This is a genomic window from Aliisedimentitalea sp. MJ-SS2, assembly GCF_032586155.1.
In the GTDB taxonomy this organism is placed as follows: domain Bacteria; phylum Pseudomonadota; class Alphaproteobacteria; order Rhodobacterales; family Rhodobacteraceae; genus JAWHTC01.
On the sequence record NZ_JAWHTC010000001.1, the window covers coordinates 1 to 57,063 of the forward strand.

The following is a 57,063-nucleotide window of genomic DNA, read 5'->3' on the forward strand; positions in this document are numbered from 1 at the left end:
TTCGGTCGCTTGTTCGCCATTCTCGGTCCTCCGTTTCCTAAACATAGCGGTGGACCAGTTCAGATGGGGAGGCTCACTGACATACATGCTTCCGTGGATTTTAATTCTAGGAATCTACTTGTGGCTGCAGCGGCGCATGATGGGAAATATCGCCGGCGGTCCGGGCGGAGCCACGGGCGGGCTTTTAGCGGGACGTTTTTCCAAACCTAGTCCGACACATGAACAAATCACCTTCGATGATGTTGCCGGGCAGGATCAGGCAAAAAAGGAAGTGGCCGAGTTGGTGGAATTCCTGCGAGAACCCGAACGGTTCGAACGGGTTGGCGCCGAGGTGCCACATGGTGTCCTGTTGGTTGGGCCGCCCGGCACGGGCAAGACATTGCTGGCCAAGGCGCTGGCAGGCGAGGCAAATGTGCCGTTCTTCTCCACATCGGGCTCGGAATTCATCGAGATATTCGTTGGTGTCGGCGCGGGCCGTGTGCGCAAGATGTTCGAGGCTGCGCGCAAGGCCGCTCCGTCGATTATCTTTATCGACGAGCTTGACAGCATCGGGCGAACTCGCGGCACGGGTCTTGGCGGTGGGCACGACGAACGCGAACAGACATTGAACCAGATATTGGCCGAACTTGACGGTTTTGCCGGGCGCGAGGCGGTTGTCGTCCTGGCTGCGACCAACCGGCCCGATGTGCTGGACCCTGCGTTGCTGCGACCGGGACGTTTTGATCGCCATGTCACATTGCATCTGCCTGACAAAACGGCACGACGCGCGATCCTCGAAATACACTCCAGGAACATGCCGTTGGAGAACACCGGCGATCTGCACACTATGGCGACGGGCACGCCGGGGTTTTCTGGCGCCGATCTGAAGAACCTGTTGAACGAGGCCGCAATCAATGCCGCGCGAAGGGAAGGTGATTTGATTACCCACGGCGATTTGGCAGAAGCCCGCGACAAGGTGATGATGGGCACCGTACGCTCGCTGGCGATCCGCCCCGAAGAAAAACACCGTTTGGCCGTGCACGAGGCAGGCCACACCGCCGCGGCGTATTTCAAACCGCAGGCCGACCCGCTTTACAAAGTTACGATCATTCCACGCGGTCACGCCCTGGGTGGCACCCATATGTTGCCCGAGGCCGAACGGCACACGCTTGACGAAGACTATCTGCGCGGCCAGCTTGTCACGCTTCTGGCCGGTCGTGCGGCCGAAAAACTGCTGGTCGGCACGGTCAGTTCGGGCGCCGACGATGACATTCGCCGGGCAACCGAACTGGCACGATCGATGGTGGCGCGTTGGGGCATGACTGAGGATTTAGGCCCAATCGATCTGCGCCAGTCCGAGGATCATCCATTTCTTGGCCAGTCCATCGCTCAGCCACGCGATCACGCGGATGCTACCGCCTCGCAGGTCGATGCCGCCGTAATTGCTTTGCTGAAAGAGGCCGAACGGAAGGCGTCAGAGGTTTTGGCCGAACATCAGGCGCAAGTTGAATTGCTGGTGGCGTCGCTGGAAGCCAGGGAAACGTTGGATTTTGATGAAATTCGCCATTGTCTGGATCCCGAAGGCAAGGTGACGCCGCTGAAACGCCCCCATCTTGGATTGGACAAGATACCGCCCGTGGGATGAATCTGCGTGGGCCGGGAAAGATGGTTCGGATCGGTTGCACCCTCCGTCAGCGTCCGAAGTGCGTCTCGATCCGGTCGAAGGCGAGATTGATCGCATCATCCTCGACGCAATAGGCCATGCGGACGTGATGTTCACCCGAAGGGCCAAAGGCGCTGCCGGGGGTGACGGTAACCCTGGCCCGGTTCAGCAGGTCGAGTGAAAACTGGACCGAATTGTCGTGATCGGCAACGATGTGCGGGAACACATAATAGGCACCTTCAGGCTGTTGATACTGAAACACGTGCCCAACCCGGTCGAGCCGTTCACAGATCAGCGTGCGACGCCCGGCAAGGATACGTTGAAATTCGTCCAGATGCACCGGATCGTTTACCAGTGCCACATGGGCCGCGATCTGGCTGATGCGCGGCGTACAGATCATGGTCAGATCGTGAATCTTCACCACCTCTGTCACCAATGTTTCGGGTGCGATCATGTAACCGGCGCGCCAACCGCTCATCGCGTAGGCCTTCGAAAACGTGAAGAGATAGGCGATAATTTCGGCGTATTCCGGGTCAGATGCCAGATTGTAAAACCGGTCTTGGTTTTCATAGGTGAAATGGCTGTAGGGATCATCAAGGATCATCAGAAGCCCGTGATCACGCGCAATGCTGGCGGCCGCTTGCAACGTACCCTTTGACAGGATTGCACCGGTCGGATTCGAGGGCGTGACCAGAACAATCGCCTTGGTTCGCGGACCGATCAGCTCGGGCAAAGCGTTGATGTCCAATTGCCAGCCGCTGGCCTCATCCATCTGCCAGAACACCGGCACGCCACCATTGAACCGGATCTGGCTGATATGGGACACGAAACCCGGGTCCGTAACGATCACTTCGTCGCCGGGATCGACGATCGTCTGAAACAGCGCTTGCAGACCTTCCATGTTGCCCGCCGAGATCATGACGCGGGTTTCGGGATCGACCCGTTGACCGGTGCGTCGTTGGTGCTCACGGGCTGCGGCGCTGCGCAACTCTGGCAACCCGGCAGGCAGCGCGTACATGCCAGATTTCGGGTCATCCTCCAGTGCCCGCGCCACCGCCGACCTGATCGGCGCCGGGGTTCGGAACGATGGCAGGCCCCAGGCCAGTGACGCCGCGCCCGGCACCTTCGCACTGCGGATCGACATGTCCTTGATCGCCGACATGGCAAGACCCTGTGATCGTTCGGCAATCAAGCGGGCTACCTGAGGGTTTTCTTCATTCATTCTGCACCTCGCTACCTGCGCATGCGCGCAGGGGTTTAAGGGTGGCAAGGCTCTGCGGAATATCGGGCTTTTCCCCTTGGCCTCGTTTCAATTACGGTTCCGATCCATCGGATACAGGCGGGATATGGGTGGTATGCGCAATCGATGGCTCGCCTTGGGCTGCGCCCAAAACCAACACTGGGCACCGCGCCACGGCAAGCAAATGGCGCAGCTGATCATGCGTGTGAAGCGGTCCAGCAGCCAGGTCCAGCACCACGGCCGAAGCATTCGTTCTGTTGATATGGGCCAGCAAGTCGGCTTCGGATGCAAACGGTTCACGTTGCTGCACCGCCGTTTCCACGGCGCCAAGCGAAACGACAATCAAATCGACGTGCAGCGCCTCAGCTAAGTCTTTGGCAAGTTCGACGGCGCTCTGCTGCGCGACCGTCGGTGGTGCGATCAACACGACCTTGCCGTCTTGGCGGTGGGTTCCACGGTGACCCAACAGAAGGATATCCCAACCCACTGCCGCCGCACACCCCCCCCCGATCAGATCTCCGTGCCGACGTTCGAACGACCATTTGCAAGCCTTGCTCTGCGCCAATCCTGACAGGGTGTCGCGAAACGCCCTGGCATCGCTTTCGATCAGGGTTCGGACCTGTTGCGGCGATGGCGCCACGACAAGCGTACCGCTCGACGTGACGACCCGCTGCCCGGGCAGATCAACAACTTCGGTGACAATGGTTTCTTCCACCAGTAACCCGCCCAAATCACCGGCCAGAATTCCAGCGATCCGTTCGGCCAGCTGCAATGCAGCCTGGGCATCGGCAAAACAACCGGCTCCGATAAGCATCCGTTGAGGCGATCTTGACTGCAATGTCATTTGTCCGTTCCGTCCGAGTCTTTACCGGTCGGGCGTGCAAAAGCCTTGCGGGTTTCGGCAAACCCACGCAGCTTGGCCTCGACCAGCGCATTGACTGTCCCATCGGGAAACGCTCCGCTCGCATCCCGCACTCCGGCCTCGGTTCCGGTCAGAACCGCAATGCCTTGATCAATCGTCTCGATCGGGATCACCCGGAATTTCCCGGCCTCTGCGGCGTCAACCACATCGGATCGCAGCATCAAATGTTCGATATTCGATTTAGGGATCAGCACGCCCTGATCACCGGTTAGCCCACGGGCCGCGCAGGTTTCGAAAAACCCTTCGATCTTTTCATTGACGCCGCCAATTGCCTGAACCTGGCCGGTCTGATTGACCGATCCCGTCACCGCAATCCCCTGATGAATAGGCAGCCCCGAAAGCGCCGATAGCAAGGCATACAATTCGGCCGATGAGGCGCTGTCGCCATCGATGCCGCCGTAGCTTTGCTCGAAAACCAGGCTGGCATGCAGCGAAAACGGCACATCAAGCGCGTAGGTCGAGGTCAGATATCCCGACAGGATCATTACACCTTTGGAATGCAGCGGTCCGCCCAGTTCAACCTCGCGTTCTATATCGACCAGCTTTCCCGCTCCCATCCGCACCCTGGCGGTGATCCGCGACGGCCGTCCAAAACGGTAGTCGCCCAGCCCTATGACCGCCAAACCATTGATCTGACCCACCTGCGCTCCATCCGTATCGATCAGAACCGTCTTGCGGGTAATGGCCTCTTGAATTCGATCCTTGATCCGTGAAGCGCGCTTTTCCCTTTCGGTCACCGCGCGCTCAATATCGCTGTCGTCGATATGGTCGCTGTCACGTCCCGCAGCGTAATGGTCAGCCTCGCGGATGAAATCAGACAAAGCACCCAGCCTGAGAGACAGTTTTTTGCTATCATCTGCCAATCGCGTTGCCTCGTCCAGCAACCGGGCAACGCTTGCCGCTGTCATCGGGCGCAGACCCTCTCGAAGTGCAAACGAGCCCAGAAGGCGCGCGAAGACAATCAGGTTGTCCTCGGTCCGGTCAACCACATCCTCAAAATCTGCTTGAAGCTTGAACAACTCGCTGAAATCCGGGTCAAGCAGAACCAACAAGGTATAAAGCATCCTGTCACCGATCAGAACCACGCGCAGGTTCAGAGGGATCGGGTCGGGTTCCAGTGATGTCGTCGAAACAAGGCTCAACCGTTCGGCCATCGAGGTGATGGTGATCGCCTGGTTCTTAAGACACCGTTTCAGCGCGTCCCAAGCATAAGGCTCGCTTAAGATTCTGCGGGCATCCAGAACAAGATAGCCGCCATTGGCCCGGTGAAGCGCGCCGGGCCGGATCATAGTAAAGTTCGTCATCAGCGAACCCATATGCGACGCGTGCTCAATCCGTCCCGTTACCCGATCAAGCGTTGGCAAATCCTCGGTCAAAACTGGTGCACCTTCCCGGGGTTCACCGTCTTGCGGCACCATGACGTTGACGACATAACGGTCGAACATCGGATCGCGGTGAAACTTGTGTATCGCCTCCGGGAAGGGGCCGTCGCTCTTCTCGGCCGCCGCCTGCAGGAACAATTCAGCGTTGGAAATGATATCCTCGCGGACGTTTTCCAGGTACCCCGCGACTACCTGGATGGCCTGTAACTCCGTCTCAACCTCGGCGACACGCGCTGATACCGCCCGTTCGGCCATCTGGGCATTCAGCTCTTCAACCCGTTTCCGGTGGTCTTTTTCACGCTTCGGCGCCTGACGCAGGACCGAAGCAAGGTCTTCCTGCAAGCGCCTGATCTTTTCGTCGATCTCCGCTTGCTCGTCCTCGTCGAGTTTTTGGTAGTCCTCGGTTTTGACCAGTTCTCCACCACGAATCGCAGTCAGCATGAAACCCATCGGCGTGCGCAACAGAGCGACATCCTCGGCTTTCGCACGATCTGCGAAATCAGCCATCGACGCTTCCTGCGCTTCGCCCAGCTCCTGATCAAATGCCCGACGCTGGGTCTGATACTCCTCGGATTCAAATAATGCCGGGATATCACTTCCCAAATCATCCACAATTTTCTGCATTGTCCGCTTTAGTTTAAGCGCCGTGCCGGGCGGAAGGCACAGCGCCTTGGGTTTGTGAGCAGCCTCAAAGTTGTTCACATAGACCCAATCAGCCGGCAGCGTGCGTTTGCTAGCCTCGTTGCCCAGCAGTTTCAGAGCAGCCGTGTGGCGGCCAGTTCCGTTAGGCCCGACGACAAACACGTTGAAATCTCGGTGTGGCATTTGCGACGACAGGCTAATTGCGTCCAGCGCACGTGCCTGACCGATCAGCTCATGGCGTTCGGCGAGATCTGTTGTCGATGCAAAAGGAAGCGATGCCGGGTCGCAGCGCCGCCGCAGTTTGTCAGTGGACAATGCATCCATGATTTCTCTCCCGATAATCTCCCTATCGGTGATCTCAAAGGTCAATGGTGTATCTGTGTATTCTGTTCGGAAGTTTGCTCTATGGAAATGATTTCAATCAACATCGGTTTTTGTTTCGGTAACGAACGACAGAACGCGATTGACGAAGAAGCCAGCGTAGACAGTTGCTTTGCGGGTGAACCGGTCGTCATCCATACCGCTTATGCCGCAGCTATCGTGGACAATCGGCGACGCGGCACCGAAGATTCACCGTCCGCGTCCAGCCTAGAGCCGGTGCGCCTCCTTTGCGCTAAAGAACCGCCATCTGAGGCATTCCGAATGTGCTGTTGCGTTGAAAGCCCGTCCTTTGGGTTTTTCTCAATCACTTCGAGATTGCAGCGAATGCCCGCTCGCCGCGCGACATCAACGGATGCTGGGATTTAAAGAAACGACCGGGTTGGGCTCTTTTTCCTCTTTCGCCGCAAAGGCCTGCCACATACATGGATGATGATGGGCAGGCCGAGGGCATTTGAATAGGTCCACGGACTGACACCCTCGGATTTCCGATGTCTGTGTGACGAATTTGTGAAGGTGGAGTGCTGTCGCCTGGACGTTTCCAAGACGAAAATCCTCCACCCGAATCCCGGACAGAAGCGCTCAAGGCGGTTCTTCACGTCACTCCACAGACAGAATCTGGTCCATCGGTTTGTTTAGAATCTTCGCAAGACGGTCCATGGCATCATAGGCCGGATATGGCCTTACCTCGGTGAGTGAGATTTCACGGTTTTCACGCCCATCATCAGGAACAATGTAATAACTGCTATGGCTCCCGTCGCGCAACTGCACAAGCCGCCCTTCCGGTTTGCCTTCATGTATCATCGATTTAATTGGTGGCCCCATGGTCCAGCTCTATAAATTTTTTTAAGTAACGTCGGTCATTCTGCACTTCGAAGCCGCCCTTTCCACATTTTTGTGAGGGACTTCTACAGATGTGGATTCCTCGCGACATAAAAAGCCGGCGAAGGAAGCAAGGTGGAGATTGTCCTCCGTTGGTTTGCACCAAGGCAGCCCTGCGAAGTTCGAACCGCTTATTCAAATGTCGTATTCTGGTTGTCCGGCAGGGACGTACCGTCTCAGGTGGGTGTGCACATTGGATGGTTGACGGGCAGCACCCCGCCCAGGGACCGTGTCACCGATAATGCGGCCTGGGCAAGTGTCGAGCGGATCCGGGCCTTTTTGTCGGGAGTGGCGCGGACCATCGGAACGGCCACGGAAATCGCACCGATCGGCTGGCCGCTGCTGTCGAAGATTGCGGCGCTCTGAGATGTCACTTCGTTGTCGAATGTCTGGTTGGCTTCGGCGATCCCTGCCGCGCGGGTGCGTTCGAGAATCAGCTGGAGTTCAGTCGGGTTCGTCACGGTCTGCCTGGTGTAGGTTTTGGGTGCGATGGAAAGAACCTGTGCGACGAAGTCCGGGGCGGAGTAGGCCATGACTGCGAAGCCCGACGATGTGGCATGCAACGGAAGCAATTCGGCCTCATCGTAGTGCACTTGGGTGCCGTGGCGTTGCGGATCGAAGTGAAAGACCGGCGAAAGCTGGTTGCCGTGGAGCAGCGAGGCATGGGCCATTTCACCGACATCGTTGGCCAGCTGCGTGACCACGGGCCGGATCAACCGGCGCGCCGGATGGGTGGTTTCCCGTACATTTGACAGCCGCAGGATCGCCGGGCCCAGCCGGTAGGCGCGGGACTGAGGATTCTTCTCCACAAAGCCATTTTGCTCCAGTTCCACGAGGTGGCGATGGACCGTCGCCTTTTCACGGCCGGATCGCCGGACAAACTCGCCAAGCCCGATCTCGGGCGAGGATCGAGAGAAAAAATCCAGTAATTCAAGAGCTTTTGTGATAGTTCCCATTGTCAGTCTGTTGTTTTCTTCAAGGCGATTACCGGTCTTGCGAATGCATTGTTGACAGATGTGCTTAACAAGTGCACGATTATTTAACACTAGTGGTCCAAATAATGGACCGTCAAGACCAAAAGGGAGGAGTTTCTTCGTGAAACAGATTATGCTTGCCGCCGCGACGGCGGCGATGGTGGCCATGCCGTTCGCGGCGCAGGCCGAATACCCGGAAAAGCCGGTGGAGTTTGTCGTGCCCTGGCCGCCTGGCGACCTTGAGGACGTTCTGACGCGGATGATCGCTGATGACTTCCAGGCCGAATACGGTGTGCCCGCCGCCGTGGTGAACAAACCTGGCGGTGGCGGTGGTCCGTTCCCGGGGGCGATTTCAGTCGCCACTGCGCCTGCGGATGGTTACACCATCGGGTCTTTCATCATTGCCATTCCGGTTGTCGGCCCCAATATCGGCATCCCCGAGCTCAACCCCGACCCGTTCGAGCCGCTGGGCAACTTCCTGACCTATCCGTTTGTCATCGCCGCGGGCGAGAATGCGCCCTATGACGATGTTGACGGCCTGGCCGCTCATGCCAAGGAAAACGACGTGGTTCTGGGTCACTTCGGCGCGCCGCTGGTGCCGACCAAGGTGACGATGGCGCTGGCCAAGGAAAAGGGCTTTGCCTTTGCCTCGGATGCCGCGTTTGACGCACTGGATTGCAACACGCTTGCTTCGGGTGATGTGGACGTGATCAATACGACACTGCAACTGATCCTGCCCTGCCTGGACAAGGTCAAGGTGCTGGCTTCGATCGGGTCGGAACGGATTGCCCTGACGCCGGACACGCCGACGGTTGCAGAACTTGCACCGAGCCTGAACGTGGCCCTGTGGAACGGCCTTTTCGTCCATAAGGACACACCGCAGGATGTGCGTGAGAAGATCATTGCCGTGGCCGCGAAAACCGTCATGTCGGATGCGGCCAAGAAGCTGGCTGCCGAGACCGGCGCGCTTGTCTACTGGCAGTCCGCGGACGAGGTGAAGGCACAAATCGCCAGCGATATCGAGACGCTGGGCCATATCGGGCAAATGCTGGAACAGTAATCCGGACCAAACACGAAGGTGGGGCGTGGGCAACTGCGTCCCACCTGTATCATCCAATCGGGCAGTTCCATGGCGCGTGTCAAAACCCTTCAAGCCTTGTTCAAACGCTATCGCCGGCCGGGGGACGTGGTCTTTGCCTGGGCGGCGTTGGTGGTCGCCGTTCTGCTGTTGTCGCAGCTGGGGGCGGAAACCAATCTGAAGGCCGGTGGCAAGCTGGTTGCGCGGCCGTGGTTCTGGCCTGCCGTGTCGCTTGGCGGGATGGCGGTTTTCGCCGCTTTGCACCTGCTGACCTCGTTGATTTCCGAGCGGATCGAAGGGCGCTGGGTCGAGATCTGGTACTGGATTCGGTCGCTTGAATATGCCGGGTGGTTCATTGCTTACGCAGCGATTGTGCCGATTGCCGGGTACCTGCCGTCAACGATTGTCTTTACCTTGGCCCTGATTTTCCGGGTCGGCTATCGCGGGTCGCGGTTCTTCTGGGCCGGGGCGGTTGGTGCGGTTGCCACCGTGCTAGTGTTCAAGTCGTTCCTGCAGGTGAAGCTGCCTGCCGGGCAGGTGTACGAATACCTGCCGGACGGCATTCGCCAGATCATGCTGACGTATTTCTGACGGGGAGGGGAGAGCATGGAAGACTTTCTGTCCGGTATTGAACTTCTCGCCCGTCTGGATGTGCTGATCGCGCTTTTCATCGGGTCTGTCGGTGGCGTGATCATCGGTGCCATTCCCGGGGTCGGGCCTGCGGTTGCCATCGCGATCCTGTTGCCAGCGACCTTTTCGCTGGAACCGATTGTCGGGCTGACGATGCTGCTGGGTATCTACGGGTCCTCGATGTATGGCGGGGCACTGCCGGCGGTTCTGATCAACACACCGGGAACGGCGGTGAATGCGCTCACCTCCTATGACGGCTATCCGATGACGCAGCGGGGCGAGGCCAACCGCGCCCTGTCGCTGGCCTATAGCGCCTCGTTCTGGGGCGGGATTTTCGGCATCCTCTGCCTGATCCTGTTGTCGCCGGTCCTGGCCATCGTGGCGCCGATGTTCGGCAGCCGAGAGATTTTCCTGGCGGCGCTGCTCGGGATCATTCTGGTGATATTTGCCCACCGTGGTCAGGTGCTGGCCGCAGGCATGCTGGCGATGTTCGGCATCTTCCTGCAGACCGTGGGTCTGGATGCGGTCACTTATACCCAACGCTACACGTTCGATCTGAGTTGGCTGAGCTCGGGTGTGAACCTGATTGTCGTGGTGCTGGGGCTGTTTGCCCTGTCGCAGGCCTTTGTCCTGCTGGTCAGCCCGGACGAGGCACCAGAGGCAACCCATGTGAAGGGGCGGCCGACGTCCGGAATCAAGGAGGTGATGGGCAACAAGCGGGTGGCGACCGCGGCAGGCGGGTTCGGCGTGCTGATGGGGATGATCCCCGGCACGGGTGAGTTCACCGCCCAGTTCATGAGCTATACCTACGCGCAGAAGACTTCGAAAAACCCTGACGAGTTCGGCAAGGGCAGCCCCGAAGGGCTGATTGCGTCCGAGGCGGCCAACAATGCGGTGCCGGCGGCGGCGATGATCCCGCTGTTGGCGCTGGGCATTCCCGGCGAGGCGCTGACCGCGATGATGCTGAGCGTGTTTTACATTCACAACGTGATCCCGGGTCCGGCGCTGTTCCAGAACAATATCGACCTGGTCTATGCGCTTTATATCGCGCTGATCCTTCTGAACGTGATCGTCTTTGCCTTCCTGCTGGTGTCGACCAACGTGCTGACCAAGGTGATCCAGATCCCGACGCGGTTCCTGGGGGTGCTGATCCTGGTCCTGTCTTTTGTCGGGGTCTATTCGCTGCGAAATTCATTGACCGACTGCATGATGGCGGCCGGCTTCGGGGTGTTCGGGTTGATCCTGAAACGGTTGAACCTGCCGATTGTGCCCATCGTTCTGGGCATGGTTCTGGGCGGGATCATGGAGGTGAAACTGCGCAGCGCCATGGCACGGGTCAAGACGCCGATGGACATGATCGACAGGCCGATCGCCTTTATCCTGTTCCTGCTGATCCTGCTGGTGATCGGACTGCATATCCGGACCGAGATCCGAGAGATTCGCGCGAAACTGCCGGAAGAAGACCACGACGTTCACGACACCCAGCTGCGCTAGGCAGTCGCCCCGCAGCGGGCGGTGTGTCTCAGGATTGCCCGTCGGGGAGCTCGTCGAGGATGTCCTTGAACAGGCGAATCGACTCGAGTGCCTCGGTTTCGGGCACGGTGCGCTGCACGAAGCCCAGGTGGATGACCACGTAATCACCTACCGTAACGCCATCTTCCGGCATCAGCATCAGGTCGGCCCAGCGTTCCTGATCCAGCGCGTTGCAGCGGGCGCGGTGTCCGTCGATTTCGAGCACTTTCATCGGCACGGCCAGGCACATTTTTCACACCACTCCATGTTGTAGCTTCCGGGTCTTTATGTATTGATCGCGCCATGACGACAAGCGATGCGACGATTTTGGTTCTTGGACTGGGCAACACACTTTTGACCGACGAGGCAGTCGGGGTGCGAGTGCTGGAACATCTTGGTACCTTTCCCGAGGATCAGACCCGCAATCTGCGAATGCTGGATGGCGGGACAATGGGGCTGACCCTGTTGGTCGAGATGGAAGATGCGGACGCGATGGTCATCATCGATTCGGCCTATCTTGAGGCCGCGCCGGGCACGGTGGAGGTATTCGAAGGGGCCGAGATGGACCACTTTTTACGCACCCGCAGCCGCAATGCCCATGACATTGGCCTTGATGACCTGATGGATGCGCTGCGCCTGCGCGAGGCGGTGCCCGAAAAACGCGCCCTCATTGGGGTGCAGCCTCAGGACCTGAGCGTGGGTGAGGCCCTGACCGAGGCGGTGGCCGCGGCGGTGCCGGAGGCGGCCGAGGCGGTCACGACTCTGGCGGAACGCTGGAAACCTATCTGAAAGATACCTGTTTTTTGATGAAAAAGCGGGCACGTTGCGAGACGATTCTTGCGATTACTATGCGTCAATCGCCGAAAATCGGTCCGCGTGTTGACCCAAATCAACAAATATTTGATCATCTGTCTATATAAATATTCCGAGTTTTGAATGGTACTGTGACTATTGGCTTGATTGTCAGGCGTCTGGTTCAGATCACGCCAGATTCGGAAAGGTAGGGCGCGATGACAAGCCCTCTTCAAGAGGTGATGTCGTATGTCGGAACGGGAAACGCGGACCCGATATTGCGCGAGATTCGGTTTGCCTTGGCCAAGCTGGTCGAGACCGGGGAACCCACGGTCATCGACTTGGGGGCGATCCCGTTTGCCGCCGGTGACGAGCGCATTCTCGACAAGGTCCTTGGACGAGGTGAGCTTCAGGCAACGCTGACCAGCATGGGCGAAAGCCGGATCGCCGAGACCGGGGTCGCCGGGGTCTGGCGGGTCGATCATTTTGACGCGGATGGCGAGGTTCAGTCGCGATTCATCGAAGTCACATACATGCCCGAGATTTTGCGGACTCAGAAAGAGGACGCCGCTTACGCCTTGGCACGGCTGGACGAAATGCTGAACGAACGGGCCGAGGCACGCGCGCAAGCGCAATCGGGCGTGAATTAACGGAGGGACAATGACTATGGTAAACAAGCCAATGCTTGGCGATCTCATGCGGGATCACGGGGTCTCGCGACGGGGGTTCCTGAAATATTGCGCAACGCTGGCTTCGGCCATGGCCTTGCCGCCGATGATGGCGCCTCGGATCGCGCATGCGCTTGAAAACGCGCCGCGGCCATCGGTGATCTGGCTGTCATTCCAGGAATGCACCGGCTGTACCGAGGCGATCACGCGGAGCCATTCACCCAGTATCGAAGACCTGATCTTCAATGCGATTTCGCTGGATTATCACCACACGCTGCAAGCGGCATCGGGGGATGCGGCGGAACATGCGCGTGAAGAAGCGATGAAAGAGCATTGGGGCAAATATGTCCTGATCGTTGACGGGTCTATCCCGTTGGAAAACCCTGAGTATTCCTGCATTGCCGGGATTTCCAACCTCGACATGCTGAAGGAAACCGCAGAAGGCGCGGCCGCGATTGTCAGCGTCGGCACCTGTGCCGCTTTTGGTGGTATCCCGCATGCCGATCCGAACCCCACGGGCGCCGTGGCGGTGAGCGACATCATAAAGGACAAGCCGATCATCAACGTGCCGGGTTGCCCGCCAATCCCGATTGTCATGACCGGGGTTCTGGCGCATTTCCTGACCTTCGGCCTGCCGGAACTGGACGAGCTCAATCGTCCCAAGGCGTTTTATGGCGAAACCATTCACGACCGCTGCTATCGTCGGCCCTTCTATGACAAGGGTCTCTTTGCCGAGACGTTCGACGATCAGGGCGCACGCGAGGGGTGGTGCCTGTACAAGCTGGGCTGCAAGGGGCCGACCACCAAATCGGTTTGCGCCACGGTCAAATGGAACGACCACACGTCGTTCCCGATCGAGGCCGGGCATCCCTGCCTTGGCTGTACCGAGCCCGATTTCTGGGACAATGGCGGGTTTTACAAGCCGCTGTCGGCCCCGGCGGGCGACTATCGCAAGCTGGCACAGGCCGCTGTCGGTGCGGGCGCCGCGCTTGGCGTGGGCAGTGCCGTGCTGAACCGGATGGGCAAGTCCAAGGCGGCAGCCAATCACGAAACCGTCGATGCGCATGACCTGGAGAAAAAATCATGAACAATCCGTATTTCGACCTATTGATGTGGGCGCGGGGTCCGGGGTTTGACATCGCGCTGACCGTTTTCGTTGCCGGTCTCCTGATCCGGGTGCTGGAGATCCTGGTACTGGGCCGCAAGCGAGATTTTTCGAAGGCCAAGGGCAGCCCCGTCGGGCAGGGGATCAAGACGATCTTTACCCGCTCGGTGCCGCGCAAGGGTTTGGTGAAATTCGCACCGATCACCTATATCGGCGGCTATGTTTTCCATATCGGGTTCCTGGTCGCGTTCTTCTTCTTCGCGCCACATATCGCGTTGATCTATGACCTGATCGGGATCAGCTATCCGGCGATGGGACGGGTGATTATCGAAAGCGCCACCGCGTTGGCGATCATCGCGATCATCGCCTTGTTCTGGTCACGTATGACCGACCCGGTGCGCCGGGCGCTGACCACGTGGCAGGATTATTTGCTGCTGGTGCTGAGCGCGCTGCCGCTGATCACCGGCTATGTTGCGGTGAACAAGCTGTTCGGTGACGGCACCCTGATGCTGGCGCTGCATATCCTGAGCGCCGAGGCGCTTATGGTGGCCTTCCCGTTCACCAAGCTGACCCACGCCTTCACCTTCGTCATCTCGCGCTACTACAACGGCGCGATCCAGGGACGCAAAGGAGCTGAATCATGACAGCCACTTTCGAGAGGGGCCTGAATGCCCTGCGCGAACAGATCGACGCCCCGGTGGCGAGCTTTTTCTCAAGCTGCGTAAGCTGTGGCCTTTGTGCCGAAGCCTGTATCTTTTATCGCGAAACCGAGGATCCGAAATACACGCCGATCAACAAGGTCGAGCCGATGCGGAAACTGTGGAAGCGGGAATACACGCTGTTTGGCCGATTGGGCAAATACCTGGGACTCGCACCGCAGATCACCGATGAAGAGCTGACCGAATGGGAAACCCTGGTCTATGACAGCTGCACCATGTGCGGGCGTTGCACCATGGTCTGCCCGGTGGGCAATGACATCACCATGATGATCCGCAAGATGCGCGAAGGCATGTCGGCGTCGGGCCATGGTCCGGTGGAACTGATGGGGGCCGCAGTGCGGCACACCGACGGCACGTCGCCCATGGGCGACCTGACCAAGGCGTTGCTCAAGCGGGTCGAACAGGCCAGTGCGGTGACCGGGATTGAGATCGAGGTCGACAAGCCCGGCGTGGACTACATGCTGATGTTGTCGTCGCACGAGATTGCCAGCGGCGAGGAAATGATCGCCTCGGTTGCCAAGATCATGGACAAGGCCGGCAAGACATGGACGATCTCGACCGAAGGGTTCGAGGCCACCAACGTGGGCATCCAGTTGGGCAACAAGGACGTTGCTGCCAACCTGGTCAGCCGTATCGTCAACGCGGCCGAAAAGCTGGGCGTGAAAACGGTGATCAGCCCCGAATGCGGTCACGCCTACCAGGCGATCCGTTGGGAAGGGCCGAACCTGATCGGGCGGGAATACCCGTTCGAGGTGCGCCACATTATCGAGGTCCTTGAGCAGTTCCGCGCCGAAGGCAAACTCAAGACCAACGGCAAGGATGACAGCCGGATCACCTTCCACGATCCGTGCCAGGTCGTGCGCCGTGGTGGCGTCTGCAAGGAACCGCGCAACCTCTTGAACATGGTGGCGAGCGATTTTGTCGAGACCGACGATGCCGGCACGATGAACTGGTGCTGCTCGGGTGGTGGTGGTGTTGGGGCGAACCAACGCGCCAATGACATCCAGGCAAAAGCCTTTAACATGAAGAAGCGACAGTTCGAGAAGGTGAACCCGGAAAAGGTGGTCACGATGTGTGCGTTCTGCCATTCCACGCTGGAGGACCAGCTGGAAGCCAATGACATGGATGAAATCGAAGTGCTGGGCCTGACCGAGATGATGGCCGAATACCTCGAAGAATAAGGGACAAGGGAACATGAACAAGAGACTGGTCGTAGACCCGATCACCCGTATCGAAGGTCACCTGCGCGTCGAAGCGCAGATGGAAGGAAACACCATCGCCGAGGCGTATTCGTCCGGCACCATGGTGCGCGGCATCGAGATCATCCTGCAGGGACGTGACCCGCGCGATGCCTGGGCCTTTGCCCAGCGGATTTGCGGGGTGTGCACGCTGGTGCATGGGGTGGCGAGCGTTCGGGCGGTGGAAAACGCGCTGAACTACAAGATTCCACCGAACGCACAGTTAATCCGCAACCTGATGATTGCGGCGCAATATGTGCATGACCACGTGATGCACTTTTATCATCTGCATGCGCTTGATTGGGTGGATGTGGTGTCGGCACTCGATGCCGATCCCAAGGCGACGTCGGAATTGGCGCAATCGCTGTCCAACTATCCCAAAACGTCGCCGGGTTACTTTGCCGATGTGAAAAAGAAGCTGAAAACCTTTGTCGAACAGGGGCAGCTTGGGATTTTCGCCAACGGTTATTGGGGTCATTCGGCCTACAAACTGCCGCCCGAGGCGAACCTGATGGCGGTGGCGCACTATCTGGACGCGCTGGAATGGCAGCGCGACGTGGTCAAGCTGCACACCATCTTTGGCGGCAAGAACCCGCACCCGAACTTCCTTGTGGGTGGGGTGGCAAGCCCGATTGATCCCAACAGCGACAGCGCCATCAACATGGAGAAGCTGGCGCAGATCTCGGACGTGATCACCAAGATGGAGGATTTCGTCAACCAGGCCTACCTGCCCGATACGCTGGCGATTGCGAGCTTTTACAAGGATTGGGGCGCGATGGGTGAGGGTGTTGGTAACTTCCTGACCTACGGCGATTACCCGACGGGCGATACCGATGACGTCAGCAGCTTCCTCATTCCGCGCGGGGTGATCCTTGATCGCGATCTTTCCACCATCCACGATGTTGATCTGGATGCGGAAAATGAGATCCAGGAATTTGTCGATCACGCCTGGTACGATTATGAAGGCGGGGCAGGCACCGGGTTGCACCCCTATCAGGGCGAAACCAAGTTCAACTTCACCGGCCCGAAACCGCCGTATGATCAGTTGGACGTCGACAAGGGCTATAGCTGGTTGAAATCGCCGCGCTGGAAAGGCAAGGCGATGGAAGTTGGTCCGCTGAGCCGGATGCTGATGCTTTATGCCAGCGGCAACGCCCACGCCAAGGAGTTGGTGGATTCGACGCTGAGCACGCTTGATGTGCCGGTGACGGCACTGTTCTCGACCCTGGGTCGGACGGCGGCGCGGACGCTTGAGACCAAGATCTATCTCGACTTCATGCGCGGCTGGTACAATGATCTGATCGCCAATATCGCGGCAGGCGACCTCAAGACCCATAACGAGACCCTGTGGGATCCGCGCAGCTGGCCGAAGAAGGCGCAAGGTGCGGGTTACATGGAGGCTCCGCGTGGCGCGCTGGGCCACTGGATCGTGATCGAGGATCAGAAGATCGCCAACTATCAGGCGGTTGTGCCGACCACGTGGAATGCCGGGCCGCGTGATGCGAGTGGGGCCGCGGGGCCTTACGAGGCCGCGTTGAAAGGTCACGAACTGGCCGATCCCAAGCAGCCATTGGAAATTCTGCGGACCATTCACAGCTTCGATCCCTGCATCGCCTGTGCGGTGCACATGGTGGGCGAAGATGGAGAAGAGACCATGCAGATCAAGGTCAGCTAGGTCGGCGAGGAGAGGTCTTAGGTCATGTCTGCTCTTGGCCCGCAAATGGGCGGTGATATCCGGGTTCAACTGGATATCGCCGACAGTAAGGTTGCGGCTGCGCATGTGGTTTCGACCCGCACGCCGCAGGCAGCACGCCTGTTTGTCGGGCGCAGCGCAGCGGATGTGTTGCAAGGCATTGGCGGGGTCTATTCGCTGTGCGGCCGGGCGCAGAGTGTGGCGGCAGTGCGCGCCGTTGAGGCGGCGTTGGGCGTGACAGTTGCCCCCGAAGTCGAGGCCGGGCGCGACAGCTTGCGGCTGGCCGAGATGATCACCCAAACGGCGATGCGATTGGCGCTTTATTGGCCAAGGGCGCTGGGATTGGTGCCGGAGCCAGAGCTGGTTCGGCTCTCGTTGGCGGTGGAACAGGCAGTTGAACGCGATGTTCTGGGTGGGGCGGCGTGGAAAGTGCCCGGTTCTGGTGTTGCCGCGTCGAGCGCGGCAATGCACCAACAGATCGACCGGCTGACCGAAGCAGCGGATACCTATGTTCGCTCCTGTGCACTGCGCGATGAGGTCTTGCGCCGCGGGCTGGCCGGATTTGGGCTCCTGCCAGAGGGAATGGCGCCGGAGGAAGGACCATTCAAGCGGAATTGGGACGATCAGGGTGTTGCAGAGGTGCGCGCTTCGCATGGGCCCGGGCTGTTGGCACGGCTGGAGGCCAGTTTGACAGACCTGTTCCTGTTGCAAGGCCGGTTGCCGGGCCTGATTTCGGCTGTGGATCCGGTTGCAGCGCAGCGTGTCGAAATCGGAACAGGCCGCGGCGAGGCGGTGGTCGAGACCGCACGTGGGCCGTTGCGCCACGTGGTGACGGTGAAAGACGGCATTGTCGCCGACTACGTGATCGATGCCCCGACCGAGGTGAATTTCCGCCCTGGCGGGCCGGTCGAGGTTGGGTTGATCGGGGCCGGGGCCGACGGGATTGAGTTTTCCGCGCGGCTGCATGTGCTGGCGATCGACCCCTGCGTCGAATTTGAGATTGAGGTTCGTCATGCATGAGATGGCTTTGGCAGAAAGCGTCGTGCAGATCGTCGCCGAACAGGCGGCCAAGGCCGGTGCCGAGGCGATCAAAACGGTGTGGATCGAGATCGGCGAGCTGAGTCACGTCGAACCGGAGGCGATGCGTTTCTGTTTCGAGGCAGTCGCCAAGGATACGCGCGCCGAAGGGGCGACGCTTGAGATAATTCGTGCGCCGGGCAAGGCCTGGTGTCATAAATGTGCAGATCATGTGCATGTTAAGTCGTTGGTCGAGGCCTGCCCGAAATGCGGCGGCTATCAGCTTCAGGTTACCGGGGGTGACGACATGCGGGTCAAGGAAATGGAGGTCACCTGAGATGTGTACCACATGCGGCTGCGGCCATGGCGAAGTGAAGGTGGAGGGCGAAGGCCATTCCCACACCCATGGGCATCATCATCACCATGATCACGGGCACGATCATGACCATCACCATCACCATGTCGATGCGCAGGGTGATCTGCATTTCGGCCATGGCGAAAGCGGCACCCACGTGCCGGGGATGAGCCAGTCGAAGATTGTGCAGATCGAACAGGATATCCTGTCGAAGAACGATCATCTGGCCTGGCACAATCGCGATGACCTTTCGCGTGCGGGGGTACTGGCGTTGAACCTGGTGTCCTCGCCGGGGTCGGGGAAGACGACCCTTCTGGCGCGCACGGCGCAGGATCTGGGCGAACGCTTCCCGGTGGCGGTGATCGAGGGCGATCAGCAGACCGCGATGGATGCCGACCGCATTCGCGAAACTGGCGCGCGCGCAATTCAAGTCAATACCGGCAAGGGCTGCCATCTGGACGCCGACATGGTGCGACGGGCGATTGGGCAACTGGAGCCTGAAGAAGGCAGCGTGCTGTTCATTGAGAATGTCGGCAATCTGGTTTGCCCGGCGGGGTTCGATCTGGGCGAGGCGGCCAAGGTGGTGATCCTGTCAGTGACGGAAGGTGAAGACAAACCGCTGAAATACCCTGACATGTTCCGGGCGGCGAAATACATGATCCTGAACAAGGCCGACCTGTTGCCTTATGTGCCCTTCGATGTAGACACCTGCGTCGAATATGCCCGCCGGATCAACCCGGGAATCAAGGTCTTGCAGCTGAGTGCGCTCACCGGCGAGGGTCTGGAGGCCTGGTACAGTGTGATCGAGGCCGAGCGGGTCCTGGCACAGGTGCGGCTGACGGCAGGGGAATGAGAGCGCCAATGGCGCCCGAGAAAGGATGTAACCAATGTGCCTAGCAGTACCGGCGCGAATCGTGAAAATGTACGAAGGCGGCATGGCCGACGTCGAATTGGAAGGCGTGATCAAGGATGTGTCGGTTGAACTGGTCGACGACGTCACGGTTGGCGATTACGTGATCGTGCATGTGGGTTACGCGTTGGCCAAGCTGGACCCGGAAGAGGCGGAACGGACCTTGGCGCTGTTCGCACAAGCGGGGGCAACGGCATGAAGTATATCGAGGAATTTCGTGACCCCGAACTGGCCCAGAACCTGGCCAAGGGAATTGCCGAAGCGGTGGATCCGGGGCGGGACTATGCCTTTATGGAGTTCTGTGGCGGGCACACCCATGCGATTGCGCGCTATGGCGTCGAGGACCTGCTGCCTGACAATATTCGCATGATCCACGGACCGGGCTGTCCGGTTTGCGTGCTGCCGGTGGCGCGGGTGGACAAGGCAATCGCGCTGGCCACGGATCATGATGTGATCCTGTGCACCTATGCCGATCTGATGCGGGTGCCGGGGTCGAAGTTTGATTCCCTGATCAAGGCACGGTCGCGCGGGGCGGATATCCGGATGGTGTATTCCGTGACGGACGCGCTGAAGATTGCCGAGGGCAACCCCGATAGGCAGGTGGTGTTCTTTGCCATCGGATTTGAGACCACGACGCCGCCCACAGCAGTGGCGCTGCGGATTGCCAAGGCCAAGGGGCTGAAGAATTTCAGCGTGCATTGCAACCATGTGCTGACCCCGGCGGCGATGCGCGCCATTCTGGGCGCGCCGGGTGATCCGACGCGGATCACGATTGACGGGTTTGTCGGACCTAGTCACGTGAGCGCGGTGATCGGTATGCAGCCCTATCACGAGTTCACGGAAGACTATGCCAAACCGGTGGTGATCGCCGGGTTTGAACCGCTCGATGTGATGCAGGCGATCTTGCAGTTGGTGCAGCAGGTCAACGACGGGCGTGCCGACGTCGAAAACGAATATGCCCGGGCGGTGACCGAAGAAGGCAATGCAAAAGCGATTGCGCTGATGGATGAGGTTTTCGATTTGCGCGACAGCTTCGAGTGGCGAGGGCTGGGCTCGGTGCCGCACAGCGCGCTGAAGATTGCGCCGGACTATGCCGGATTTGATGCAGAGCTGCGGTTTGATGTTCAGACTCCGGCCCCGCGCGAGAACAAGGCCTGTGCCTGTGGTGATGTGCTGCGCGGGGAAAAGACGCCGGAGCAGTGCAAGCTCTATGGTGATCCCTGCACGCCGGAAAACCCGCTGGGCGCCTGCATGGTGTCGAGCGAAGGCGCCTGTGCGGCGCAATGGACCTATGGGCGGTTTCGCCAGCAGGACTTGGTAGCAGAATGAGCAAGACAAAGGGGCTGCACGGGGTGCGACCGATTGATGTTGAGCGCGGGCAAGTAGACCTGAGCCACGGGGCTGGCGGGCGCGCGATGACGCAGTTGATCGAAGAGCTGTTCTTTGACGCGCTGGGCAACGAGGTGTTGAACCGTGAACATGACGCGGCGTTGGTCGAGCTGCCGCCGGGGCGCGTGGTGATGAGCACCGACAGTTTCGTGATTTCTCCGATCTTCTTTCCTGGCGGCGATATTGGGTCGCTGTCGGTGCATGGCACGGTCAATGACCTGGCGATGGGCGGGGGTGTGCCGAAATACCTGACGGTTGGGTTCATCCTGGAGGAAGGGTTCCCGCTGAAGGACTTGAAGCGCATCGTTGGAAGCATGGCCAAGGCGGCGCAGGACGCGGGCGTTACCATCGTGTCGGGGGACACCAAGGTGGTGGAGCGCGGCAAGGGGGATGGAATCTTCATCAACACGGCTGGCGTTGGCGTGGTGAGTGACGGGGTCGTGATCGGGGGGCACCTGGCGCGCCCGGGGGACAAGGTGCTGGTCAGCGGCACATTGGGCGATCATGGCGTTGCAGTGATGTCGAAACGCGAGAACCTGTCCTTTACCACCGAAATCCTGTCGGATGCGCAATCGTTGAACGGGTTGACTACCGCCATGTTGGAGTCAGTGCCGGGCATTCGGGTGCTGCGAGATCCGACACGCGGCGGACTGTCGGCGGCGCTGAACGAAATCGCCCAGCAATCGGGCGTCGGCGTGGCGCTGGATGAGGCGCAGTTGCCGATTCGGCCTGAGGTGAAAAGCGCCTGTGAGCTGTTGGGGCTGGACCCGCTGAACGTGGCGAACGAAGGCAAGCTGGTGGCGATCTGCGCCGCCGAGGATGCCGAGAAGTTGCTGGCAGTCATGCGGGAGCACCCCAAGGGCAAGGACGCGGCCATCGTCGGGGACGTGATCGACGATCCACGCCATTTTGTCCATTTGCGCACCGGATTTGGCGGAAAGAGGTTGGTCGATTGGCTGGCTGGAGAACAGCTCCCGCGGATTTGCTGACCCGGATTTCGCGGACTTTTTTTCCTGCATGATTTTTCCGGCAGATTTGGGGCCGCGTAACCAAAAAAATAACGCCAACAACACCGAATTACGCCGCGTTGCAGCGCGGGGTTTGACGCAGGTCATAGAACTGATTTTTCCGCACAATTAGGGTTCCAATCAAAGGTCGAGTTTATCGACAGAAAGCGTCCGTGCACGGGCGCACGGCGCCTCTCCTGCCGATGACCTTGAAAGCAATACTTAAACGAGGTGTGCCATGAAAACGAACCTGCTGAATCTCTTCGCTGCGTTGTCTCTTGCGGCGATTCCGGCGGCCCCGGCCTTTGCCGAGGATGAGGCCGGCAACTGGAAATTGGGGCGGATTTACTATCGCGCGTCCTGCACGGCCTGCCATGAAAAGGAATTGGGCAAATCGATTTCGCCGGCTGAAAAAACCATCGCGGAATGGAAGCTTTGGGCCGTTTCGGAAAAAGGCGGCGCGCATCTTGATGAATATGTCAGCCAAGATTATCGCAATCTGATTGCCGGTGAAAACAAGGTCGCGGCCAAGTTCGCGCCGATCCCGAACCAAGACATGCGCGACCATGTGCGTGCCTTTGTCATTCATGGTGCGAAAGACAGCGCCACACCTGCAACCTGCAACTGATCAACGCCCCGTCCCTGTGGCGGGGCCACAAAGAACGGAGGGTTGGCCATGAGCATGACCGGATCCGCAAATGAATCCGCCACGGACAAAAAAACCCTGCCTGAATGGCTTAAGGGGTTCCGTGACGACTACCGCAGCATTTTTGTTGAACAATGGTCGCCCTATCTGGGTTTCATGCTACTTGTTTTCCTGGCAATGACGCTGATGGCCAGCGGGTTGTTCTGGGGCGTCTTTGGTGGCGTGAAACTTTGGGGTGATCACCTGAACAAGTTGATCGGGTTGGGCCCGGCGCTTGGGATCAGTGAGAACATCAAGGGGCCGTTGGAACACCAGATGTCGGTGATGAACATCGCTTTGTTGCTGGGGGCCTTCACTGCCGCATTGATGTCGATGCAATTTGCCATCCGCAAGGCGCCGCTGAGTGAATATGCCTATGGCGCGGTCGGCGGATCGCTGATGGGGATCGGGGCCGTGCTGGCCGGCGGGTGCACCACTGGTGGATTCTTTATCCCGTTGACCTTTAGCTCGCCTGCGGGTTGGGCGATGTGGGTTGGCCTTTTGGCCGGGGCCTTCATCGGGCTCAAAATCCTGCTTTGGGGGATGGAAAACATCACCTGGGGCATGACGGCACCGAAGAACAAGACACCTGCCTTGAAATCCTATTTCCCATGGTTGGGCGCGGTGATCGCGATTGCCGTGATCTGGTGGGGGATTGCATGGCTGCGGCAGGGCGACGCCTATGTTGGAACGCTGGCGCTGATGATCCTGACGGGTTTCGGAATCGGGTTCGTCATGCACCGCTCGCGGCTGTGTTTTGCCCGTGCCATTCGTGAACCGTTCATGACCGCCGAGGGCGAAATGACCAAGGCGATGATCGTCGCGCTGGTCGTCGGTATGCTGTTCGGCTCGGTCCTGCTGCAGAAGGGTACGATTGATCCTTACGTTGCCATTTCGACCCGGTTCTGGCTGGGATCGCTGATCGGTGGGCTGGTCTTTGGTGTCGGCATGGTGCTGGCCGGTGGATGTGCCTCGGGATCGCTGTGGCGGATCGGCGAGGGTCACCTGAAGCTTGTGGTCGCGCTGTTCTTCTTTGCCTGGGTCGGCTCGATTGCCAGCGGCGTGTTTGGCAAGCTTGGCCTGACCTCGGGTGAACTGGACCTCGATTTCATGGACGGCATGGTCGAATACAGCACGCTTGGTTTCCAGGCCTACCTGCCTGACCTGCTGGGCGGTTGGGGTTGGACCTACGTCGTGATGCTGGCCGTGATGCTGATCTGGTGGGCGCTGGTTCGCTACAACGAGTCGACCGAACGCTTCACCGTCATTTGATGCCGGAACGCACCCCGTGCGGGTGCGCTCCATCCCCGAAATTCGACATTCCATGGAGGAAGATATGAGACTTGAAAGAACCTTTACCGGATTGGCCGTTGCGGTTTCTCTTGCGGCTTTCCCTGCCACGGCGGTTTTCGCAGGCGAGGATGCCGCGTGGAAATTCCATGAGCAGCATATCGTTGGATACGACTTTGTTGCAGATTACGCGGTAGTACCGATCCGCGATGACGTGACCATTGTCGACTCGCGACCCTTGCGCAAATACAGTGCCGGCCACATTCCGACATCGCTGACGATGCCGGACCTGAGCTTTGAAAAGATGGCCGCCGGTCTTCTGCCCGAAGACAAGGCTGAGCTGGTGATCTTCTATTGCGGTGGCCTCAAGTGCAAGCTGAGCCACAACTCGGCCTACAAGGCCGAAGAGATGGGATACACCAACGTCAAGGTCTATGCCGCCGGATTCCCGAATTGGAAGAAGAGCGGTGGCGTTGCGTCGATCGACACGGCGATGCTGCAGCAGATGATGGCGGCACCCGATCCGTTGATGGTGGTTGATGCACGGCCCAAGGGGCGCAAGTACGATGCCGGTCACGTGCCCGGCGCGGTCAGCCTGCCCGACAGCCAGTTTGACAAGCTGGCCGGAACCCTTCCGGCCGACAAGGCAACACCGGTTGTTTTCTACTGTGGCGGATTCAAGTGCAAACTCAGCGACAATTCGGCCAAGAAGGCCAAGGGTATGGGATACACCAATGTCATGACCTACCAGGCCGGTTTCCCCGCGTGGAAGAAAGAGGTTGGCATGGTGGCGATGAACGTGGCGCCTGATACGGCGGCTGCCGCTCCTGCCGCGCCGGCATTGCCAGCCGCTGGTGAGGGTGTACTCAGCGGCGAAGCCTTCCTGGCGATGCTGGCCGATCCTCCTGCCGATATGCTGATCGTTGATGTGCGCGACGAGGACGAGTTCGCCAACGGGCATATCCCCGGGTCGGTGAACGTTCCGGTTGGCAAGCTTGAAGACGCGGTGTTCGAACTGCCCGATGACAAGCAGATCATCTTTGTCTGCACCACGGGCGGGCGCAGTGGCGAAGCCTATGACCTGTCGATGCTGCTCAACCCTGGCCTGAACGCCAAGTTCGTGGACGCGGTTATCGACTACAACAAGGACGGCACGATCAAGGTTGCGCCGACCAACTGATCCCTCTGTCACCCCGACTACGGGGTCACAAGAACCGGCCCCCCGCCTGCGTGTCATGCAGGCGGGGGGCCAATTCGTTGGGACTCGGAAAAAATGCTCCGGTGACGTTCCGTTATTTTGCTGATGACGTGACGGTGAAAAAAGATCGCCTGTTGACCGCTGAGGGAGCGCGGCTCACACTCGGCACCGTGCCGGGTGTGACGGGTCGAGAGATCGGGACGAAAACTACACGGTATAGGGAGAGGATTTCGGAACGGACGAATAGTTCTCAATGAGCCCGAGGAAAGCGCGGACAAAGGCGCAGGGGTCAAGCGAGGGACGTTTCGAACCTATGCACAGAACGCAGGCTTGGGAGGGCTGGTGGTTTGGATGCACTACAACTTTTGGTCAGTGGACTGGCCAATGGATGCGTCTATGGTCTTATCGCGATGGGATTCGTCCTGATCTACAAGGCCACCGAGGCGATCAATTTCGCCCAAGGCGACATGATGATGCTGGGCGCCTTCGTGGCGCTGGGGCTGACCAATCACGAATGGTGGGGCTGGCCGTTCTGGGTGGCGGTTCCGGTGACGATCGCGATCATGGCATTGATCGGCTATCTGCTGGATGCGCTGCTTTTGCGGCGGATGTTCGGGCAGAGCCAGATCGCGGTTGTGATCCTGACCATCGCGCTGGGATTTGTCGCGAGATTCGCAGCCGGCGCGATCTGGGGGCACGAGCCGCAGAGCCTTGAAAGCCCGATTGCCGGGCAGGATGTGCGGTTTGCCGGGCTGGTGCTCGGCATGGACGAACTGTTCGTGATCATCGTCACCCTGCTCTTGACCGTTGGGATGTTTTTCTTCTTCGCCCGCACCAAGCTTGGGGTCGCCATGCAGGCGGCGAGCCAGAACCAGATGGCGGCCTATTACATGGGCATTTCGGTCAAGCGCATTCACTCGATGATCTGGGCTCTGGCAGGCGCGGTGGCGGCGATTGCCGGTATCCTGTTTGCCTCGAAGGGGTCGATTGATCCGTCAACGGGGCTGATGGGGATCAAGGCCTTTGCGGCGGCGGTAATCGGCGGCTTGGGATCCTTGCCCGGGGCGCTTCTTGGCGGGGTGATCATTGGCCTCGTAGAGCCATTTTCGGCGCGCTATCTGGGTGGCGATCTGGCGCGGTTGATGCCCTATCTAATCCTGGTGTTGATCCTGGTGTTCCGGCCGCATGGCATCCTGAGCCAGGTTCAGGCGAAAAAGGTGTAGCGCCATGCGGATTGTATTCAAAAGAAGCTACGACGCCGATATTCGTCTCTTCAAACACGGTGCGCAGGCGTTCTGGTACATCCTGCTGTTGGTGGTCGCGATTGCGCTGCCTTACCTGGTGGGCGAGTTCTGGCTGGGCGAATTTACCTCGATGCTGATCTGGGCAGTGGCCGGTATGGGGCTGATGCTATTGGTTGGTCATACCGGGCAGGCGAGCCTTGGACATGCGGCATTCCTGGCCGTGGGGGCATATGCCAATGTGTTGCTGATGGAGAAGCTGGGACTGCCATTCCTGCTATCGCTGCCGCTGGCAGGGGTCGCGGCGGGATTGGCAGGGGCGCTGGTGGCGCTGCCGACGACCAAGCTGCACGGCATCTATATGGCGATTGCCACGATGGCGATTGCGATCCTGACCGAAGATATCATCGTGATCCTGGAGCCGTGGACCGGCGGGGTGAACGGCCTCTTTGCGCCGGACATCGAGATCTTCGGTGTGAACTTCAACCGCTATGGCAACATCACCGGGATGTATTGGCTGTACCTTGGGATCACATTGCTGGTCCTGCTGGGTTATCGCAACACGCTGCGCTCGCCCTTGGGGCGGTCCTTTGCGGCTGTCAGGGATAGCGAGATTTCGGCGCAGGCGATGGGGGTGAACCTGGCCCGTACGCGGACACTGGCCTTTGCCATGTCCTGTGCGATTACCGGGATTGCGGGCGCGATGATGGGGCATTTTTCCGGTATCTTCAACAACGAGACCTTCAATATCGTGATCTCGATTACACTCTTGCTGATGATCGTCATTGGCGGGATCGGGTTCATTCACGGCGCCTTTGTCGGGGCCTTCGTGATCGTGTTTTTGCCGCAGGGGATTAGCTTTACCCGTGATGCTCTATCGGGCGTATTCGGCAGTTCCTCCGTCACCATTCCCGGACTGGAAAGCGGGGTTTTCGGCGCAATCCTGATCGCGGTGATCCTGTTCGAGCCGATGGGGCTTTATGGTCGGTGGCTGAAAATCCGCACCTATTTTGAACTCTTCCCGTTCTATCGCCGTGACATGTTCAAGCGGCAGAAGAGCTATCTCAAGACGGAGCGGATGCGATGAGCCTTCTCGAGTTAGAAAATGTCACGTTGAAATTCGGCGGGGTTGTCGCGGTGGACGACGTATCCTTCTCGGTGGAAGAGGGCGAGGTGTTTGCCTTGGTCGGGCCTAATGGCGCGGGCAAATCAACGGTCTTCAACCTGATCAGCCGGATTTACGATCCCTTTGCCGGGGATATCCGGTTTGAGGAGCAAAGCATCCTGAGCAAGCAAAGCCACGAGATTGCGAGGCTGGGTATTGCCCGGACGTTCCAGAATATCGAGCTGTTCGAACAGGCGACGGTGTTGCAAAACCTTCTGGTCGGACGGCACACGCATCGCAAATCGAACCCGGTCAGCGAGGTGTTGTTCCTACCCAGCGTGCGGCGCGAGGAACGGCGGCATCGCAAGGCGGTGGAAGAGGTGATCGATTTCCTCGACCTGCAGCCCTATCGCGAGAAATACATCGCCGGGCTGCCTTACGGGGTGCGCAAAGTGGTCGAGATGGGCCGGGCGCTGGCGATTGAACCCAAACTGCTCTTGCTGGACGAGCCCGCGTCGGGGCTGTCAGTGGAAGAGACCCAGGACGTGGCCTTCTGGATCGAGGATATCAAGAAGCTGATGGGGATCACCGTGTTGATGGTGGAGCATGACATGCATCTGGTGAGCTCGGTCAGTGACCGGGTAATGGCGCTCGCCGATGGCAAGACGCTGGCGATTGGTACGCCAGAAGAAGTGCAGAACGATCCGAAGGTGATCGAGGCCTATATCGGGGCCGATGATGAGGAGGGCGCGGCATGAGCGAGCCCATTCTCAAGGTTGATAACCTGGAAAGCTACTATGGCCCGATCATGGCGATCCGGGGCGTGTCGTTGGAAGTTCACGAAGGGCAAATCGTCACCGTGCTGGGGGCCAATGGCGCTGGCAAGACGACGTTGCTCAAGACCATTTCAGGGATCATGGACCCCGAAAAAGGCACCATCAAGCTGGAAGGCCGCGACATTGCCGGAATGGAACCGGACAAGGTGGTGCGCCAGGGCGTGACCCATGTGCCCGAGGGGCGCGAGGTGTTTCCCCTGCTGACCGTCGAGGAAAACCTGCGGATGGGGGCCTTTACCCGGCATGACAATAGCGGAGTCGAGAGTGACCTGGAAATGGTCTACACCTATTTCCCGGTGCTGAAGGAACGCGCCAAACAGGCGGCTGGCACGCTGTCGGGCGGGCAACAGCAGATGCTGGCCATCGGCCGGGGGCTGATGGCGCGACCCAAGATCATGCTGCTGGACGAGCCATCACTGGGATTGTCGCCACTGTTGGTGCGCGAGATTTTCGGGATCATCAAGCGGCTCAACACCGAGCAAGGTGTGACCATGATGCTGGTGGAACAGAACGCCAAGGTGGCGTTGGACACGGCGCATTACGGCTATGTCATGGAGATAGGCCGGATCGTGATGAATGGCGAGGCGCCGAAACTGGCCGCCAGCAAGGATATCCAGGAGTTTTATCTGGGCGTGCGCGAAGAGGGTGAACGCGATCAGAAACGCTGGAAAAAACGCAAGACATGGCGCTAAGGGGGAGGGTGCGATGAATATCAGAGCGGATATGCCGGAGCAGATCACCCTGACGGGGCTGACCATCAACAAGGACCTTACGAAGGGGCCGTTCTATGTCGACGGCTTCGACACGCTGCCCAAGATGTTCAAGGCGCGCTGTGCCGAAATGGGCGACAAGGTGGCACACCGGGAAAAGGACTACGGTATCTGGCTGGAATACAGCTGGACCGATTTCTGGGAGCATGCGCGGCTGATCGGGTTGGGATTGCGGTCCTTGGGGATGCAGCGCGGCGACGTCGTGTCGATCCTCAGCGAGGACAACAAGGAGTGGATTTATTCCGACCTCGGGATTCAATGCATGGGGGGTATCTGTTCCGGCGTCTATACCACGGATTCGGCCTCGCAGCTGGAATACCTTGTGAAAGACAGCGGGTCGAAATTCCTGTTTGTCGAGAATGACGAGCAGCTCGACAAATACCTGTCGGTGGCGGGGAACATGCCGGGGCTGGTCAATGTGATCGTTTACGACCGCACGGGCCTGCACGAGTTTTCCGACGACCGGGTAATCTTTATCAAGGACCTCTATGAAATTGGCCGCAAGGAACTGGCGGCCAACCCGGACCTGTTTGAGACGGAAATCGACGCGGGCACACCGGAAGAAACGGCGTTGTTGGTCTATACCTCGGGCACGACCGGCATGCCCAAAGGGGTCGATATCACCCATGGCAACGTGATGTACACGATTTCGATCGGGCCTTCGACCCTGCCGGTCTATCCCGGCGACGAGCAGGTCTGTTTCCTGCCCCTGTGCCACATCCTTGAGCGGGTGATCTCGGTGTTCCAACCCATCGCCGGGCGTACGGTGGTGAACTTTGCCGAAAGCCCGGAAACGGTGTTTGAGAATATCCAGGAGGTCTCACCCAGCGTCTTCACCGGAGTGCCGCGGGTATGGGAGAAGATTTACAGCCGGGTTAGCATCCTGTTGGGAGATAGCACGCCGATTTCGCGCTGGGTGTTCAACCGGGCGGTGGCGGCGGGCCGGGCCAAGGCCGATTTGGAGGTCGAGGGCAAACCGGTGCCGGGAATGCTGGCGCTGCGCTACAAGTTCTGGGACTTTGTGGTGCTGCGCAATGTGCGCCGTATGCTGGGCATGGACAAATTGCGCAGGGGCACCACCGGGGCGGCGCCGATTTCGCCGGAGTTGCTGATGTGGTTCCGCTCGATCGGCGTGCGGGTCTTCGAAGGCTATGGGATGAGTGAAAGCACCGGGTTGATTTCGGTGAACACCTATGAAGACGACAAGATGGGTTCGGTCGGGCCCGCGGTGGATGGCAGCGAAATCCGTATCGCCGAGGACGGGGAAATCCAATATCGCGCCGGGAACGTTTTCAAGGGCTATTGGGGCAACCCCGAAAAGACCGACGAGACGATAACCGAGGATGGCTGGCTGCGGACCGGTGATGTTGGTTACGTGGATAACAAGGGGTTCCTGACCATCACCGGGCGCCTGAAGGATGTGATCATCACGGCAGGGGGAAAGAACATCACCCCGGCCGAGATAGAGAACCGATTGAAGTTTTCGCCCTATATCAGCGATGCGGTGATCATTGGCGACAAGCGCAAATACCTGACCTGCCTTGTGATGATTGATCAGGAGAATGTCGAGAAATTCGCCCAGGACAATCGGGTGCCATTTTCCGATTTCGCTTCGCTGTGCGCGACGGCGGAAGTGCGGGACCTGATCGGCGGAGTGATCGACGATGTGAACCAGGATTTCGCCCGGGTCGAACAGATCAAGAAGTTCCGCCTAATTGATCAACTGCTGACGGCGGAAGATGACGAGCTGACCGCGACGATGAAGCTCAAGCGGGGCTTTGTGGAGGAAAAACACAAGGCGCTAATTGACGACATGTACGCAAATTGACCAGACTGAAAGATAATAAAAGGGAGTATATGAAATGAAACAGACGTTTAAGCATACCACGCTTGGCCTCGTGGCCGCGCTGGGCCTAAGTGGCGCTGCGCTGGCCGAGACGCAAGGTGTGACGGATACCGAGGTCGTCGTGGGGTCGAACCAGGACATGTCGGGCATCTTTGCCGCCTTCGGGGCACCGGCGATCACCGCCGCCAACATGTATTTCGATGAGGTCAACGCCGCGGGCGGCGTACATGGCCGCCAGATCCGGCTGGTGGTCGAAGACCACGCCTACCAGATGCCCAAGGCGATGTCGGGGCTGAACAAGCTGGTGAACTCGGACAAGGTCTTTGCCATGCTTCTGAGCCTGGGGACGCCGATGAACATCGCGTCCTTCCCGCTTCTGGAAAAGAAGGGCATTCCGAACCTGTCGCCGCTGACCGCTGCGCGCCAGATGATCGACCCGCCGTCGCCCTATAAATTCGCCGGCACGGCGTCCTACTACAGCCAGATCGTGACCGGTGTGGAATATATGAAAGAGAACGAGGGCATCACCACCGCCTGCTCGATGTATATCCCGTCGGACTTTGGCCTGGAAATTCAGGAGGGCACGGTGGATGCTGCCAAGGCCCTGGGTATTCCGTTTGCCGCCGAGACCAAGCACAAGCCCGATGAGCTGGATTTTGTCGGCTCGCTGACCAAGCTGAAAAGCGAAGGCTGTGATCTGATCACCGTGGCGCTGGGTGTGCGGCAGGTGATCACCGCCGTGGCAACGGCCAAGAAAATGGGCTGGAACGACGTCAAATTCCTGGGTGGGTCTGCATCGTTTCACACCGCGATTGCCAAGGTGCCGGGCGGTGTGACCGAAGGTTTCTACGCCGGGTCGGGCTGGTCGGACCTGGCCGCGCGCATGGATGTGCCGGAAGTGGCCGCGTGGGTGAAGAAATATACCGAGGCCACTGGTGAGCCTTTCCCGGGCACCGGGGCCCTGCTGGGTCATGGTGCGGCTGTGTCCTTCGTCAAGGCGCTGGAAGGTGCAGGCAAGGACCTGACCACCGAAAGCTTCCTGGCGTCGATGGAAAGCCTGAACTACGAGGACGTGATTTCCAACAACACGGTCGATTACTCGGCCGAGGACCACCAGGGCGCCGACGAGATCATCATCTCGAAGATCGTCGACGGTAACTGGATGGAGCTGACCCGCAAGTAAGCGGTTCGGATTGACGGAATGGGGCGCCCCGGCAATCGTCGGGGCGCTCTTTTTTGTTGTGATGGGGTGGCAATTCGGCAGAGTGGTCCGGTGAGACAAGGGAACGAGATATGTCTGAACCGCTGGATCTTAAGGCGCTGCGCCACGCGTTTCATCGTGACCCGGAACTGGGGTTCCAAGAAGTGCGCACCAAGGCGAAGGTGTCAAGAATCCTGCGCGACTTGGGGTTAGAGGTGCATGAAGGTGCGGGCGTTGTCGGCGTGCTGCGCGCCGGGAGTGGCAACCGGGCGATCGGGTTGCGTGCAGATATGGATGCGCTGCCGATCCATGAGGTCAGTACGCATGCGTATGTTTCTGAAAATCCCGGAGTGATGCATGCCTGCGGCCACGACGGGCATACCACCATGCTGATCGGCGCGGCCGAGGCATTGGCGCGCGATCCTGATTTCGACGGCACAGTGGTGTTCATTTTCCAGCCCAATGAAGAGCACGGGCTGGGCGCGAAGGCGATGATCGACGAGGGGGTGCTGGAGCGCTTCCCGGTGGATGAGGTCTATGCCATTCACAACCTGCCCGGCGCACCGATGGGTCAGGTTTCGACGCGAACGGGGTTGATCTGCAACAGCGAGAGCCTGTTCGAGATTGCGATCAAGGGGCAGGGTGGACATGCCTCGATGCCGCAGGCGGGGCGTGATGCGATCACTATCGGGGCCGAAATGGTGCAGGCGTTGCAGAGCATCGTGGCGCGCAGGCTGGCCCCCGGGGCAGGTGCGGTGGTGTCGGTGACCGAGTTCCTGACCGACGGGCAACGCAATGTTCTGCCCGGCAATGCAACGTTGAAAGGCGATGTGCGGGCGCGGGCGCCAGAGGATCGGGAAGCGGTGGAAGGATTCATGCGCCAGATCGTCGGCGGTGTGGCGGCGGCGCATGGGGTTGCGGCGGAGATGAGCTTTAACACCGAGTTCATCGAGACAATCAACGCCGAAGCGCCGGTTGAGGCGGTGGTGCGCGCTGGACAGGCGGCTGGCCTGGAGACGATTGGCAATCGTGATCCAATGAGCTTTTCCGAGGATTTCGCCCATTTCAGCGCGGCGGTACCGGGGTGTTTTCTGCTGATCGGCAACGGGACCGAGGGGGGGTATGGGCAACCGCTGCATGCTGCAGATTATGATTTCAATGACGCTTTGTTGCCGGTTGGCGCGGCGTTCTGGCAGGCGCTGGTCAAGGACCGCTTGCCGAAACGGGAGTAAGGCATGTTCGAAGCACGGATGAAGGCGTTTCGCGAGCGGCTGGAAGGCGCCGGTGTCGATGTGGCGGTGATCACCGACGACGACAATGTCTATTACCTGACCGGTTACTATGACTATCTGCACATGGAGTTTGGCCGTCCGACGCTGTTGATCGTGCCGCGTGAGGGCGAGACCCTGCTGATCACACCGGTGATAGACGAGGTGGCCGCCAATGCCCACGCAAGGGTGAACAGGATTGCCGCCTGGAATGATGGGATGGGCGAGGAATGGCGTAGTGAACTGCCCGGGGTCTTGAAAGGAGCGTCGAGGGTCGCGATCGAGCCAGATCACATGCCGCCCTTGGTTCGGACCTATGTCGATACGCTTGTGCCGCTTGGCCAACAAGGTAGTGCCACTCCGATCCTGGCAGATATGCGGATGATCAAATCCGAACAGGAGCTGCAATTGGCGCGCCATGCCGGGCAGGTGGCCAACGCGATGATGGCGGCGGGGCGAGCGGCGATTGGCGATGGGGTGCCGGAATACGAGGTGGCGATTGCCACGTCGCAGGCAGGCACGCGCAAGGCCGCCCAGCTTCTGGCGGCGCATTATGATGATGCCGACATGTCGCCCAATACCCACTTTCTGCAGATCATGGCGTCAGGGGGTGAAATCACCAAGACCCATCACCGGGCGACGACCCGGATCATGCACCGTGGTGAACCGGTGTTCCTGTGCTTTTGTGGCATGACCAATTTTCACCGCTTCAAACTGGGGTTCGACCGGACCTTCTGGATTGGCGAGATCGCCAATTCCGAACAGGCGCGAATCTATGAGGTGGCTTTGGCGAGCCAGCAGGCAGCGCTGGCGGCTCTGGGGCCGGGGGTGACGGCGGAAAGCGTGCACGCAGCTTACGCCGAGGTGATCCAGGGAGCTGGATTTGATTACCCGTTCCGTTGTGGTCGGGCGACCGGGTTCAGTTTCCTCGAAGCGCCTCAGCTGGTGACCGGGGACAGGACGGTGCTGCAACCGGGTATGGTGCTGGCGGTTGATGGTTCGGTCGCGGTCGAGGGGTTCCGGGCGCAGGTGGGCGACAGTTTCATCGTAACCGAGGATGGGTATGAGCCCCTGACCGATCATCCCAAGGCGCTGGATCAATTGGTGTTGTGAGGTGCCAATTGGGCGATGCTGATGCGTCGGTATAGCCGTGATTTGACGGAACAGTGTTCAGTCTTTTCTGGCGTAACCATTCAACATGTTAAGCCCGGGCGAAAACAAGGCGTGTAGCGGTGCCGTGCGATCACCAGACCGCTCGCAGGGCTGGTGACTTCGCAAGGGTAACGCAACGCCGTGAGTTAACGCGGACTCATCGGGGACAAAGTGGACGAAACGTGCGCTGTACCACCATTTCACGATCTGGCGGCCGCACGACTTCCCCTCAGTGCCCGCTCGAGGCCAGACCCGGGCTTTTCACGCCATCAGGCCGCCCGGCTGCCACTCTTGCCGCCACGCCGGCGATTGCGCCGACGCTGGCCGCCGGCAGGCTTACCTTGTCCGAGCTTGCCCGCCCGGGGTTTGCCTTGCACGCCACCGGGCTTGCCACCACGCCCACGGCCACGACCCTGACCGCCGCCGCCGCCGCGTACCGGTTTAACCTCTTCATGTTTTTCCCACTCCCGGCCCGAGGCCACGGGGATTTTGATCCCCATCACCTTCTGGATGGCGCGGAATTCGTCCATCTCGTCGGGTGCACAGAAGGCCACCGCGGCGCCATCGGCCCCGGCCCGTGCGGTGCGGCCAATCCGGTGCACATAGTTGTCCGGCACGTTGGGCAGGTCATAGTTGTAGACATGGCGCACCAGCGGGATATCGAGGCCCCGTGCAGCCACATCCGTCGCGACCAACACCTTGATCTCACCGGATTTGAACGCCGCGAGCGCTTTGTCACGCTGCCCCTGGCTCTTGTTGCCGTGGATCGACGCGGCCGCAAAACCCGCCTGTTCCAACTGCCGTTTCAGTTTCTCCGACCCGTGCTTGGTGCGGCCAAAAACCAGCGCCGCCTCGTCCGGATGCTCGCCCAGCAGCTCGATCAGCAGATTCGCCTTTTCAGCCTTGGCAATGAAATGCACCACCTGGGTGACCTTGTCGGCAGCCTTGCCGGGGGGCGAGACTTCAACCCGCACCGGGTCCTTCAGATACGTTTTGGCAATCTCTGCCATCTGCTTGGCCATGGTGGCGGAAAAACACATCGTCTGGCGTTCATTCGGAATCAGGGCCGCGATTTTGCGCAGATCATGGATGAAGCCCATGTCCAGCATCTGGTCAGCTTCGTCCAGCACCAGGAACTCGGTCTCGCGCAGGTCGATCGCGCGCCGGTCCATCAGGTCCAACAGACGCCCCGGTGTCGCCACCAGGATATCCATGCCGCGCGCCAGCCGGTTGATCTGGCCGTTGATCCCGGCCCCGCCAACCACAAGGCCCACCTTCAGCGGCGTGCCTTCAACCAGTTCGCGCAGCGCATCGCTGATCTGTTTGGCCAATTCGCGCGTCGGCGCCAGAACCAGACCGGTCACGGTCTTGGGATTGGGTCGCCCGTCAAACTCCAGCATCGCCGAAACCAGCGGCAGGCCAAAGGCAAAGGTCTTGCCGGTACCGGTCTGGGCCAGGCCCATCACGTCGCGCCCCTCCATCGCATGCGGAACCGCCTGCGCCTGGATCGGGGTGGGCGTTTCCAGCCCCATGTTGGCCAGTCGCGTCAGCAGATGCTTGGGCAGGCCCATCTCGTTGAAATTTTTCAAACTCTTGTCCTTTCACGGCAGACCACTGGCCCGCCAGATATGCAAATACCCGGCCGCGCCCCGCATGGGCCGTCCGGTGTCGTGGTTTCGCCGATGGGCCTGACAGGAGGGCCGATTGCCCTCGCCTGCCGCCTTGGCGTAAGAACCCACGCGTGATTTTGGGAACATCACTCGACGCTTTTCTTCGGCTCCGGTTGGCCCGGATGTTGCTTCACCTGCTCACGCGGCAGAAAGCGTCGGTTGAGAGGCAAATGGCCCTTGTCCGACTTAAAGTCAAGTCAAACCATCTGGAAATCACGTCGCGCATTGGCTAAACCGGGGGTCCATCGAGGGGCAAATAATGACAAACATGGGCCAGATGAGCGATACGATCACCTCACGTTGCGAGGCAAAAGGCCTGCGCATGACCGGCCAGCGCCGCATCATCGCCGCCGTGTTGCAGGAAAGCGATGACCACCCCGATGTCGAGGAACTCTACACCCGGGCCAGTGCGCGCGACGAAGGCATTTCCATTGCCACGGTCTATCGCACGGTCAAACTCTTCGAAGAGGCCGGGATCATCGACAAGCTCGAATTCGGTGATGGCCGGGCGCGCTATGAAGATGCCGAACGCGAACATCACGACCACCTGATCGATCTCAATTCTGGCGAGGTGATCGAGTTTGTGGAGCCCGAGATCGAAGCGCTGCAGGAAAAGATCGCCGAGAAATTGGGCTACCGCCTCAAGGGTCACAAGCTCGAGCTTTACGGCGTGCCGATCAACAAACCGGGCAAGTAATTTCGCGGTTTTTCACTCTGGTCGTGCCCTCAGTTTGTCACGCAGCACCGCGATCAGCTTGTGATTGGGTTCCGCCGGTGCATCGCCGAACTCGCTCAGATACACCCCCATCGCCGATCCATGGTAGTTCCACAGTGAATAGCTGACCCCGTACTCGTGAAAGATGTCCAGAACGTCGGCCATCCAGACCTCGCCGCCCTTGCCGTCGATCTCGAACGTGTCCCGCATTGTGCCGAATTCCATCACTGAGACCGGAACATCGTTGTCGATCCCGAACTGGTACATCTTCAGAAATTCGGCCTCGATAAATTCCCTGTCACGGAAGTGAAATCCTACCCCGCCGCCGTCTTTCGGGTCGGTATAGAAATTCAGCTCCAACCCGATATAGCCAGCATCGCCAAGGGTCTCGTCTTGATAGACCACGCCCGCGCCCGCCATGTAGCCGGTAATCTTGTAGTGGTTGCCCGGTGTTGCCTTGAACCAATGGCGATCGCTGCTCCATCCCAGGTAATCATCTTCAGTGGTATTCCCGTCGATCCTGAGGCTGGCATTGTCGTTGGCGCCCGTTGTCTGTGACCTGGACAACACCTGTGACGCTCCGTCCCCATCCGAACTCCAGGGCCACCAATGCCAAACGCTCTCTTGTGTAAGGGGTGCATTGACGATTCTCGAAACGCGCCTGGTGCTGACATCGAATTCAAGCACTTCGATCCTGTCAAAACGGGCACTGCCCCGCGCACCCGACCGGGCCGTCGCGATCGGCAGCCCGGCAACGACATCGGGATTATCCAGGCGAACCCATTCGCTCTGGTATTTGCGCCAAGGCGTGTCTTTTTCCTGCAACCGCGGGCTTCGAATGCTGCTCGACCAAACAAGAACCTGCTGGCCGGTAGGAATTGGCGTGCCCAGGTCGGGGTAACCTCTCTGGTCTCCCAGCGAAGATGCGGTCCACGTGGCATTGTGATGGGTGAACTCCACCGGCACGTAAAAGTGGAAATCATACATCGTGTTTGAATCCCGCACCAGAAACTGCGAGGCCGGGCCAAGCGCTGAATAGGTCTTGTTCGTCCCGTAAAGCGCCCCGACAATCAGAAGATGGTTCCTGTCCACCTCCCGTATCGCACGTGCAATTTCCTGGGCCAGGCTGCGCCATTGCGTACCGGTGTCATCCTCGGTGACCGCTTCGTTCAGGATCTCATAGCCCGCGATAGCCGGCTCATTCCTGTAGCGTTTTGCAATCGCGCGCCACATGTCGACGGTCTGCTGACGAACACCCTCATCCGTCCAGATGCTGAAATCACGAGTTGCACCATTTCCGGCCAACCAATCGCCGCCAATCGGTACGTGTAGATCAAGCGTCAACAAGACGTCATGCGCGCGGGCCCAGGCAATGTTGCGGTCAAGCCAAGCCCAGAACGCCTGACGATCCTGTTGGTACCAATTGCCGTTGAAACCAAAGCGCACGCTGTTGAACCCCAGCGCGCGCACGCGGGCAAAGTCCCCTTCGGAATGATGGCTGGACGCCTCGAGGCTGAAGCCGTTATTGCCAAGTTCGGCCCAATAGTAGTTCGAGAAACTCACTGATCGCAGGCGAATACTTTGCTCATTGCGGACAAGCTGACGCCCTTCCGCTCGAACGAACTCTTCGCGGGTGACCGGGGAAACACTCAAATACGCCCATAGAAAAATCGGAAACAGGTAGACCAGTAAAAAGACGATCAGAGCTGGTTGGGTGGCGTGCCTGCGAATGGAACCGCCCCTTCGTCCTCTTTGCCTTCATCCAGACACTAGTCCGGAGGGTGCCCCCGGCGCAATCCGCTGCAAAAAGCCTACCCCGCCCCTAGACATTTCCGCACCACATCGCCAAGGACGGCCTGTCCCCTGCGTGAAAGGCGCGCCCATGGCCAACAATAACCTCCGAGGCATCGCCTTACTGATTACCGCCATGGCGTTCTTTGCTGCGACTGATGCGTGCGTGCAGCTCGCCACCCAGACACTGCCCAAGGGGCAGGTCTTGTCGCTCATGGGGGGTGGCGGGGCGTTGATTTTCGCCGCGTTGACGCGTTCCAAGGGCCATCGCCTTATCGCCGCCGACCTGGTCAGCTGGCCGATGCTCCTGCGCAACTCGGCAGAAATCGTCGCCACTTTCAGTTTCGTCACCGCGCTGTCTACGGTCGGCATCTCGCTGGCTTCGTCCGTTATTCAGGCCACGCCGCTGGCTGTCACATTCTTTGCCATCATCCTGTTGAAGGAACAGGTCGGCTGGCGTCGGTGGGGCGCGATCCTGATCGGTTTTGCCGGTGTGTTGATCATTCTGCGCCCCGGCCTTTCAGGGTTCGAACCCAACGCGCTCTGGGCTGTTGCCGCCATGCTGGGTCTTGCCCTGCGTGACGTGTCGACCCGCCTGATGCCGGGCACCACGCCGTCAACCCGCATCGCTTTTTACGGCATGGCCGTTCTGACCCTGGGCGGCTGGGTGCACATGCTGCTGATCGAACCGCCCCAACCCCTCACCGTGGCCTCATCGAGCTATGTACTTGGCACCGTGGTTCTTGGGTCACTGGGCTATTTCGCGATGATCCAAGCGATGCGGACAGGCGAGATTTCGGTCGTCGCCCCGTTCCGCTATATCCGGATCATCTTTGCCCTTATCGTCGGGGCCATCGTTTTCGGTGAACGCCCCGATTTGCTCACCTATCTCGGCTGTGGCATTACCATCGCCGCCGGGATCTATGCCTTCTGGCGCGAAGCCCGCCTCTCGAAAAAAGGAAACGCATCATGATGAAAGCAAACGTCAAATGGGTCGGTGACCGCACCTTTGTCGGCACCGCAGGCAGCGGCCACGCTATTGCCTTTGGTGCAGCCCACGGGGAGAGCGGCGTCAAACCCGGTCCCTCGCCGATGGAACTGCTGCTCCTTGGCACCGGCGGCTGTTCGGCCTATGACGTGGTGCACATCCTTGAACGCGGCCGCGAACCGGTCGAGGATGTCGAAGTCCAGATCGAAGCCGAACGCGCCGACACCGATCCCAAGGTCTACAAGACCATTCACATGCATTTCATCATCAAAGGTCGCGGCCTCAACCCGGCCAAGGCCGAACGCGCCGTGTCGCTCTCGATCGAGAAATACTGTTCGGCCTCGGCGATGATGGCAGCAACGGCAACCCTGACCCATGATTTCGAAATCATCGAGACTGCCTGACATCTGGCACCGTGTCACATGACAAATGCATCGCCAAAGGTGCTATAATTCGGGCGAAGTTATAGGCCCGATCACTGCGGCTTGCCCGTCTCCACCACATCGAATCCGACGGCGCGCAGGATCAGGGCTGCGCATAACCCTTGATGTGAAGGGACACCTGCCCATGCTCGGATCCCACGACCTGCTCCTCGCCACCTGCCTGGCGCTCACTCTGACCGTCTCGCCTGCCATGGCCGACAGCCATGACACAGCCGCCACGGACCCAACGCTCTACCAGCCCGAGCATTACCTTATCGCGCCCCCCGGTACGCCACCGCTCAGCAATTTTTACACTGTTCCCGGATTCCGGCCGGTCGATCCCAGCTGCTATTCCGGCACATTGACCTGGCACACCGAGGCGCTCATCCCGATCGGCGGTGGCGCCCGTTTCTACGCCGATGAGCGCGTCACCCTGCACGCCTTCGGCGCCGGCGATTTCGGCCACGGCCATAGCTGGAGCCTCTCGTCTGACCCGGTCTCTATCGCCGGGCTCACCACCGTGTCCTCGGGCAGTGGCAGCGGTGCGGCAAGAGCGCAACTGTGGCTCTCGACCGAGGATGGAACCTACCGCCTCGTCACCGATGTGCAGCCCCGTGTCGGTTTCTACCAGATAAGCACCACCGGGGCGATTTCGCGCACCGTGACCGAGGACTTTTACTTTGGCTTTGGCGATCACCATTACTCCTATGTCAACCTCAGCCAGCTCGAAGCCGCCTCGGGGCATCCCGAAGTGGCTGCCGCGCTTACCAGCATCCGCGCCGTCCTGTCGACCCGCCCGCCCAATGTCTTCATGGGATCTGTTGCCGGGCTTGGTGCCCCCCCGTACCGTATCGAGAACGTAGACAACATGGCCTTCGCCTGGGGCGTTCAGGGCCAGGGTCGCCGTATTGTCTCGGTACAGGTGACCTGCGCCGATTTCCTGCGAGAAGAGTAGGTTACGGAAAACTCGATCGATTGCGTCCGGGCGCCGGAAAACTTCGAGCCCGAGGTAGAACGCTTTTGGGCTCAAGCCGGCACTCGAGTACCCCGTCTCGCCCCTTCATCTGATCGAAAAAATCCCGGGGAGCTGGTCCTCGCAGCGGCAAGTTGGGTGGCAAAATGCCATGCATTTTGCACCTTGTCGGATTGCGAAGGTAATTCGAAAGTCTGTTCAAATCTTAAAGTGATGATGAATGCGGTCAAACGCTGAAGGGGCTTTGTGATTCAACTGCCCTGATTTTTCCGGGGTGACTCGCTTTCCGAAATAAGTTATACAACATAACTATTATTCGATTCATCTAATGGAGAACTCAATGACCGATGACATGCTTCTGGTGGACGTTGAGGACGGGATCGCGACCCTGACGATGAACCGCCCGGACAAGCGCAACGCCATGTGCGACGAGCTTTTGCATGCGATTGACGGGTTCTTTCGTGCGCCCCCGGAAGAGGTCAAGGCGGTGGTTTTGACCGGAACGGCGGGACACTACTGTTCCGGACTGGACCTCAGCGAACATAAAAGCCGGGATGCCGAGGGCACGATGCGCCACTCGCGTGGCTGGCACGAGGTGATGGACCGCATTCAGTATGGCGGGCTGCCGGTCGTCAGCGCCATGTTCGGCGCGGTGATCGGCGGCGGGCTCGAACTGGCCACGTCGACCCATGTGCGGATTGCCGAACCTTCAACCATTTTCCAGCTACCCGAAGGGCGGCGCGGGATATACGTCGGCGGCGGTGCCAGCGTACGGGTCGGCCGTATCCTGGGTGCCGACCGGATGGTCGAAATGATGCTGACAGGGCGCAAATACGGGGCCGAGGATGGCTATGTGCTGGGCCTGACCCACTACAGCGTCGGTGAGGGCGAGGCGCTGAACATGGCGCAGGACCTGGCGCGCAAGATCGCGCGCAACGCACCGCTGTCGAACTATGTGATGATCCACGCGCTAAGCCGGATCGAGGATATGGACAAGGCCGGAGGGCTCTTTACCGAGAGCCTTTGCGCGGCGCTGACTCAGACCAGCCCGGACGCCATCGAGGGGCTGGCGGCGTTCTTGGAAAAACGCGCGCCGAGTTTCGGGGCCTGAGATGGGTGAGGTTGTGAAGATGACCGAAGCTGTTTCGGTGAGCGATGCCACGCTGCGCAGCTTCATGGGCTATCACGTCAAACGAGCGATGAGCGTATTGCAGGCGGACTTGAACGCCACTCTGAAACCCTTTGGCCTACGGATGGTGACCTATTCGGCGCTGGTGATGATCGTGGACAACCCCGGGATGCGGCAGACGCAGCTGGCCGATGCGCTGGCAATCGAGCGACCCAATCTGGTGGTGATTCTGGACCAGTTGGAGGAGCGCGGGTTGATCAGCCGTGACAAGGTGCCGACGGATCGGCGCGCCTATGCCTTGAACCCGACGGAGCAAGGCCGGGCGTTGTGCGCCGAGGCGACGGACGCGAACCGGGCGGACGAAGACCGGTTGTTGGCTGGCCTGTCGAAAGAACAGCGCGCGGCGGTGATCGCCGCGATGAACCTGATCGAACAGGGAGGGGAGGCATGAAACGGACAGAGCGGTTTCAGCCGCATGACACAACGCTGACGCGCCGGGATGACGGTGCGTTGATTTACCGGTCGAACAAGGCGCTGGGAACGCCAGTCGACCGGACCGGTGATTGGTTGCATCAATGGGCCGACGAGGCGCCGGAGCGGGTGTTCCTGGCCGAACGGTCCGGGGCCGGTTGGCGAGAGATGTCTTACGGGGCGGCGCTGGAACAGGTGCGGTCGATTGCGGCGAGCCTGCTGGCACGGGGTATGAATGGCGATACGCCGATCCTGATCCTGTCGGGCAACGGAGTCGATCACGGGCTGCTGGCGCTGGCGGCGCAATACGCGGGGATACCGGCCGTGCCGGTGGCCGAGCAATACTCGCTGATCCACGGAGCGCACGGGCGGTTGCGCCATGCGATCGAGTTGACCCGGCCCAAGATGGCCTATGCGGTGGATGCCGATCAATATGGCGAGGCGCTGGCTTTGGAGGCGTTTGAAGGGATTGAGGTGGTGGCCTCGGAGCCCGGCTCAAATGACAAGGTCACGCCCTTTGATGATCTTCTCAAAGGTGACGCGGGCGTCGATCTGGACGTGACCCGCGATGCTGTCGGGCCGGATGACACGGTGAAAATCCTGCTGACCAGCGGTTCGACCTCTTCGCCCAAGGGGGTGATCACCACGCACCGGATGATGTGCGTGAACCAGCTGCAAATCCTCGACAGCCTGCCGCAGTTGAAGGACCGGGTGCCGCGGATTGTTGACTGGCTGCCGTGGAACCACGTCTTTGGTGGTTCGCACAATTTCAATATGATGCTGGCCAATGGCGGCGCGCTCTACATCGATGATGGCAAGCCAGTGAAGGGGCTGTTTGAGCGCACGCTGGAAAACCTGTCGATGGTCACTGGGACGCTGAGTTTCAACGTGCCGGTGGGGTATGGATTACTGGTTGAGGCTTTGCGCGCCGATGCCGGGTTGAAGCAACGGTTTTTCGAGGACCTTGATCTGGTGTTCTATGCCGGGGCGTCCCTGCCGCAGGACATCTGGGAGGCGCTGGAAGCCATGGCGCTGGACATCAAGGGTGAGGTGCCGTTGATGACCTCGTCCTGGGGCCTGACCGAGACCGCCCCGGCGGCGATGTTTCAGCAGGAGCCGACCGACAGCGCGGGCGTTATCGGCGTGCCCATGACCGGGCTGGAAATGAAGTTGATCCCGGATGAGGAGATGCGCTGTGAAGTGCGCCTCAAAGGCCCGTCGATCACGCCGGGGTATCTTGACAATCCCGAGAAAACGGCAGAAGCCTTTGACGGGGAAGGCTTTTTCATTACCGGCGATGCGATGAAGTTTGTCGATCCGAATGATCCCAACATGGGAATGAAGTTCGACGGACGGATTGCCGAGGATTTCAAGCTGAATACCGGCACATGGGTGCGGGCAGCACAGCTGCGGATCGATCTGTTGGCACTGCTTTCCCCGCTGGCTGCCGATCTGGTGGTGACTGGGGCCGACCGGCACCAGATCGGTTTGATGATATTCCCGAATCTGACTGATTTGCAGGTGCAAGGGTTCGGTATCGAGAGTGACAATGGCGCAATGACGGACAAGCTGCTTCTCGGGGAAATCCGTCGGCGACTGGCCGAGAGGGCGCGTGAGGTCAGCGGCAGCTCGGTGCATGTGGGCCGAGCCATGGTTTTGAGCGAGCCTGCCGATATGGGTGCGGGCGAGATGACCGCGAAGGGCAACCTGAACTACCGCAAGGTTCTGGATCGGCGCAAGGCGCTGTTGGAGCGGCTTTATGATGATGGTGATGCCGCCGTCACGACGGTGTAAGGAGAATATGAAATGGTTGACGTGAACAAGGTACGGGCAATCGACATTCACACCCACGCGGAGGAGCCCTGTGGCTGCCATTCCGATGATGGCTATGACGACCTGCAGTCGACGATGGCGAATTATTTTGGCGCACCGTGGAAACATCCGCCCACTGTGCCGCAGACCGCCCAGCATTACCGCGAGCAGAACATCGCGGCGGTGATCTTCCCCGTCGATGCCGAGCGCGAGACCGGTTATCGGCGCTACAAGAACGAAGAGGTGGCCGAGCTGGCTGCCGAGAATGACGATGTGCTGATCCCGTTTGCCTCGATCGATCCATGGAAAGGCAAGATGGGGGTGCGTGAGGCCCGCCGCCTGATCCGCGATTTCGGCATCAAGGGGTTCAAGTTTCACCCCACCATGCAGGGGTTCTGGCCGAATGACCGGATGGCCTATCCCTTGTATGAAGCGATTGCCGAGGAAGGCGGCATCGCGCTGTTTCATACCGGGCAGACCGGGGTCGGCAGTGGCATGCCCGGCGGCAACGGGATGCGGCTGAAATACTCGAACCCGATGGTGATCGACGATGTGGCGGTGGATTTCCCCGAGATGAAGATCATCCTGGCCCACCCATCCTTCCCCTGGCAGGAAGAGGCGCTGGCCGTGGCGCAGCACAAGCCGAATGTCTACATTGATCTGAGTGGCTGGTCGCCCAAGTACTTCCCTGAAATTCTTGTGAAATACTGCAATTCGATCCTGAAGAAGAAGGTTCTGTTCGGGTCCGACTGGCCGATGATCACACCGGAACGCTGGCTGTCTGATTTCGAGAAGATCAACATCAAGGATGAACTGCGCCCCGATATCGTCAAGGGCAACGCGGCGCGTTTGTTGGGGCTGGCGGAGTGATGTAATACCGGTGCGGCGCGGCGCGGCCCCGCTATGCCCGGCGGGTAAGGCCTGCAATCCCGGACAGGACAAACAGACTGGCAGCGAGGCTGACGATGCTGGGACCGGCCGGCGTGTCGAACCACAGGGCCAGCTGCAACCCGCCCAGGACCGAGGCGATGGCGATCCCCGTGGCCAGAACCGCCATGCGTTCGGGCGTGTCGGCAAAGCGCCGTGCGGTGGCTGCCGGTATGACCAGCATTGCGCCAATCAGCAGCACACCAACCACTTTGATCGCCACCGCCACCACCAGGGCCAGCGCAAGGGTCAGCACCATTTGCTCGCGCTTGGGATCAATTCCCGAGGCAAAGGCCAGGTCGTCATTGAGGGTCGAGGTCAGAAGCGGCTGCCAGCGCCACCACAACAGGCCCAGAACCAGCAGCGCACCAGCCCAGATGATCAGCAGATCGGACTTGCCGACGATCAGGATGTCGCCGAAGAGCCAAGCCATCAGGTCGAATTGCACCCCCTGAACAAAGGACACCGCCACAAGGCCAAAGGCCAATGCCGAATGGGCGATGACCCCCAGAAGGGTGTCGGTCGCGTGGGTCCGGCCCGATAGCGACGACACCGCTCCGGCCATGATCAGCGTCACGGCGAGAACGGCGGCGAAGGTCGAGATGTTCAGGGCCAGTGCCAGCGCCACACCAAGGATTGCCGCGTGCGCAGTGGCATCGCCGAAATAGGCCATACGGCGCCAGACCACGAAGCTGCCCAAGGGAGCAGCGGCCAGCGCCACGCCGATCCCGGCCAGAAGGGCGCGGATGAGATAGTCATCAAGCAGGGTCATTGGGTGGGCTCGTGGTCGTGTGAATGGTCATGGGAGCAGCTTTCGTCATGCACGTGGTCGTGTTCGTGGCGGTAAAGCGCCAGCGCGCCATGCGTGCCCGAGCCGAACAGCGCCCGGTATTCCGGGGCCGAGGCCACGTGCTCCGGCGCGCCGTGACAACAGACATGAGTATTGAGGCAGATCACCCGGTCCGAGGCGGCCATGACCACGTGCAATTCGTGGCTGACCATCAGGACCGCACAGCCAAGTTCCTGTCGAACGTCTTCGATGGTTCGGTAGAAGGCGGCCGAACCGGGCTGGTCGAGACCTTGGGTGGCCTCGTCCAGGATCAGGAGTTGTGGATCGTTCAGAAGCGCGCGGGCCAGAAGTACCCGCTGGAATTGGCCACCGGAGAGGCCGGACATCTGCCGCGCCCCCAGGTCACCTGCGCCAGCACGGGTGAGAGCGGTGGCGGCGGCTTCGTCGCTCACACGACGCGGCAGGCTGAGGAAACGGCGCACGGTGATCGGCATAGTCGGGTCGATGTGCAGTTTCTGGGGGACGTAGCCGATGCGCAGCTTGGGCGCGCGCGCGACCTTGCCCGAGCTGGGTTTGATCGCGCCGATGATGGCGCGCAGAAGGGTGGATTTTCCCGACCCGTTGGGGCCGACGATGGTGACAATCTCGCCCGGGTCCAGTGTCAGATCGACATGGGACAACACGGTGTTGCCGTCCAGTTTGACGCTCAGGTGATCAAGGGAAACGAGGCTCATTTTGCCGGGCTTTCCTGGCAATGGGGACAAAGCCCTTCAACTTCGATCACCGCGCGCTCGACGCTAAACCCTGCGTCGCGGGCGGCGCGGCCAAGGTCGCCCTGCAGCGGGTCGGCATAGGCCTCAGCTACGGCGCCGCAGTCACGGCAGATCAGGAAAGCGGGCGCGTGGCGCTGGCCCATATGAGCGCAGGCGATGAAGGCATTCAGGCGTTCGATCTTGTGGGCAAAGCCATGCGAGGTCAGGAAGTCGAGCGCGCGATAGGCGACCGGGGGCTGGGCGCCAAGACCTTCTTCGCGGAGCCGGTCGAGGATGTCATAAGCGCCAAGGGCACGGTGTTCCTCGAGCAGGATTTCCAACACGCGGCGGCGCTGGGCAGTGAATTGCAGTCCTTGCTGTGCGCAATACTCTGCTGCGACCGCCGTGCCGGAATGTACACAGGCCGCGTGGTCGTGATGTTCAAAGCCGATGGCGGTCATTTGCCTCTCCGATCAGTTTGAGGGTTGATATGTTATAGTATTACAATTATCAAGCGCCGGGTTTGAATTGTTGCGATGCGAGGAAAGATGCGCAATCTGCTATTGGCTGCGGTGGCGGGAATTTGGGGAACGGTTGCAACCGCCGAGGTGCCCAAGGTGGCGGTGGATATCTTGCCGGTGCATGCGATGGCCGCCAAGGTGATGCAGGGGCTTGGGGAACCCACACTGGTGGTGCGGCCCGGGGCCTCACCCCATGGTTACGCGATGCGGCCGTCCGAGGCGCGGGCAGTGCAGGAAGCGCAAGCGGTGTTCTTTGTATCCGGTAACCTGACACGGTGGTTCGAGCGGGCCCTGGCACCGTTGCAAGCGGCTGGCGGACGAAGTGTCGAGTTGTTGGAAAGTGAAGGCACCACTCGGCTGACCTTTCGCGAAGAAACCCGATTCGCCGGGTCGTCCAGGAACCAGGATGAGCATGGGCATGATGAGGACCACGATGATGGTCATGAAGAGGATCAGGTGGATCAACATGATGATCTTGCAGAAGACGGCGGTGACGACGAAACACATGTGCATTATGGCCCTGATCCCCATGGTTGGCTCGACCCGGAAAATGCCAAGATCTGGATGGCTCACATGGCGGAAACCCTGGCCGAGATGGACCCGGAAAACGCCGATATATATCGGAGCAACGCCCGCGAAGGGCAGGGTGAAATCGACGCTGCCATGGCCCGGGCCCAGGCGCTGTTGCAGCCTGTGCATGAGGCGAAATTCGTGGTCTTTCACGATGCCTATCAGTATTTCCAAAACCGGTTCGATCTGCATGCCGTGGGGGCGATTTCGAGCTCGGACGCAGAAAAACCGGGGCCACGCCGCGTAGCGGAGCTGCGCGAAATGGTGGCCGAGGAAGAGATCGTTTGTGTTTTCGCCGAACCGCAGTTCAATCACGGTCTGATCGACACGGTGTTCGACGGTGGCGGCGCCCGGGTGGCGCAGCTTGATCCGTTGGGGGTCACGCTTGAGGCCGGGCCGGAGATGTACCCGGCATTGATAGACAAGCTGGCGCAGAACATTGCCGTCTGCCTGGGTGGAGAGTGATACGGTATTTCCGCCAGAAATCGGGGTCTCGCCGCTATCGTTGCGACAGGTCGTCCTCAAGGTAGTAGCGCACGTTGTCCTCGAAACTGGCATCGGCGCTCAGTCCCAGCGACAGCGCCTTGTCGGTGTGGATGTCGAAGCGCCAGCCATTGACGATTGCCTCGATCTCGGGCTGGCTTTCCCAGCGGATCAGTTTGGCCGGGTCCGGACCGGCAACGGCAGTCATCGCGTCAATCATCTGGCCAATGGTCAGGGTCAGCCCCGGCATGGTCATGGCTCGGTTCTGGCCCAGTTTCTCCGCCGGGACTTCCGCGCCAAGAACCAGATTTTCCACGCATTTTCGCGGTGACAGGTAAAAGTGCGGGAAGTCCCGTCCGACCGGGCAGATCGCTTCTTGCCCGTTCAAAGGCTCGCGCAGGATCGAGGACATGAAGGACGATGCCGCCCCGTTGGGCGCGCCGGGACGGATCGAGATCGTCGGCAGGCGAAACGCCCGCCCATCGATGAAACCGCGCCGGGAATAGTCGTTAACCAGCAGCTCGACCATGGCCTTTTGCGAGCCGTAGGAGGTTTGCGGATTGAGGAAGGATGCGTCGGTGATCGGGTCGGGAACGTCTCCGCCAAAAACTGCCAGTGTTGAGGAAAAAACCACCACTGGCTGCGTTCCAAGGGTACGGCAGCGCTCCAGCACGTTGTAGCTGCCGAAATAGTTAGCCTGCATGCCGGCCTCGAAGGCGGCTTCGGCCTGGGCCGAAGGGATGGCGGCGAGGTGAAAGATCACATCGCAGTCCGGCGTGATCACGCGTGCCACGGCCTGTGGATCGGCGATATCGCAGGCCACCGTGTCCACTGCCATTGCCGCGACGTCGATCGGGTCGGGTTTGACCACGTCCGCCAAGGTCAGCCGTGTAATCGCTTTCCCGCGCAATTCGGCACGGGTCGCCAGCAATTGCCCGAGTTTGCGGCCGAGCATGCCCGCGCCGCCAAGGATCACGATGTTCATGATGCATCTCCCAAGTTAAGGAAATCCTGACAGCAGGGGCGGTGGTTTGTCTAGGGGGTGCTGCTGGTCATCAAAGACCAGGTCGCCAGCCCCACCACCGCCAGCATCGCCATGTCGGTGCCGAGGAACCGGCCGAAGACAAATGGAAGCGAGGGCCGGAAACTCTAGGCCGCGTCGAACACGGCAGTACTCAGAACCCCGGGGGCAGGGGGTGATAATCAAGAGCAGCACGGCATGGGCGAAGGTCAGCATTGTCGTTCAGTCAGGCTGCGGGGCTAATCTGGCTCGAAATCCTCATGTCTCGCGCGGTTTGCCTTTGCAGGATGGCGCTACACCTGCAATTGTCAATCGAGGGTGCCTGTGATTGATCAGGCGAAACAAGGGTTTGGGAGGACGACATGGCGCAAAGCATCATCATCACCGGGGCCGGGCGCGGGGTTGGCAAGGCGACGGCAGAGGCGTTTCTTGAAGCGGGCTGGAACGTGGGTTTGATGGGGCGCACGGGCGGCCTGTTGGAAGAGGTGGCCGCAGGCCAAGAGCGGGCGCTGGTGCTGCCCTGCGACGTCCGGGACGAGTCCGCAGTTGCCGAAACGTTTGGTAAGGCGGCATCGCAGTGGGGTCACCTGGACGCGATCTTCAACAATGCCGGTGTCTCGCTGTTGTCGGCCACCGTGGACGAGATCGAGGTGGAGGCCTGGCGCAATCTGATCGACATCAACCTGACGGGCTCGTTCATCTGCGCCAAGGTTGCGTTTTCCATCATGCGGGCGCAGGACCCTCAAGGTGGGCGGATAATCAACAACGGCTCTGTCTCGGCCTATGTGCCGCGCTGGGGTTCGGCGGCCTATACCGCGTCGAAACATGCGATCACCGGTCTGACCCGGTCGATCTCGCTTGATGGGCGACCGTTTTCGATTGCCTGTGGACAGATTGATATCGGCAACGCGTTGACCGACATGGCGGCAAAGATGACCACCGGCATGCCGCAGGCCGATGGCGAGGTGAAAGTCGAAACGGTGATGGATGTGGCCCATGTGGCCAGTTCGGTGGTGCACATGGCGTCGCTGCCGCTCGATGCAAATGTTCAGTTCATGACGGTGATGGCGACAAATATGCCTTATATCGGAAGGGGTTAGCATGGGTTTCTTGCGATATTTGAAACCCGCCGCCCCAAGCGGTTAACATGGGTTCCCCTGCGAAAAGCCGGGGGCTGGTATCCGTCGGCTTTCTGTCGGGTATCTGTCGGGCGTTCGCTGCCGTACGGAGTTAACCGGATATTGATTGATGCGGCGAGCGGTGGATGCACATGCTGTTAGGTCTGTGCGCGTGGAGCGCTTGCGCAATGAGTATTTTGGTCAAGAAAGAGATCATGAGGCCGTATTTCTTTCTTGGCAAAAATACTCAAATCCTACCTGGCCACGGATGCGGGGATTCAATCCGGACACGATGGTGAGGCGAACCCGCCGAGCGTGCGCTCGGCGCCACCAGATGCCATGCGGGGCCGAGCGAAGCGAGGCCCCCGGGCGACGGCGAAGCCGGCGCAATCCCGGCAGGTCACTGCCGGGTGATGGTGTAAAGCTGACCGGTGGGCAGGGGGCCGGCGATGGTGGTCTCGGACCCGTCGGGCCAGCGGATATGGGCGCTGTCGGCCTCGGGCAGGTCGGCGAGCCCGAAATGAACATGTGGCGCATCGAAGGACATGAAGCCACCGCCCAGTTGCAGCTCTTGCCGCTGGCTGCGGCCGGTGCTGTCGGTGAGGGTGATCACGGCGCCGATGCCGTCGCGGTTGCCGGTATGATCGACAAGGGCAAAGCCGATGGCGCGGGATTGCGCATTGTTGCGAAAGAACGCCAGCGGGCCGTTGACCGGGTGGGTCAGGATGTCGAGATCGCCGTCGCCGTCGGCATCGAACTGGGTGGCCGAGGCAGTCATCAGGTAGTCCTCGAGTCCCATGGGGCCGGAAGCCTCGGTGAATTTGCCGCTGCCGTCATTGTCGAAATAGAGGTTTGACGGTGTGACCTCGTTCGGAACCCAGGTGCCGTTGACGATGTACATGTCCAAGTCACCATCGAGGTCGAAATCACCCAGTTTCGTGTCCCAGCTCCAGCCGCCCACTTCCAGGCCGCGTTTCTCGGCGGTGTCGGCATAGCCCTCGCTTTGCCATTCCAGAAGAACGTTCGAGCGCAGGATTTGCTGGTGGGTCAGATCGGCCTCCTCAGCGGGCACGGGCCGGGGCGGAAGAAAATGTAGGTCGCAATAGGCGCGTGGGATCGGCTGGTCCTTGGGGATCAGCTTGCAGACGCCGGGGTCGCGTTTCTGGATTGCCAGGTCCTTGACCAGAAGGGCACGGCATTCGGATTTGTAGCGTCCGCTCATCTGGCCGCATTTGCTGGCATAGGTCGGGTCGAAATTGTTGCCGGTCTTGTACCAGCGTTTTATGCCCATGTTCTTTTCGCAGATTGCTTTGGCTTCGGCGTCCGCGATGGCATCGCAATAAAGTTCGATGTCCTGCATCTTGAGGGTTTCCGAGATGCCCGAGCTGCGGCCCGCGATCTGTGCAAGATAGATTTCCGGATGGCCGTTGCCCGAGAGATCGCCGGTTTTGAGGGCCATCGTCGTGGTTGTGGTGTGCGGAATCTGGCCCGAGGCATGGGTGATCATCTCCCAGTTTCCTGTGCCATCGCCGAGGTAGAAGTAGTCGGGAATGTCGAAATCATTGCCGACGATCAGGTCCGTGTGGCCGTCGTTGTTGATGTCGGAAAACAGGATCGACAGGGTCTCGCCGGGGATGCCGGGCATGTCGGTTGTCTTGCCGCTGGGCGTGCCGTCGACGGTCCAGAGGATGCGGTTGCGGCTTTCCTCGCCGGGGATGCGGCGGTACCAGCCGGCGGCCCAGTTGCCCATGGCGATATCGAGATATCCGTTCTGATCGGCATCGGCGAAACTCATCGCCATGGCGAGCGGGGTCGAGGGGTTATTGAGCAATTTGACCGGGGCCGAGGGGCCGAATTGGCCGTCATGGTTGCGCCAGAAAAAGCTGCCTTGCAGGTAGGTCGCCACGGTCAGGTCAAGCCAGCCGTCATTGTCCAGATCAGCCAGCGCGGCATTGAAGATATGGGCCTGTGCAAGCGGGCCGAGATCGACGGTTTGGCGGGTGAACTGGCCGGTGCCGTCGTTGAGATAGAGGTAGAGGCCAACTTCGGTCGAGGCGATGGCGATGTCGAGATCGCCGTCGCGGTCGATGTCACCCGAGGAAAGCGAGCGGCCTTCCCAGAACGGTGGCCACATGTCGCGCATGGAGAATTCGACCGGTTTGTCGATGCCGATTTTCGTGGCCTCCATGCGGGTGAAGGGGGTGTCACCGGCGGGGGAAGGGGCGGCGAAGGGTGCGGCGGTAACGGTGGTGTTTCCGGCGTCTTCGCTGCTGACTTGCCACGGGTCGGTCGTGGCGGCATGGGCGGCGGGGATCAGGCTCCAGCCGGGGGCCGGGGCGGTCATGGGCGCGCGGGCGTCTTCGAGCAGCATGCGCAGGGCGCGCTCGGTCTGCCAGTCGTGATATGTTTGGGCGATGAGCCCGCCGAGGATGCCGAGAAGAACAACGCTGCCGGTCAGCATCCATGCGGCACGGCGGCCCACGGATTGGTAGATGATCAGAAAGGAATAGACCGAGAAGCTGCCCAGCGTGAACAGCAGCACCATGACGTAACCGTGCGACAGACCAAGGCCCAGAAGCCCTCCGGTCACGACCACGTCAAAGGCGATGGGCACGGGCAGGAAGACCCCCACCAGCGCCAGCGGGATCAGGATCCAGGCGGCATAGGGCAGGCCGAGGATCAGATCGTGGGGCAGGAGCGTGGCGGCCAGCGCGCCGAGGAACCCGGCCAGAAGCATCAGCGGCACGGTGAGTTTGATCACGAACCAGAGGTTCTTGAAATAGGCAGTGATGACCGAGACCAGAGCGGCGATGATCCCGGGCTTGGGCGCCTGCCCCACCGCGGGGCCGTCGAGGCCGAAGAAGGCGGGCGGCGAGACATCAACCGGAATGATTTCACGCTCGGGCAGGGTGCGGCAGATAAAAGGGATCAGCAGGAGGATGATCACCAGGCTGAGGACGATTTTCAGCGCCGCCATATAGGGCGGCATGACGGAAAACAGCATGGTCAGCACCACGATGTTGAGCGTGGGCGAGGCGATCATCGCCGACAGCGTGGTTTCGGCCCGCATGCCGGCGGAATACATCCCCTTGGCAATCGGGGCGGCGCAGTTGACGCACACGCCTAAAGGCGTGCCGATAATGAGTCCGAGGAAGGAATTGGCAAAGCCGTTGCTAAAGCTGCGGCGCTGGACGTAAGCCGCGGCAGTCAGGAACCCGGCGGCAAAGAGAAGGCCGAATGTCATGCCCTTTTTGTTGGTGTTGATCCAGTTCAGCGTCGACCAGAAGATCCGCTCGAGCACGCCCATGTCGGGGCTGACCGGGAACTTGGCCTCAAAACTGAGCGAATCCTCAAGCTGGATCGCGCCCGCCATCATCGCCTTTTCATCAAGCGCCGGATAGCGCGAGGTGGTCCAGAACACGGCGGCCAGACACACCAGGATCAGCAGGGACAGGATCAGGCGCGGCGGATCGATTGTTCGGGCGGAGTGGTTCATGGGACCAAAAAGGTAAGAGTGGCGCAGGCCATGCGGGATTATTGCATGGAACGGATTGATTTCAAAGGAAATCCAGCGGGCGTTTCAGAGCCCGCCGCAAGGATCGGGCCGGGATCAGCCCTCGTCTTCCTTGATGTCCTTTTCCGGCACGATCACACCGCGTTCGACGGTAAAATGGCCCTGGCCGTGATACGGGATGGCCTCACTGTCGGACTGGTTCTCGCCGCGACCGGAATCGATCTGGTTGACGATCTTGCGTGTCTTGTCGGTCGCTGCCGTAAGCTCGTAACGGTAGACACCGTCCTGAACATCACCGGAAAGCTTGTAGACCGGGGTGCCGGACTGGGCGTGGATTGTCACGATCTTGCCTGAAGGTTCTGAGATGGTCAGGGTGGCATTGGTCAGCCCGATCCAGTTGACGAACCAGATGGCGTTGGAATTGTGCTGTTTGACCGGTTCGGCAGCCTGAACCGCAGTGGCGATCAGAGCGGCGATAGCGGCCGTAAGAAGCGATTTGAGTTTGGGCATAACAAGGTCCTGTTGACGATGAATTTCAAAAACTGCAGCAAGTGCGAGGGGTCGGCAAGCCGCTGCTGCGAAAAAAGTGACACTCTACCACTCCGGTTATCCCGCAATGTCGGGTTGAAAACCGGAAGCGCCAGATGAGTATAACGCATAGAGGGCCTGTGAAAAGGTTGCAGTTTTACCCGTTGCGCCGGTTCTTGCCACCTGTCGAAGGGCCCGGCCCTAGCGCTTCAGACGGTCGGCGGCGAGAACCTGGGCCTGGTTGATCTGGGCCGGAGTCATCAGCTTGGTTTGAGTAAGCCCCAGCGCCGAGGCGTTTTCCTGACCGGCGGCCTCGGCCAGGGTCAGCCACATCTGGCCGAGGACAAAATCCTGAAGAACGGCGCGGCCCTGGAAATGCATCAGGCCGAGCCCGGTCATGGCCGGGCCGTACCCCTTGGCTGCGGACGTCGAAAACAGAGAGGCTGCACCGCGCAGGGCGGCATGGTCGGATTCAGGATCATTGGCCAGCAGCCAGCCCAACTGGAATTGCGACACCGGATCGCCCGCATTGGCCGCCTGCACCAGGCGCTGGCGGGTTTCCGGCGTATCGGTCAAGGGCTGCAGCCGCGTGTCGTAAGGGATATGCGCGCTGTCCTTGTCCGACGCGGTCTCAGAACCCTGCCCGCCCATGCGGTAAAGCTCGGCGGCACGGGCCTCGTCGATGGGGACACCAAAGCCATTTTCATACATTACACCAAGGTTGCGGTGGGCCTGTTTCATGCCCTGTTCCGAGGACTTGGCAAAGAGTTCAGCCGCGCGGGCATAGTCCTGTTCGACGCCGTTGCCGCGCGCATAGAGCAGGCCGAGGTTGTTCTGGGCGCGGGCGTTGCCCTGCTCGGCGGCCTGGCTGTAGAGGCTGTGGGCGCGGGTGAAATCCTGTTCGACCCCGCGACCGTTCTGGTAGAGCACACCGAGGCTGACGATCGAGGGCAGGAACCCTTGTTCGGCGGCCTTGGTATAGGCCTCGGCGGCGGCGGCGGGGTCGGATGAGCCGTCGGCGCCGTTTTCAAGTGCGCCGCCAAGATCGTGCAGGAATTGCGGGTCGCCGGATGCGGCGGCGGCGCTCAGCCAGCGCAGCGCCTGCGCCTGGTCGCGGGCAACGCCGAACCCGGCGTGATGGTAGCGTCCGAGGAAGTTCTGGGCTCCAGGGTGGCCGGCGGCAGCGGCGTGGGTGAACCACTCGGCGGCGGTGGCAAAGCTTTGCGCGACACCATCGCCGTGGTGAAAGCGCAAACCCTCGGCAAAGAGCGTTTCGGCGTTGGCGGGTTCGGCGATGGGGGCGGGCGTGGTGGTCTGGGCCGAGAGAGGACTGACCAAGGCGGCAAGGGCCGCCAGGGCGATGATCAGGCGAGTGTTAATCATTGGAGGAAGCCTTGTCGCTGTCCTTGTCCGCATCGCTGGTTTTGATCTGTTGCACGGTCTGCGGAGCGCGGGCCCCTTCTGCGGCCATCCAGCTGCGGGCGGCTTCCTGCGCCGTGGCCACCTGTTCCGGCGTCATCAACTGCCCCAGGAGGGCGCGTTGTTCGACAGCCTCGGCGATGCCCTGGGTGGCGGCGATGTTGAACCATTTATGCGCTGCAACATAATCCAGCTCGATACCAGCCCCGGTGGTGTATAACATGCCAAGACGAAATTGAGCCGTGGCATCGCCCATTTCGGCTGCCTCAGAGAGTAGGTTGGCGATATGGGCCTCATCCCCGCCACGGTCCTGCAGCAGCAGGGCCAAAATGGTCCGGGCCGGGCGGTTTTCACCGCGCGCCTGCTGTTCCAGCCAGGCCAGCGCCTCGGCATCGTCCTTTTGGGTTACGGCCAGCGCTGCCCATGGCACAGCGGTTTGCGGCGCGACCAGCCCGTCGAGCAGGCCGCGGGCGGCCATCCGGCCAAGTTGCAGCCGGGCCGCGGCGAAATCGGCTTCCTCGTCGGCAAGCCGCAACAGGCGGACCGCCTCGGTCAGATCGCGGTCTGCGCCGCGCCCTTCGGTCAGCAAAACTGCCTGGGCCAGCATACCGCGGGGGTCACCGGCGGCGGCCGCACGGTGGTACCAGTCATAGGCGGCCTTGTCGTCCTGGGGCAGGCCGTG

The 57,063-nt window shown here is 60.2% G+C and carries 52 protein-coding genes (1 of these 52 only partly in view); 37 read left to right on the top strand and 15 right to left on the bottom strand.

Translation table 11 applies throughout. The features are described 5' to 3' along the window. Window positions 1-85: 85 nt before the first annotated feature. Entirely contained in the window at window positions 86-1,624 is a 1,539-nt protein-coding gene (ftsH, locus tag RXV86_RS00005) for an ATP-dependent zinc metalloprotease FtsH (protein ID WP_316296747.1), read from the top strand. 46 nt (window positions 1,625-1,670) lie between these two features. Here the strand turns inward: ftsH and RXV86_RS00010 are convergent, their stop codons facing one another. The 4 genes from RXV86_RS00010 to RXV86_RS00025 form a co-directional block, all read right to left on the bottom strand. Then, window positions 1,671-2,804 carry a pyridoxal phosphate-dependent aminotransferase gene (locus RXV86_RS00010; protein ID WP_316296748.1) on the bottom strand — a complete coding sequence of 378 codons (1,134 nt, stop codon included), beginning with the start codon at window positions 2,802-2,804 and terminating at the stop codon, window positions 1,671-1,673. 151 nt (window positions 2,805-2,955) lie between these two features. Further along, the gene (locus tag RXV86_RS00015; RefSeq protein ID WP_316296749.1) at window positions 2,956-3,696 is read right to left on the bottom strand and encodes a hypothetical protein; all 741 of its coding nucleotides are present in this window, start codon (window positions 3,694-3,696) and stop codon (window positions 2,956-2,958) included. A gap of 26 nt (window positions 3,697-3,722) precedes the next feature. Further along, complete coding sequence (locus RXV86_RS00020) at window positions 3,723-6,152, bottom strand: AAA family ATPase (protein WP_316296750.1); 2,430 nt, start codon at window positions 6,150-6,152, stop codon at window positions 3,723-3,725. A gap of 1,112 nt (window positions 6,153-7,264) precedes the next feature. Next, window positions 7,265-8,044: an IclR family transcriptional regulator gene (locus RXV86_RS00025; RefSeq protein ID WP_316296751.1), complete on the bottom strand. Its 780-nt coding sequence runs from the start codon at window positions 8,042-8,044 to the stop codon at window positions 7,265-7,267. A gap of 151 nt (window positions 8,045-8,195) precedes the next feature. On the opposite strand from RXV86_RS00025, the gene RXV86_RS00030 reads away from it, so the two are divergent. From RXV86_RS00030 to RXV86_RS00040, 3 genes are all read left to right on the top strand, one after another. After that, window positions 8,196-9,122 carry a tripartite tricarboxylate transporter substrate-binding protein gene (locus RXV86_RS00030; RefSeq protein ID WP_316298392.1) on the top strand — a complete coding sequence of 309 codons (927 nt, stop codon included), beginning with the start codon at window positions 8,196-8,198 and terminating at the stop codon, window positions 9,120-9,122. A gap of 69 nt (window positions 9,123-9,191) precedes the next feature. Beyond that, entirely contained in the window at window positions 9,192-9,731 is a 540-nt protein-coding gene (locus RXV86_RS00035; protein WP_316296752.1) for a tripartite tricarboxylate transporter TctB family protein, read from the top strand. A gap of 15 nt (window positions 9,732-9,746) precedes the next feature. Continuing rightward, on the top strand, window positions 9,747-11,264 hold the full coding sequence (locus RXV86_RS00040) for a tripartite tricarboxylate transporter permease (protein ID WP_316296753.1): 1,518 nt from the start codon (window positions 9,747-9,749) through the stop codon (window positions 11,262-11,264). A 28-nt stretch (window positions 11,265-11,292) separates the two neighbouring features. On the opposite strand, the gene RXV86_RS00045 is transcribed toward RXV86_RS00040, so the two are convergent. Beyond that, window positions 11,293-11,532, bottom strand: coding sequence for a HypC/HybG/HupF family hydrogenase formation chaperone (locus RXV86_RS00045; protein ID WP_316296754.1), 240 nt, complete (start codon window positions 11,530-11,532; stop codon window positions 11,293-11,295). Window positions 11,533-11,585: 53 nt separating this feature from the next. Here RXV86_RS00045 and RXV86_RS00050 point away from each other — a divergent pair, with 53 nt between their 5' ends. The 23 genes from RXV86_RS00050 to RXV86_RS00160 all read left to right on the top strand — a co-directional run bounded on the left by RXV86_RS00050 (window position 11,586) and on the right by RXV86_RS00160 (window position 34,728). After that, the gene (locus RXV86_RS00050) at window positions 11,586-12,071 is read left to right on the top strand and encodes a hydrogenase maturation protease (RefSeq protein ID WP_316296755.1); all 486 of its coding nucleotides are present in this window, start codon (window positions 11,586-11,588) and stop codon (window positions 12,069-12,071) included. 221 nt (window positions 12,072-12,292) lie between these two features. Continuing rightward, window positions 12,293-12,724 (top strand): hydrogenase expression/formation C-terminal domain-containing protein, encoded by a 432-nt coding sequence (locus tag RXV86_RS00055; RefSeq protein WP_316296756.1) that lies wholly within the window; start codon window positions 12,293-12,295, stop codon window positions 12,722-12,724. A 10-nt stretch (window positions 12,725-12,734) separates the two neighbouring features. Continuing rightward, entirely contained in the window at window positions 12,735-13,829 is a 1,095-nt protein-coding gene (locus tag RXV86_RS00060; protein WP_316296757.1) for a hydrogenase small subunit, read from the top strand. Continuing rightward, window positions 13,826-14,491, top strand: coding sequence for a hypothetical protein (locus RXV86_RS00065; RefSeq protein ID WP_316296758.1), 666 nt, complete (start codon window positions 13,826-13,828; stop codon window positions 14,489-14,491). The genes RXV86_RS00060 and RXV86_RS00065 overlap by 4 nt, the downstream gene beginning before the upstream one ends. Next, on the top strand, window positions 14,488-15,747 hold the full coding sequence (locus RXV86_RS00070; RefSeq protein ID WP_316296759.1) for a (Fe-S)-binding protein: 1,260 nt from the start codon (window positions 14,488-14,490) through the stop codon (window positions 15,745-15,747). Before RXV86_RS00065 ends, RXV86_RS00070 begins: the two co-directional genes overlap by 4 nt. Window positions 15,748-15,760: 13 nt before the next feature. Next, a complete protein-coding gene (locus RXV86_RS00075; protein ID WP_316296760.1) occupies window positions 15,761-17,479 on the top strand; it encodes a nickel-dependent hydrogenase large subunit in 1,719 nt (572 codons plus the stop codon). A gap of 24 nt (window positions 17,480-17,503) precedes the next feature. Next, window positions 17,504-18,517: a hypothetical protein gene (locus RXV86_RS00080; RefSeq protein ID WP_316296761.1), complete on the top strand. Its 1,014-nt coding sequence runs from the start codon at window positions 17,504-17,506 to the stop codon at window positions 18,515-18,517. Further along, window positions 18,510-18,851, top strand: a complete 342-nt coding sequence (gene hypA, locus RXV86_RS00085; protein ID WP_316296762.1) for a hydrogenase maturation nickel metallochaperone HypA — start codon at window positions 18,510-18,512, stop codon at window positions 18,849-18,851. The genes RXV86_RS00080 and hypA overlap by 8 nt, the downstream gene beginning before the upstream one ends. A gap of 1 nt (window position 18,852) precedes the next feature. After that, window positions 18,853-19,722 (top strand): hydrogenase nickel incorporation protein HypB, encoded by an 870-nt coding sequence (gene hypB / locus RXV86_RS00090; protein WP_316296763.1) that lies wholly within the window; start codon window positions 18,853-18,855, stop codon window positions 19,720-19,722. Window positions 19,723-19,756: 34 nt separating this feature from the next. After that, complete coding sequence (locus tag RXV86_RS00095) at window positions 19,757-19,978, top strand: HypC/HybG/HupF family hydrogenase formation chaperone (protein ID WP_316296764.1); 222 nt, start codon at window positions 19,757-19,759, stop codon at window positions 19,976-19,978. After that, on the top strand, window positions 19,975-21,108 hold the full coding sequence (gene hypD / locus RXV86_RS00100; RefSeq protein WP_316296765.1) for a hydrogenase formation protein HypD: 1,134 nt from the start codon (window positions 19,975-19,977) through the stop codon (window positions 21,106-21,108). Before RXV86_RS00095 ends, hypD begins: the two co-directional genes overlap by 4 nt. Then, window positions 21,105-22,157, top strand: a complete 1,053-nt coding sequence (gene hypE / locus RXV86_RS00105; RefSeq protein WP_316296766.1) for a hydrogenase expression/formation protein HypE — start codon at window positions 21,105-21,107, stop codon at window positions 22,155-22,157. The genes hypD and hypE overlap by 4 nt, the downstream gene beginning before the upstream one ends. Window positions 22,158-22,413: 256 nt before the next feature. Beyond that, the gene (locus tag RXV86_RS00110) at window positions 22,414-22,803 is read left to right on the top strand and encodes a hypothetical protein (RefSeq protein WP_316296767.1); all 390 of its coding nucleotides are present in this window, start codon (window positions 22,414-22,416) and stop codon (window positions 22,801-22,803) included. A 48-nt stretch (window positions 22,804-22,851) separates the two neighbouring features. Further along, entirely contained in the window at window positions 22,852-24,132 is a 1,281-nt protein-coding gene (locus tag RXV86_RS00115) for a YeeE/YedE thiosulfate transporter family protein (protein ID WP_316296768.1), read from the top strand. Between the two features lie 64 nt (window positions 24,133-24,196). Further along, complete coding sequence (locus RXV86_RS00120; RefSeq protein ID WP_316296769.1) at window positions 24,197-25,330, top strand: rhodanese-like domain-containing protein; 1,134 nt, start codon at window positions 24,197-24,199, stop codon at window positions 25,328-25,330. 365 nt (window positions 25,331-25,695) lie between these two features. After that, window positions 25,696-26,571 carry a branched-chain amino acid ABC transporter permease gene (locus RXV86_RS00125; RefSeq protein WP_316296770.1) on the top strand — a complete coding sequence of 292 codons (876 nt, stop codon included), beginning with the start codon at window positions 25,696-25,698 and terminating at the stop codon, window positions 26,569-26,571. 4 nt (window positions 26,572-26,575) lie between these two features. Beyond that, entirely contained in the window at window positions 26,576-27,676 is a 1,101-nt protein-coding gene (locus tag RXV86_RS00130; protein ID WP_316296771.1) for a branched-chain amino acid ABC transporter permease, read from the top strand. Next, window positions 27,673-28,452, top strand: a complete 780-nt coding sequence (locus RXV86_RS00135) for an ABC transporter ATP-binding protein (RefSeq protein ID WP_316296772.1) — start codon at window positions 27,673-27,675, stop codon at window positions 28,450-28,452. Before RXV86_RS00130 ends, RXV86_RS00135 begins: the two co-directional genes overlap by 4 nt. Beyond that, a complete protein-coding gene (locus RXV86_RS00140) occupies window positions 28,449-29,222 on the top strand; it encodes an ABC transporter ATP-binding protein (protein ID WP_316296773.1) in 774 nt (257 codons plus the stop codon). The genes RXV86_RS00135 and RXV86_RS00140 overlap by 4 nt, the downstream gene beginning before the upstream one ends. 13 nt (window positions 29,223-29,235) lie before the next feature. Further along, the gene (locus tag RXV86_RS00145) at window positions 29,236-31,128 is read left to right on the top strand and encodes an AMP-binding protein (RefSeq protein ID WP_316296774.1); all 1,893 of its coding nucleotides are present in this window, start codon (window positions 29,236-29,238) and stop codon (window positions 31,126-31,128) included. Window positions 31,129-31,162: 34 nt separating this feature from the next. Next, window positions 31,163-32,329 (top strand): ABC transporter substrate-binding protein, encoded by a 1,167-nt coding sequence (locus tag RXV86_RS00150; protein WP_316296775.1) that lies wholly within the window; start codon window positions 31,163-31,165, stop codon window positions 32,327-32,329. Window positions 32,330-32,439: 110 nt separating this feature from the next. After that, entirely contained in the window at window positions 32,440-33,579 is a 1,140-nt protein-coding gene (locus RXV86_RS00155; protein ID WP_316296776.1) for an amidohydrolase, read from the top strand. Window positions 33,580-33,582: 3 nt separating this feature from the next. After that, window positions 33,583-34,728 carry a Xaa-Pro peptidase family protein gene (locus RXV86_RS00160; protein WP_316296777.1) on the top strand — a complete coding sequence of 382 codons (1,146 nt, stop codon included), beginning with the start codon at window positions 33,583-33,585 and terminating at the stop codon, window positions 34,726-34,728. A gap of 308 nt (window positions 34,729-35,036) precedes the next feature. On the opposite strand, the gene RXV86_RS00165 is transcribed toward RXV86_RS00160, so the two are convergent. Further along, window positions 35,037-36,356: a DEAD/DEAH box helicase gene (locus RXV86_RS00165; protein ID WP_316296778.1), complete on the bottom strand. Its 1,320-nt coding sequence runs from the start codon at window positions 36,354-36,356 to the stop codon at window positions 35,037-35,039. Between the two features lie 358 nt (window positions 36,357-36,714). Between RXV86_RS00165 and RXV86_RS00170 the strand changes: the two genes are divergently transcribed. Continuing rightward, the gene (locus RXV86_RS00170; protein ID WP_316296779.1) at window positions 36,715-37,134 is read left to right on the top strand and encodes a Fur family transcriptional regulator; all 420 of its coding nucleotides are present in this window, start codon (window positions 36,715-36,717) and stop codon (window positions 37,132-37,134) included. A 12-nt stretch (window positions 37,135-37,146) separates the two neighbouring features. Here RXV86_RS00170 and RXV86_RS00175 read toward each other — a convergent pair whose 3' ends face one another. Continuing rightward, on the bottom strand, window positions 37,147-38,715 hold the full coding sequence (locus RXV86_RS00175) for a cellulase family glycosylhydrolase (protein WP_316296780.1): 1,569 nt from the start codon (window positions 38,713-38,715) through the stop codon (window positions 37,147-37,149). 319 nt (window positions 38,716-39,034) lie between these two features. On the opposite strand from RXV86_RS00175, the gene RXV86_RS00180 reads away from it, so the two are divergent. From RXV86_RS00180 to RXV86_RS00210, 7 genes are all read left to right on the top strand, one after another. Then, the gene (locus RXV86_RS00180; protein WP_316296781.1) at window positions 39,035-39,916 is read left to right on the top strand and encodes a DMT family transporter; all 882 of its coding nucleotides are present in this window, start codon (window positions 39,035-39,037) and stop codon (window positions 39,914-39,916) included. Then, entirely contained in the window at window positions 39,913-40,335 is a 423-nt protein-coding gene (locus RXV86_RS00185; protein ID WP_316296782.1) for an OsmC family protein, read from the top strand. The genes RXV86_RS00180 and RXV86_RS00185 overlap by 4 nt, the downstream gene beginning before the upstream one ends. A gap of 163 nt (window positions 40,336-40,498) precedes the next feature. After that, window positions 40,499-41,308, top strand: a complete 810-nt coding sequence (locus RXV86_RS00190; RefSeq protein ID WP_316296783.1) for a hypothetical protein — start codon at window positions 40,499-40,501, stop codon at window positions 41,306-41,308. Between the two features lie 358 nt (window positions 41,309-41,666). Next, window positions 41,667-42,437, top strand: coding sequence for a crotonase/enoyl-CoA hydratase family protein (locus RXV86_RS00195; RefSeq protein WP_316296784.1), 771 nt, complete (start codon window positions 41,667-41,669; stop codon window positions 42,435-42,437). A 1-nt stretch (window position 42,438) separates the two neighbouring features. Beyond that, window positions 42,439-42,906, top strand: a complete 468-nt coding sequence (locus tag RXV86_RS00200) for a MarR family transcriptional regulator (protein WP_316296785.1) — start codon at window positions 42,439-42,441, stop codon at window positions 42,904-42,906. After that, the gene (locus RXV86_RS00205; protein ID WP_316296786.1) at window positions 42,903-44,720 is read left to right on the top strand and encodes a feruloyl-CoA synthase; all 1,818 of its coding nucleotides are present in this window, start codon (window positions 42,903-42,905) and stop codon (window positions 44,718-44,720) included. The genes RXV86_RS00200 and RXV86_RS00205 overlap by 4 nt, the downstream gene beginning before the upstream one ends. Window positions 44,721-44,732: 12 nt before the next feature. Then, entirely contained in the window at window positions 44,733-45,608 is an 876-nt protein-coding gene (locus RXV86_RS00210; RefSeq protein WP_316296787.1) for an amidohydrolase family protein, read from the top strand. 31 nt (window positions 45,609-45,639) lie between these two features. Here RXV86_RS00210 and RXV86_RS00215 read toward each other — a convergent pair whose 3' ends face one another. The 3 genes from RXV86_RS00215 to RXV86_RS00225 are packed head-to-tail and all read right to left on the bottom strand — an operon-like array spanning window position 45,640 to window position 47,668. Next, on the bottom strand, window positions 45,640-46,437 hold the full coding sequence (locus RXV86_RS00215; RefSeq protein ID WP_316296788.1) for an iron chelate uptake ABC transporter family permease subunit: 798 nt from the start codon (window positions 46,435-46,437) through the stop codon (window positions 45,640-45,642). Beyond that, window positions 46,434-47,189 (bottom strand): ATP-binding cassette domain-containing protein, encoded by a 756-nt coding sequence (locus RXV86_RS00220; RefSeq protein WP_316296789.1) that lies wholly within the window; start codon window positions 47,187-47,189, stop codon window positions 46,434-46,436. Before RXV86_RS00220 ends, RXV86_RS00215 begins: the two co-directional genes overlap by 4 nt. Continuing rightward, complete coding sequence (locus RXV86_RS00225; protein WP_316296790.1) at window positions 47,186-47,668, bottom strand: transcriptional repressor; 483 nt, start codon at window positions 47,666-47,668, stop codon at window positions 47,186-47,188. Before RXV86_RS00225 ends, RXV86_RS00220 begins: the two co-directional genes overlap by 4 nt. Before the next feature lie 87 nt (window positions 47,669-47,755). Between RXV86_RS00225 and RXV86_RS00230 the strand changes: the two genes are divergently transcribed. Next, complete coding sequence (locus RXV86_RS00230; protein WP_316296791.1) at window positions 47,756-48,763, top strand: zinc ABC transporter substrate-binding protein; 1,008 nt, start codon at window positions 47,756-47,758, stop codon at window positions 48,761-48,763. A 34-nt stretch (window positions 48,764-48,797) separates the two neighbouring features. Here the strand turns inward: RXV86_RS00230 and denD are convergent, their stop codons facing one another. After that, window positions 48,798-49,766, bottom strand: a complete 969-nt coding sequence (gene denD, locus RXV86_RS00235; protein ID WP_316296792.1) for a D-erythronate dehydrogenase — start codon at window positions 49,764-49,766, stop codon at window positions 48,798-48,800. 398 nt (window positions 49,767-50,164) lie between these two features. Here denD and RXV86_RS00240 point away from each other — a divergent pair, with 398 nt between their 5' ends. Continuing rightward, window positions 50,165-50,902, top strand: coding sequence for an SDR family oxidoreductase (locus tag RXV86_RS00240; protein WP_316296793.1), 738 nt, complete (start codon window positions 50,165-50,167; stop codon window positions 50,900-50,902). A 418-nt stretch (window positions 50,903-51,320) separates the two neighbouring features. Here the strand turns inward: RXV86_RS00240 and RXV86_RS00245 are convergent, their stop codons facing one another. The 4 genes from RXV86_RS00245 to RXV86_RS00260 form a co-directional block, all read right to left on the bottom strand. After that, window positions 51,321-54,416, bottom strand: a complete 3,096-nt coding sequence (locus RXV86_RS00245; protein WP_316296794.1) for an FG-GAP-like repeat-containing protein — start codon at window positions 54,414-54,416, stop codon at window positions 51,321-51,323. Window positions 54,417-54,530: 114 nt separating this feature from the next. Then, window positions 54,531-54,944 (bottom strand): hypothetical protein, encoded by a 414-nt coding sequence (locus RXV86_RS00250; protein ID WP_316296795.1) that lies wholly within the window; start codon window positions 54,942-54,944, stop codon window positions 54,531-54,533. 219 nt (window positions 54,945-55,163) lie between these two features. After that, the gene (locus RXV86_RS00255) at window positions 55,164-56,345 is read right to left on the bottom strand and encodes a tetratricopeptide repeat protein (RefSeq protein WP_316296796.1); all 1,182 of its coding nucleotides are present in this window, start codon (window positions 56,343-56,345) and stop codon (window positions 55,164-55,166) included. Then, window positions 56,338-57,063 carry the final stretch of a hypothetical protein gene (locus RXV86_RS00260; RefSeq protein ID WP_316296797.1) on the bottom strand. It continues 909 nt past the right edge of the window, so the window shows 726 of its 1,635 coding nt (coding positions 910-1,635); its start codon lies beyond the right edge, outside the window; its stop codon occupies window positions 56,338-56,340. The genes RXV86_RS00255 and RXV86_RS00260 overlap by 8 nt, the downstream gene beginning before the upstream one ends.

What these genes read in the sequence shown, in the direction of transcription:
- RXV86_RS00185 (WP_316296782.1), top strand. Translation starts at nt 39,913, where the DNA reads ATGATGAAAGCAAACGTCAAATGGGTCGGTGACCGCACCTTTGTCGGC.
- RXV86_RS00030 (WP_316298392.1), top strand. Translation starts at nt 8,196, where the DNA reads ATGCTTGCCGCCGCGACGGCGGCGATGGTGGCCATGCCGTTCGCGGCG.
- RXV86_RS00155 (WP_316296776.1), top strand. Translation starts at nt 32,440, where the DNA reads ATGTCTGAACCGCTGGATCTTAAGGCGCTGCGCCACGCGTTTCATCGT.
- RXV86_RS00145 (WP_316296774.1), top strand. Translation starts at nt 29,236, where the DNA reads ATGAATATCAGAGCGGATATGCCGGAGCAGATCACCCTGACGGGGCTG.
- RXV86_RS00110 (WP_316296767.1), top strand. Translation starts at nt 22,414, where the DNA reads ATGAAAACGAACCTGCTGAATCTCTTCGCTGCGTTGTCTCTTGCGGCG.
- denD (WP_316296792.1), bottom strand. Translation starts at nt 49,766, where the DNA reads ATGAACATCGTGATCCTTGGCGGCGCGGGCATGCTCGGCCGCAAACTC.
- RXV86_RS00160 (WP_316296777.1), top strand. Translation starts at nt 33,583, where the DNA reads ATGTTCGAAGCACGGATGAAGGCGTTTCGCGAGCGGCTGGAAGGCGCC.
- RXV86_RS00250 (WP_316296795.1), bottom strand. Translation starts at nt 54,944, where the DNA reads ATGCCCAAACTCAAATCGCTTCTTACGGCCGCTATCGCCGCTCTGATC.
- RXV86_RS00240 (WP_316296793.1), top strand. Translation starts at nt 50,165, where the DNA reads ATGGCGCAAAGCATCATCATCACCGGGGCCGGGCGCGGGGTTGGCAAG.
- RXV86_RS00045 (WP_316296754.1), bottom strand. Translation starts at nt 11,532, where the DNA reads ATGTGCCTGGCCGTGCCGATGAAAGTGCTCGAAATCGACGGACACCGC.
- RXV86_RS00215 (WP_316296788.1), bottom strand. Translation starts at nt 46,437, where the DNA reads ATGACCCTGCTTGATGACTATCTCATCCGCGCCCTTCTGGCCGGGATC.
- RXV86_RS00060 (WP_316296757.1), top strand. Translation starts at nt 12,735, where the DNA reads ATGACTATGGTAAACAAGCCAATGCTTGGCGATCTCATGCGGGATCAC.
- RXV86_RS00135 (WP_316296772.1), top strand. Translation starts at nt 27,673, where the DNA reads ATGAGCCTTCTCGAGTTAGAAAATGTCACGTTGAAATTCGGCGGGGTT.
- RXV86_RS00010 (WP_316296748.1), bottom strand. Translation starts at nt 2,804, where the DNA reads ATGTCGGCGATCAAGGACATGTCGATCCGCAGTGCGAAGGTGCCGGGC.
- RXV86_RS00170 (WP_316296779.1), top strand. Translation starts at nt 36,715, where the DNA reads ATGAGCGATACGATCACCTCACGTTGCGAGGCAAAAGGCCTGCGCATG.
- RXV86_RS00230 (WP_316296791.1), top strand. Translation starts at nt 47,756, where the DNA reads ATGCGCAATCTGCTATTGGCTGCGGTGGCGGGAATTTGGGGAACGGTT.
- ftsH (WP_316296747.1), top strand. Translation starts at nt 86, where the DNA reads ATGCTTCCGTGGATTTTAATTCTAGGAATCTACTTGTGGCTGCAGCGG.
- hypE (WP_316296766.1), top strand. Translation starts at nt 21,105, where the DNA reads ATGAGCAAGACAAAGGGGCTGCACGGGGTGCGACCGATTGATGTTGAG.
- RXV86_RS00225 (WP_316296790.1), bottom strand. Translation starts at nt 47,668, where the DNA reads ATGACCGCCATCGGCTTTGAACATCACGACCACGCGGCCTGTGTACAT.
- RXV86_RS00080 (WP_316296761.1), top strand. Translation starts at nt 17,504, where the DNA reads ATGTCTGCTCTTGGCCCGCAAATGGGCGGTGATATCCGGGTTCAACTG.
- RXV86_RS00070 (WP_316296759.1), top strand. Translation starts at nt 14,488, where the DNA reads ATGACAGCCACTTTCGAGAGGGGCCTGAATGCCCTGCGCGAACAGATC.
- RXV86_RS00050 (WP_316296755.1), top strand. Translation starts at nt 11,586, where the DNA reads ATGACGACAAGCGATGCGACGATTTTGGTTCTTGGACTGGGCAACACA.
- RXV86_RS00255 (WP_316296796.1), bottom strand. Translation starts at nt 56,345, where the DNA reads ATGATTAACACTCGCCTGATCATCGCCCTGGCGGCCCTTGCCGCCTTG.
- RXV86_RS00025 (WP_316296751.1), bottom strand. Translation starts at nt 8,044, where the DNA reads ATGGGAACTATCACAAAAGCTCTTGAATTACTGGATTTTTTCTCTCGA.
- RXV86_RS00205 (WP_316296786.1), top strand. Translation starts at nt 42,903, where the DNA reads ATGAAACGGACAGAGCGGTTTCAGCCGCATGACACAACGCTGACGCGC.
- RXV86_RS00020 (WP_316296750.1), bottom strand. Translation starts at nt 6,152, where the DNA reads ATGGATGCATTGTCCACTGACAAACTGCGGCGGCGCTGCGACCCGGCA.
- hypD (WP_316296765.1), top strand. Translation starts at nt 19,975, where the DNA reads ATGAAGTATATCGAGGAATTTCGTGACCCCGAACTGGCCCAGAACCTG.
- RXV86_RS00220 (WP_316296789.1), bottom strand. Translation starts at nt 47,189, where the DNA reads ATGAGCCTCGTTTCCCTTGATCACCTGAGCGTCAAACTGGACGGCAAC.
- RXV86_RS00200 (WP_316296785.1), top strand. Translation starts at nt 42,439, where the DNA reads ATGGGTGAGGTTGTGAAGATGACCGAAGCTGTTTCGGTGAGCGATGCC.
- hypA (WP_316296762.1), top strand. Translation starts at nt 18,510, where the DNA reads ATGCATGAGATGGCTTTGGCAGAAAGCGTCGTGCAGATCGTCGCCGAA.
- RXV86_RS00075 (WP_316296760.1), top strand. Translation starts at nt 15,761, where the DNA reads ATGAACAAGAGACTGGTCGTAGACCCGATCACCCGTATCGAAGGTCAC.
- RXV86_RS00095 (WP_316296764.1), top strand. Translation starts at nt 19,757, where the DNA reads ATGTGCCTAGCAGTACCGGCGCGAATCGTGAAAATGTACGAAGGCGGC.
- RXV86_RS00195 (WP_316296784.1), top strand. Translation starts at nt 41,667, where the DNA reads ATGACCGATGACATGCTTCTGGTGGACGTTGAGGACGGGATCGCGACC.
- RXV86_RS00180 (WP_316296781.1), top strand. Translation starts at nt 39,035, where the DNA reads ATGGCCAACAATAACCTCCGAGGCATCGCCTTACTGATTACCGCCATG.
- RXV86_RS00015 (WP_316296749.1), bottom strand. Translation starts at nt 3,696, where the DNA reads ATGCTTATCGGAGCCGGTTGTTTTGCCGATGCCCAGGCTGCATTGCAG.
- RXV86_RS00140 (WP_316296773.1), top strand. Translation starts at nt 28,449, where the DNA reads ATGAGCGAGCCCATTCTCAAGGTTGATAACCTGGAAAGCTACTATGGC.
- RXV86_RS00150 (WP_316296775.1), top strand. Translation starts at nt 31,163, where the DNA reads ATGAAACAGACGTTTAAGCATACCACGCTTGGCCTCGTGGCCGCGCTG.
- RXV86_RS00035 (WP_316296752.1), top strand. Translation starts at nt 9,192, where the DNA reads ATGGCGCGTGTCAAAACCCTTCAAGCCTTGTTCAAACGCTATCGCCGG.
- RXV86_RS00130 (WP_316296771.1), top strand. Translation starts at nt 26,576, where the DNA reads ATGCGGATTGTATTCAAAAGAAGCTACGACGCCGATATTCGTCTCTTC.
- RXV86_RS00115 (WP_316296768.1), top strand. Translation starts at nt 22,852, where the DNA reads ATGAGCATGACCGGATCCGCAAATGAATCCGCCACGGACAAAAAAACC.
- RXV86_RS00040 (WP_316296753.1), top strand. Translation starts at nt 9,747, where the DNA reads ATGGAAGACTTTCTGTCCGGTATTGAACTTCTCGCCCGTCTGGATGTG.
- RXV86_RS00190 (WP_316296783.1), top strand. Translation starts at nt 40,499, where the DNA reads ATGCTCGGATCCCACGACCTGCTCCTCGCCACCTGCCTGGCGCTCACT.
- RXV86_RS00055 (WP_316296756.1), top strand. Translation starts at nt 12,293, where the DNA reads ATGACAAGCCCTCTTCAAGAGGTGATGTCGTATGTCGGAACGGGAAAC.
- RXV86_RS00245 (WP_316296794.1), bottom strand. Translation starts at nt 54,416, where the DNA reads ATGAACCACTCCGCCCGAACAATCGATCCGCCGCGCCTGATCCTGTCC.
- RXV86_RS00120 (WP_316296769.1), top strand. Translation starts at nt 24,197, where the DNA reads ATGAGACTTGAAAGAACCTTTACCGGATTGGCCGTTGCGGTTTCTCTT.
- RXV86_RS00065 (WP_316296758.1), top strand. Translation starts at nt 13,826, where the DNA reads ATGAACAATCCGTATTTCGACCTATTGATGTGGGCGCGGGGTCCGGGG.
- RXV86_RS00210 (WP_316296787.1), top strand. Translation starts at nt 44,733, where the DNA reads ATGGTTGACGTGAACAAGGTACGGGCAATCGACATTCACACCCACGCG.
- hypB (WP_316296763.1), top strand. Translation starts at nt 18,853, where the DNA reads ATGTGTACCACATGCGGCTGCGGCCATGGCGAAGTGAAGGTGGAGGGC.